Raw genomic sequence first — 57,671 nt, forward strand, 5'->3', positions numbered from 1 at the left:
TTCAATCGTTTCCGATCGATCGGCAGATTACTGATGCCAATTACCAAACAACCAAATTGTCAAAAATCAGTGCTCCGATCCTCGCGACCGAGTCGCTGGGACCGAAGGACGCCGCGTGTGCAGCCGTCCGCCGCAGAACTTTGCGGCGGGCGGTCACTCACGAGCGAGGCGGGAAGATAGAGCCGACAGCCGTGGGCGTCAACCGTTCTTCATCGGAAAACCAAGAAAACTTTTTCTTCGTTTTCCGCCGCGGCCTACCGCGGCCCCACAACGAGGTTTTTCCCGTGCGGGAGCGAAAAAAGGAAGGGGGTTGGAGTGCTCGATGTGCTCTAGCAAATTGCCGATGCCGGTCAATCACGGCTCGCGAGGCCATCTGTCGGCCGGTGCGGTACATGATTTGCTCGCAATGGCAAGCTCATTCCCTTGTGATCGGCGTGCCGGCGGCATTTTGCCGTGACTGCTGATCCCTTTCTTCTGTTTCACCGAAGTGGAGGTAGACGGACTTGAACCGACGACCTCCTGCGTGCAAAGCAGGCGCTCTCCCAACTGAGCTATACCCCCTTCGGGTCGCATCTCGGGTGAGATGCACCTCAATGCTGATTTTTCAGCGTTGAGGGTTTCGGCCAAGGGCCGAGTGGGCGTGCCAGAATTCGAATCTGGGACCTCGTCGTTATCAGCGACGCGCTCTAACCAACTGAGCTACACGCCCGTGTTTTGCTCGCCAATCGCTTGCGTTGACAGGGTCGTGCCTGTCAAACAAGTGTTCAGCCAGAGCCGTCCCTGACGGCAAGTTCCGTCGAGCGAGGGAGAAGTTTACGCGAACCAATTGGGCTGTCAAAGCCAAGTTGGCATTCTGAGCGAAAAAAGCTTCTCCACGATCGACACCTTCCACCGCATCGATCGTCGCCAAAGGGCTTGCTTTGGCGTGGTTTCGCTGGCGGTGGACCAGTTTTATTCGGCACAAGTGCCTTTTCACTTAAATCGACATTCCAACAAATGCCGAGGTTCGGTCAAAATACTCGGCGTATCAACCCTCCCACTCTATTGGACACCCGTGAAGATGATGGATCGTTCCACTCGGCGACCAGCCCTGGTAGACCCCCAAACGCGACGTCGATCGCGGCGCTGCGAGAAGTCTGTCGCGACGCCCGCGAGGCGGCGGAATTGGCCATGCAACTGGCTGTGGCTCGGTGTTTTTGCGGTGACGACGGCGCTGTTTGCCGGGGCGCACCGCGCGGCTCGGGCGCAGAGCCCGACCGCCGCCCAGGCACTCGCGCTCAAGCCGCTTCAACCCGACGCAACCTATGAAATCGTGCCTGCCGAAAAGGTCGCAAAGTGCACGGTCAACGACATCACCGTGGCCGGCCAAAACGGCTGGGAAGTGGTGGCCCCGGACGGCCAAATGCTGCGCCGGTTTGTCGATACCAACGGCGACAAGAAAATTGATTTGTGGTCGTATTTCAATTATGGCGTGGAGGCCTATCGCGATATCGACGCCGATTTCAATGGAAAGGCCGACCAGTATCGCTGGCTGGGCAACAGCGGCACCCGCTGGGGACTGGACCAGGATGAAGACGGCCGGATCGATTCCTGGCGACGGATTTCCGCCGAAGAGGTTTCCGCCGAAGTCGTCGCCGCACTGCGTGAGAAGGACCCGCGGCGGTTCGCCCGACTGCTCGCCACGCCGTCCGAGCTGGAAGCGTTGGGGCTGGGCGAAGCCAAACTGGCCGAGCTGGAGATGAAAGCGAAACTGGCCGCCCGCAATTTTGCAGAATTGGCCAAGGATCAAACCGCGATCGGCCCCGAAACCGAATGGTTGCAATTCGCCGCCCCCGCGCCCGGGTTGGTTCCCGAGGGGACGGGCGGTTCGACCAAAGACGTTGTGGTCTATGAAAACGTCGTCGCGATGTACGAAAACGGCGGCCAGAGCGGCCAATTGATGGTCGGCACGCTGGTTCAGGTCGACGACCGCTGGCGGATGGTGACCCTGCCCAACGTCGGCGGCCAAGACGGCGCGTTGACGCAAACCGGCGGGCTGTTCTTCACGCCCGGTGGAGTGGCCATGGCGGCCATGCCGAGCACCGATTCGGGGCTCCAGGACCTGGTCACCCAGCTCGAGTCACTGGACCAAAAACTGGCGTCGGCCGGGGAAGCCGGACTGCCCGCGTTGCACGCCGCCCGCGCCGAATTGGTCGAAAAGCTGATCACCGCCAGCGGCAACGACGAAGACCGGGCGACCTGGACACGCCAATTGGTCGACACCGTCAGCGTCGCGGTGCAAAGCGGGCAATACCCCAAGGGGCTGGATCGCTTGAAAAGCGTTTCGGATAAATTCGCCCGCTCCAACGAGGCGCTGGCCGCCTATGCCGATTACCAGGCGATCCAGGCCGAGTACTTCCTGAAACAGACTCCGGATGCGGATTTCGAAAAGGTCCAAACATGGTACCTGCAGTCGCTGGCCGATTTTGTCGATTCGCATCCCCGCACGCTCGAAGCCGCCCAGGCGATGTTGCAGCTGGCGCTGGCCAAAGAGTTTGAGGACAAGGAGAAAGACGCGTTGGCGTACTACCGCAAGGTGCGCGACGGTTACAAGGGCACCGAAGCGGGCGAGAAGGCGGCCGGTGCGGTGCGGCGGCTGGAGTCGGTGGGCCGCAAGATCGAACTCGAAGGCGCCACGCTGGACGGAAAGACGTTCAAGCTGTCGGCGCTCCGCGGCCGACCGGTGGTCATCCATTACTGGGCCACCTGGTGCGAACCGTGCAAGCAGGACATGAAGCTGCTGAGCCGATTGCAGGGCCGCTACAAGCGGCAAGGGTTGACGCTGGTCGGAATCAACGTCGATGCGCGTCGCGCCGATGCGGAAGGCTTTGTCCGCGAAAACCGGTTGCCGTGGATTCAGCTGTTCGAAGAAGGCGGCTTGGAATCGAGCCGGCTGTCAAAGGCCTTCGGCGTCCAGACGTTGCCGACGATGATGCTGGTCGACAAAGACGGCACCGTCGTCCGGCACAACGTCCGTGCCGCCGAACTGGACGCCGCGATCGAAGAGATGGTGAAGTAGGGAGGTTTCCCTGTGGCCGGGAGGTGCTCAGACACCACGGTTCAACCCTCCCCTCGCTACGCTCGACCCTCCCTGTCAGGGAGGGTGAAGTCTTAACTTGATGCTTATGCCCCTCGCTGCGCTCGACCCTCCCTGTCAGGGAGGGTTGATTCGTCGATTGCGCCCTAGCTCCGGTCCTCGTACGGTCGCGGCCGGAGCTGTTGGAATAGGGCTCGTTTCTGGTCGGGAAGCGAGTAGTGGAAGCCGCAGTTCTCCAGGAACCGATCGGAGGAGCTAATGGCCATGATTTCCATGATGCCCAGGTCCCTGGCGCGGTCGACACACATCTGGACCAGGCGACGGCCGACGCCGAAACGCTGGAAATCGGGGTGCACGGCCAGGCATTGCAGTTCGGCCAGCTTGGGGCTGTAGACTTCGACCGCGGAAAACCCGACGCAGCGTGGGGCGGGTTCCTCGGCCGCCGCGACGTCGCCGGACGCTTCGGCTGGCGGTGCTTCGTCGCCCCACAGACCATCCGGTGAAACATCCCGTGGGGGTTCGTTGATCATGGCGACGAAGCCGTGCCGGGTGAGTTCGATCAGTTCGGCATGGGTTCGCGAAAGCAACAGTCGCTGCATCACGTAGGGACGCAACAGTGCGTGGATCGCCGGGGCGTCGCCGGGCAGTGCCTGGCGCAACTGGGGCGACGCCAGCGGCGGCTGGGATTCTGGCTGGGATTCTGGCTGGGATTCAGATTGGTTGTCGTTCAATGCAGTGACCTAACCCTTGGATCGTCAGTGCAGCTGGACCGGGTTGGTCGCTTGCTTGATCGTTTTTCGCAACAGCATCGCCGGTGCGTCTTTGCCGGTGAACAATTTGAACTGATAGGCCGCCTGGCGGACGAACATGTCGATGCCCGTGATGATCCGGCACTGCGCTCGTTTGGCGTACTTCACTAGCAAGGTGTTTTCGGGGTTGTACACGGTGTCAAAGACGACCATGAATTGGTTGAGCGCCGACCCGTTGAAGGGGGATTTGTCGACGTCGGGGTGCATGCCGACGGGGGTGCCGTTGATCAGCAACTGGACCTTTTGATTGTGTCGGTCTTCCCAGGGCACGAAGCGACAACCGACTTCGGAAGCCAGCAGCCGGGCGCGTTCTTCGGTCCGCGAGGCGATCACGACGTCGGCTTGGCGTTGTCGCAAACCCCAAGCGATCGCGCGGGACACGCCGCCGGCGCCCAGCACCAACGCGGTGACGCCCTGCAATGCGTTCTCCCGCGGCACATCCTTTCGTTCCAGGACTTCGACGATGCAGTCCATCGCGGCGCGGTAATCGGTGTTGTACCCCAGTCGTTCGCCTTCGTGAAAAACCATGGTGTTGATCGCACCGATCCCGTTGGCACTCGCTTCGGCTTGGGTGCAGTAGTCCAGCGAGCGTTCTTTGTGGGGGATGGTGATGCTGATCCCGCGGAGTCCGACTTTGTCGACGCTGTCCATGAAGTGGTGCAGGTCATCGTGGGGGACACGCAGCGGCAGATAGCGTGCGTTCATTTTCTCGGCCTGGAAGGCCGTGTTGTGCACCAGCGGGCTGTAGCTGTGGGCGACCGGGTCGGCGATCACGCCGAACAGTTCGGTGTCCGCGTTGATGTTTTTGACGTCATACAGGCTGTTCATCTCCTTCCAATTCAGCTGTCCCGGCGCCATCTTTTTGTCGGTGCTGTAGGTGGCGTAGGTGAACGGGGCGCCGAATCGGTTGGCCAGGATGCGGGTGATCGTTCCGATTTCGCCCATGCAGATCCCGATCGTGGGGATCTTGGCGTTGCGAATCAGGTCGAACATGCGGACGTTGTCGGCAAAGGAATTGGCCATCGTCGCGATCTTGACGATGTCGGCGTCTTCCTCGGCCATCGCCGCGTGCAGGTCTTCCAGATTGTCCGGGGTGCCGGAGAAATCGTGGTAGCTGATGATGCGTTTGGTGTTGCCGTAGCGTGGGATTTGGGCCGCCACGTCGGCTTCGATGTCGACGTATTCAGCCCCGGCAACGATCGCCGATCGCAGCAGCATCAATCGATCTTGCTCGCTTTTCGTCCAACGCCCCCCGTCCTGACGCCGCCGGACGGTCATCACGACCGGCCCGGGGCGGTTGTCCATCAGACGTTTTAAATTGACGGCTCGGCCGACATAGTCCAGCCGCAATTCCACAAGTTCGGCGCCTTGTTCAACCAAATGCTTGTGTTCGCCAATCATCCGGGTGTGGCGACTGCGACCGAGACTGACACAAATCATAGGGTATCGAAATCAGAGGAAGGGAGGTGGTGAAGTGATGCCTGCGGCGGTCGCCGGCGGGGGGGCTCATCGAAGAGTTTACTGTCTGGCGTGCCGCCCGCGTATAATAGGTCGCGGCGGATGCAACGGTCAGGGGTGCATTTTAATTCATCGGGGGGCAACGTCTCGGTGCGCCCCATCGGCGTGACCGCAACATCGACGCGATCGCAAGTCCGGAGGCTCGCGCGAATTGTCCTTCCAATGCGAATAAAAATCACGGATCGGTCCGCCTGCCCGGCGTGCTTAGGCGGTCCTGAACTTGCGTTTACCCCATCGCCCTGGCGTTTTGTGCGTCGAACTCGCGACTTTGTCTCAATTTCCCCGCCGCCCCCGCCGCCCCTGCCCCGATTGATGTGTAACACGATGCGAAGAAAACTGTTCCTGAACAAATCCACGACTGCATGCGGCAACTCGACTCGTCGGCGTTGTATTCGCAGATTCGAAAGCTTGCTTGTTGCGGGAATCGGACTGGCCGTTCTGGGAAGCGCCTGCTCGGCCGCAGACTGGAGTTTTCCGCGTGGCGACGCGGCGGCATCGGGAGCGACGACGGCCCAGTTGCCCGATGAGTTGGCGGTCGCATGGGAATTCAATGCCGATGACGCGGTCGAAGCGACTCCGATCGTCGTCGGTGATCGCGTCTACGTCGCCGACGTGATGGGCAAAATCTATTGTTTGGCTCGCAGCGACGGACAGGAGCGATGGCGCAAGGACTTTGGGACCGGGTTTCTGGCATCGCCGGTGATCGCGGGGGACCGGTTGGTCATCGGTGATTACGACGGTAACGTCTACGCGATCTCCGCTTCGGACGGCGAGGAACTTTGGACGGCGACGACCGATGGCGAAATCAGCGGTTCGGCGGCGATATACGGCGACAAGGTCTTGGTCGCCTGTCAGGATGGAAAGCTGTACTGTTTCGAATTGGCGACGGGAAATCCGGTTTGGACCTATGCCGCCGAAGACCAGATCCAATGTTCGCCCACGATCGCGGGCGACCGAACCTTTCTCGGCGGCTGCGATGCGAAATTGCATGTGGTCGATCTGAAGACGGGCAAGGCCGACGGGGACGCGCTGCCGCTGGAAGGGCCCACGGGGAGCACGCCGGCGGTCCGCGGTGATCTGGCGATCCTGCCCACCCACGACGGTTCCGTGTTCGCGTTTGATTGGAAGAACAAGCAACAACTTTGGCGCTACGAAGATCCCCTGCAGGCTCAGGAGTATCGCAACAGTGCCGCGATCTCGGCGGACGTCGCGGTCGTCAGCAGCCAGCGGAAACAGGTCGATGCGCTCGATCTGAAAACGGGAAAGCGTCTTTGGAGACATACGCTGCGGCGTTTTGCCGACGCGTCCCCGGTGATCGCCGGTGCAGATGTTTGGATCCCCGCGACCGACGGCCGATTGTTGCGATTGGCCTTGGCCGACGGGACCGTGAAGTGGACCTACGAAATTCGCGGCAGCTTCGTCGCCGGCGTTGCGGTCACCGACAGCGAGTTGTTCGTCGCCGACGATGAAGGCGTGGTGCGGTGCTTCCGGGGCAAGTGATTGTGATCTTTGGATAGGCTTCCAGCCTGTCAAACCGGCATCGACAGGCTGGAAGCGTATCCCACTACTTGCCATAAACGTCTTTGGGGTCGACCAACCGCGGGTCGACGACTCTCAGCGAGGCGTCTTGGGGGGCGACCGAGCGAAAGAAGCAACTCTCGTAGCCTTCGTGGCAGGCGGCGCCGGTTTGATTGACCCGCAGCAGGATCGTGTCGCGATCACAATCCACGCGAATCTCTTGAACACGTTGGCGGTGTCCGCTGGTTTCGCCCTTGCGCCAAAGCGATTTGCGGCTGCGGCTGTAGTAAACCGCCTGGCCGGTCGCCAGCGTTTCCCGGAACGCGTCTTCGTTCATCCACGCCATCATCAAAACGCGATCGTTGTCGGCGTCTTGTGCGATCACCGGCAACAGTCCGTCGGTGCCACGAGAGAAATCAACAGCGGTGGAGACATCGATCACGGTGAGTTTTCCGGGGAGGGTTGAAGACGGGAGGGGAAGATTATAAGCAGATTCGTCATAAACGGAACGACTGTCACGGGGCTTGCCGACGAAAGGCCCGCCCCGAAGTGGTCGCTGAAGGCACCGCCGTGCGGCGGACGATAACCCGGGCAGCGATGTTTGTTCAGCGTTTGCGAGGCAGCGTTTGCCGAGCAGGTGTTTCCTTCATAGGGGTTTTCCTTCATGTCGCCGACAAGATTGTCCATCGTTCTGCCGGTCCGTGATCGGCAGGATGAAATCGCGCAGCGGGTGGAAAGCGTCCTGGAGGGGCTGGTCGATCTGACCAGTGAATTGGCCGAGGTGATCGTTGTCGATGACGGCAGCCGTGACGACACACGCGACATTCTGGAGATGCTGCATGTGAAGTACCCCCAGGTGCGGATCGCGCGTCACGACCGGCCGCGCGGGATGGAAGCGGCCGGGCAAACGGGCTTGGAACGGGCCACCGGCGAACTCGTGTTTATCCAGGAGAGCGACTCCGAGATGCGGATGGAGGACGTGCGGCGGTTGTTGTTGATGAGCGAAGATGAATCGGTGGTCGCCGCGCGGGCGGAAAGCCGCCAGGAGCCGATCGCCCCGGCACTGCTGCGGCGGCTTCGGCAATGGGGCACCGACAAGCACACCCAAGTCGAACTCCGCGCCGATCAATGCCCGCCCTGTTCGGTGCAGATGATTCGCAAACCGCATCTGCAGCGTCTCTCGGCTCCCCGGGGCAAACGCTATTGGTTGCAAGGCCAGACCGATCGCATCCATGCCGTCGAGCGTGCCGAGGATGGTCCGCGGGAGAAGGTTGGTGTGCGGGCGAGGCTAAAGCAGCCGGCGCGATGAACGGCTTGTTGCCGTGAGCATGCTCGCGTGACCGAGCGGTCTGAATCAGAACGAGCGTTGGATGGAGAATTCGGCGATTTCGGTCAAGCAATTCTTGGCGGCGCCGGTGGGCAATTCGGTGATCGCGTCGAGGGCGCGTTGTTTGAAGTCGGCCGCCGTGCGTGCCGTGAATTCCCTGGCGTCGGACCGATCCAGCCAGCCTCGGATCTGGGCGTGGCGGTCGGCGGCCGGGCCTCGCAGCACCTCTAAGATCGCTTGTCGGTTCGTCGGCGTGGCGGTTTCCAACAGCCGGATCACCGGCAGCGTGATCTTGCCCTGGTCCAGATCCGTTCCCAACGTCTTGCCGACGGTGTGGTCGTCGCCCCACAGGTCCAGGAAATCGTCGGCGATCTGGAACGCGATCCCCAGGCTGTTGCCGTATTCGGCCAGTCGCGCGATCGTGTCGGCATCGCAACCCGCCTCCGCGGCGGCCAGGGAGCAGGCCACGCGACACAGTTCGGCGGTTTTTCCCTGGATGATTTCGAAATAGGTGTCGCGGTCGATTTCGACGTCGTCACGGCCGAGCACCTGGCGCAATTCCCCTTCGCAAACCAACCGCGCGGCTTGTCCGACCCACTGGCACGTGCGGGTGTTTTCAAGCGTTGCGGCCAACTGAAAACTTTGGGCGAACAGATAATCGCCCAGCAAGATACTGGTGTGATTGTTCCACTGGGCGTTGATCGTCGGGACGTGGCGGCGCGTCGCGGCTTCGTCCAATACGTCGTCGTGCACCAATGTCGCCGTGTGAACCATTTCCAGCACCGCTCCGATCACAACGTTGCTGGAGCGGACCCCACCCAGGGCTTCGGCCATCAGCAGGTGAATGGCCGGCCGGAGCCGTTTGCCGCCCAAGGCGACTCCGTGACGCAGCAGCGCCGAGACCTCTTCGAGCGGGCTCTGCAATTCCGACCGCAAGCGCGCTTCGACTTCCGCCAGCGGGCTGAGGATCGGGGCGTAAAGCCGTTGCAGCAAAGCGGCGGCCGGCGGGGCTGGGGGGGAACCAGCTCGCGAGCCGCCAGGACGTGAGCCACCCGAAACCGAGCCACCCGAAACCGAGCCACCTGAGCGGGAGCCGCCAGAACGGGTGTCGCCGGCCCGGTAGTGGGCGTCGACTTGAACCGTGTCGGATCGGTCTCGAAATGTCTCAGAAGCGTCCATGGTCTTGCGCGTCGTTGCGGGGATTGGGTCTGGCCGTCAAGTCATACCCTGAAAAACCGCATTTAGAAACCAGAGACAACCAAAACAATGGGGGCCGAGGTACCGGGGGGCGACGATCGGTCGCATCAGCCCTGGGGTTGGGGCTGGCGCACGAAGGAGCCCGACTGGCCGCCGGATTTCTCTTCCAGCTGTGTGGGGCCGATCTGCATGGCCCGGTCGACGGATTTCAGCATGTCGTAAACCGTCAGCGATGCGACGCTGGCGGCAGTCAACGCTTCCATTTCGATGCCGGTTTTTCCCGAGGTGGTGCAGGTGACCCGGCAGATCAGCTGGTCGGCCGGCCGGGGTAGAGAGGTGTCCGACGTTGACGGATGTTCGGCCCACTGAAATTGCACGTCGACCGATTCGATCGGGATCGCATGACAGAGCGGGATCAGGTGGGGTGTCCACTTGGTTGCCGCGATGGCCGCCAGCCGGGCGACGGCCAGCACATCGCCCTTGCGGCTGGTTCCCTGACGCACCAGTTCGGCCGCCTGGGCGTTCATCGCGATCTGTGACGACGCCGTGGCCATGCGTTTGGTGACGCGTTTGTCGGAGACATCGACCATGTGGACGTTGCCGTCGGCGTCAAAGTGGTTGGAAGGCATTGAGTGAAGTCTCCTGTTTTTCGACTTCAATCAATCGAAAAACCTCTTGAATCGCTGCTTGCGGCGTCGGTCAGGCCACCGAGCGATACAGCAATTCGGCATTGGTTTTGTCCAGCGGGACCGGGTTGAAGGTGCCGGTCCATTGTTTGAGTGCTTCTTCGACAAAGCTTTCGATCCCGCTGGCCGGAATCGACAACGCGTTCAAGCTGGTCGCCAAATCGGCTTGCTCGAGCCAGCCGGTGACCATCTCGGCCAAGCGATCCGGGGCCTCCGATTCGCCGACCGTCGGGTCGACGTCGCGGAGCAATTCCGCGTACCAGTCGCCATGGAATTGACCGTTCAGGCGAATCACGGCGGGCAACATCAATCCGACCGCCTGGCCGTGGGTGATGTCGTGCCGGGCGGTCAGCGGGTTGGCGGTGGCGTGGGCGGCACCGAGCATGGAGGTTTCGATCGCCATGCCGGCAAAGCAGGCGCCGAGCTGCATCCGGCTGCGGGCGTCGATGTCGTCGGGGGATTGCAGCACCCGCGAGAATCCTTCGGCCAACAGTCCAAAGGCGCGGCGCGAGTAGGTGATCGACATCGGGTTACGTCGATTGGTCACGTAGGTTTCGATCGCGTGTGAGATCGCATCGATGCCCGTCAGTGCGGTCACGCTGCGGGGCTGGGTCAGCGTCAGCTCGGGATCCAACAGCGCGATTCGGCAGGCCGCTTTGGGGTCACCGCAGGCCATTTTGACGTGGGTTTCGGCGTCACTGATCAACGCGAACGATTGGGCTTCGCTGCCGGTGCCGCTGGTCGTCGGGACGGCGATCATCGGCAACATGTCCGCGGTCGCTTTGCCCACCCCGTGGTAGTCGTGAATCGTTCCGCCGCCGGAATAAACAAAATTGATTCCCTTGCAACAATCCATGCTGCTGCCGCCGCCGAGACCGATCAGCAGGTCCGGTTTGACCTGGGCGGCTTTGGCGACCCCGGCGTCGACCATCGCCGAGGTGGGGTTTTCGGCGAAGTCGTGGAACGATTCGACGTGCAATCCGGCCGCGCGTAGATTGTCGACGCCGTGTTGAAAGTGGCCGGCGTCGACGATCCCCGCGTCGCTGACGACCAGCACGCACTGGGGGCGAAACCCTGCGGCCAGCTCACCGAGCCGAGAGAAAACGCCCTGCCCAAAGACAATCCTGGTGCGGGTGATGGCATCAAACGGTGTCAATTCGGTCATCGAACTCGCGGGAATCGGCGAAGGGGGCGGTGTGAATCAGTCCGGCGGCGAGATTTTACTTGATCAGCCAACCCTGGCCCAAGGGAACATGGCTTTTTCCCGGATCGGTCCGCCGCCAGATCGCTGTGCCGTCGTGCCGCTCGCCCGAGCGTGGGAATCCGCGGGTCTCCACCTTCCGGCGAAGCTAGCTACGCATGCTCTGCAATTCACGCGAATTCTTGGACGATGTGGCGCAGTCCAGCTAAATCTGGTAATTGACGTGTTCGTCGACCGCGTCGGCCGCCGCCGAGCCGCGGACCTTCAACGAGGGCTGTTCCAACACCACGGTGGTTTTGGGCGAGACGCTGCGGGTGATCCAGACACTCGATCCGATCACCGAATCACGGCCCACCACGGTTCGGCCACCCAGGATGGTCGCGTTGGCGTAAACGACCACTCCATCCTCGATCGTCGGGTGCCGCTTTTGGCCCCGGATCAATGTGCCACTCTCATCCGTTTTGAAGCTCAGGGCGCCCAACGTCACCCCCTGGTACAACTTGACGTGTTCGCCGATCTCACAGGTCTCGCCGACGACCACACCGGTCCCGTGATCGATGAAGAAGTACGCGCCGATCGTCGCACCGGGATGAATGTCGATGCCGGTCTGTTTGTGGGCCCATTCGGTCATCATTCGCGGGATGAACGGAACGTCCAAGCGGACCAGTTCGTGGGCGATGCGATAGACCGTGATCGCTTCGATGCCGGGGTAGCAAAACACGACTTCATCGGTCGTTTGACAGGCCGGATCGCCGTCGAAGGCCGCTTGGACGTCCGTGGCCAACGTCTTCCGCAGATCCGGGATGCGTTCCAACAGCTCGATCGCCATCGCCTGGCCCTTGGCCTCGAAATCCGTCTCGCTTTCGCAGTCGTTGTGCTTGTTGCGGACGCGGTCCTCGTGACGCAGCGCACGAGCGATTTGCGTCGTCAGCTGGTCGTGCAGGGCATCGATCGTGCTGCCGACGTGGTAGGAAATGTTGCCGGCGTGCAGCCCCACCTTGCGACGATAGCCGGGGTACAAAATGTCCTTGATGTTCAACAGGATTTCGATGACCGCTTCGTAGTTGGGAAGCGGGCAGTGGCCGAGGTGATTGATCGCATCGTCGGGCGTGTAAGTCGCCACGATGCGCTCGGTCAAACGCGGCAGCTGTTCTTTCAATCGGACGTCGGATGCCACAACAACCTCACGCGTGTGCTTGGAAACAGAGGGGGCCACGCAAAAAAAGATAGAGCGTCCAGGGCGACACCTGGTTCACGATCGATCATGCAACGATCGCGGCGATTACGGTAGCGGAACTCAAGTCGACTTTCGAGCGGGCAGGATTTCCGCTGTGAAAAACGTGACGTCTGCCGAATCCATCCTCCGACCGTCCGACCGCCAACCGAGGGAGCCCCCCTGGGAGAACTCCGTCTGTGTGGCGTCATTATACGTCGCGATCCGCCGATGTGTCGTTCGGACTCGCGTCCGTGTCCCTGGCACTTACCGCATCCCTGGACTTACCGTCCGATGGTCGGCGGATCGTTCAGCAGGAAGTCACGCGGACCACGCACGGTGTAGTACGGGTAGGCGACCTGGCCGGTCGGCGGTCCGGGAGTGAAATTCTGGCTGGTCGTTGTGTTGCCGCGATGCCCCATCGTCCCCGGCCCCAGATGCGAGCTGTAGTTCAGCCCCCCCTGCTGCCAGCCGATGTTGCCGGGGACACACCCCGTTCGGCAACCGCTGCCACACGAATTGCAGCTGCCGCCGCCAAGTTTGCCCAGCAGACCGGTGCCGCTGGAGCAAGCGCCCGAGGAGCAGTTGTTGCGGGTGTGATTATGTAAACATCCGGTGCTGACAACGAGCAAACCGGCCAACGATCCAATCCATAACCAACGGTTCATCGCCGAGTCCTTTTGGGCATCTTGCTTGTGTGGCTGCGCCAAAATCACGAAACGTGATTCGAGATCTGACGACGCCCTCTGATATGTCCGGCCAGAGTCGCGGGCGGCGCTCGCTGATGCCTCGGTCGATCCTTCAACCTGGCGTCCACGTCGCCGCCCACAGCGGGATTCTCTGGCACACGTTTTCCATCGACGTTGTGATCGGCTCGGTACACACAATCCGTGCGACCGATACCAGGGATTCCAAATCGCAAACGAACAAAACCCGCAGATTACCCAGGTGTTGCTAGCAAGGGGGCGGGTTGGCGATGCGGGGGCACCGATTGTCTGTCACGCGTCGCGACCTTTGTCAGACGGTGGTTCTCAGACGCTTTCCACACTCTGGCGAGCGTGGCCATGTCAAAACCGGGTCCGCCTTGAATCGGCCGACGCGGATTTGGTAGCAGTCCACTCTCGCGTGCATTCCGCATCTTTCGAACGCTTCCTCGAACCCACCACACACCTGATGAAACTGTCTGCATGGATGACCGCTGTCGCATTGGCGCTACCGCTGGCAGCCGCCGGGTTTGTCGGCAGCGCCGCCGCCCAAACCGGCATCACGAACTCCACCGTCGTGGTTCCGACGCAAGGGGCGGCCCTGGACGACTATTTGATCAGCCGACTGCGCGCGACGACCGACGATCAGCGCCAGTATGTCCGCGAGATCGTCAAACTGGTCGACCAGAACAAGCTGGAAAAACGGGTGGTGTTGGCGCTGGAACGCTACGCCCGTCGCAAGAGTCCGTATTTTCCGCTGCCGGTCTACGAGCGTGCCCTGCGTGTCGAAGGGTTCAAGCGGGGCGTGACCGTTCCAACGCTGAAAGAGATTGTCGCCCGCAATGGGGCATCGGCGGCCCGCACGGTGCGAGATTCGCGATTCCGCTAGTGTGATCCAAGGTCTGCCAAAAAACTCATTTTTTGGCCGATCCAAAGGAGAAGGGCTTTCGGTGGCTCGAGTGCACTCTAACGCTACGGATCAACCCTGCCTTCCGAGGTCATGCGGTTTTTCAAATTAACCCTCCCTGGCAGGGAGGGTCGAGCGTAGCGAGGGGAGGGTTGATTCGTGGTGGTTGAGTTCTTCTGCGCCACAACGAACCCTCCCCGCGTCGTCGCACACTCCTCCGCGACCCTCCCAGGGGGAGGGTGAAGGCGTCAACTCCTGTAACTTCAGAGGTTAAAAACCGCACCCTCCCTTCCAGGGAGGGTGTTGTCCTCACTCGATGCGTCTAGCGCCGAGGCGGCTACAGTTCCCAGCCGCTGCGGTATTCGCGTGCGACGAACTGGTTGACCTCGGGCACGTTGGTGCTCTTCAGGTTCTTCGCATCCCACTCGATCCGCTTGCCTTCGCCGGCTCGCAGGGCCAGGTTGCCGACCAGGATCGTTTCGGTCAGGCGTCCGGCGTAGCCGAAGTTGGACATCGTGCCGGGTTCGTATTCACCCTTGATGGTGCTGACGAACTCCCATTTCTGGCGTTGGTCGTTACCGGCCTTGAACGGGATCCGCGGCAACCATGGGTCGGGGTACTTGTAGTCCGCGAAATCGTCTTCGGGCAGGATGTCGAACTGGGCACCATAGTCGTTTGCCGAGAACACCATGCCTTTGCTGCCGACGACCAACGCGCCGCTGGTCTTGCGACCGCCTTCGCGTTGCTTGGCGATGCGTTCTTGGAAGCGTTTGGGAAGCTTGTTGATCAGATCTTCGCGGGGCAATTCGCCGCCGTCATACCAATAGAATTGGCAGGCCGGCAGACCTTCGCGTTCGGGGAATTCGAACAACAACGCGCTACTGGCCGGATAGGTTTCGCCTTCGAAGATCCCGGGGTTTTTGACCGCGGTGACGGCGACGGGGTCCCACAATTTCAGCGCCATGACGGGCATGTTGGTGGTGTGACAGGCCATGTCTCCCAGGGCGCCGGTTCCGAAATCGACCCAGCCGCGCCAGTTAAAGGAGTGGTAGACGCCCTTTTTGAACGGACGCATCGGCGCCGGGCCGATCCAGGCGTCCCAGTTCAGGTTTTCCGGGATCGGGTCTTCGCCTTCAGGGCGTCCCTGGCCTTGCGGCCAAACCGGACGGTTGGACCACACGTGGACTTCGCTGACATCGCCGATCGCGCCGCTTTGGATCACTTCGACGGCCGTCCGCAGTCCGTCTTCGCTGGTGCCTTGGTTGCCCATTTGCGTGACCACGCCCATCTGCTCGGCGGTTTCGCGCATCAGACGGGCTTCGCCGATCGACCAGGTCAGCGGTTTTTGGCAATAGACGTGCTTCTTCATCCGCATCGCCCGGACGGCCGCCGCGGCGTGGGTGTGGTCGGGCGTGCTGACGGTCACGATATCGATCTTGTCGCCGACCTTGTCCAGCATTTCACGAAAGTCGCTGAACTTTTCCGCATCGGGAAACTCACGCGCCTTCTTGTTGACGGTGTCGCCGTCGATGTCGCACAGGGCGGCGATGTTGACGCCGTTTTCGGCGATGTGGCTGGTGTCGCTGCCACCTTTCCCGCCGACACCGATGCACGCCGCACTAAGCCCCTGGAGGGCTGATTCTTGAGCTTTCAGAACAGGCGAGGTTCCCGTCCAGTAGCCGACTCCTACCGCGCCGGCGGCGGCGGTACGGCCGAGGAAATCACGGCGATTGGTCCGTTTGGTCATGCAAAAATTCCTTGAGTTGGAAATGACTTGGTTGCAAGGCGTCAAAGCGAGCGGCGCTGAAGGTGGGGGTGGGGTGGGAGCCGTCCTTGCCTGCCAACGCTGCCGAATGCGCAGTTAGTAAGACGTAACAGCCCCGCAAGGATAACCCGAAGCCCGCTAATAAACAACGTTCCCCCCGCAGAGTTCGTTGTCAATCGACGCCCGATTTGTCACATTGGAGCGTCCACGACGGAACATTCACTTTGCCCCGCTCGCCCCCCCAACCAAATCCCTTGATCGCAATGAAACGCTGCCTCCCCTTCCGATTGACCCACTCGCTCGGCCTTGCCGCAGTAGGCCTGACGCTCGTCGGATGTGCCCCCGACAAGATGCCGCCCCAAGAATCGGACACTGCTCAAGCAGCGGCAGAACAGGACGCGGCGGCTGCCGAAAGCGCCGAAAAACCCGTGGTGGAAAAGGACGATCCCCAGGCCGTTGCCGAGCTGGAAGCGGCCGGTTACCTGATGGAGACCAATAGCGACGGACAAGTCGTGTCCGTTTCGGTGGCCAGCGATTCCGATGTCAGCGACACCTTCGCCAACCTGGCCGGATTGCCGCACGTCAAAACGGCTCGCTTCAGCGGCCCCGGCATCACCGACAAAGGCTTGGACGTGCTGGCCGAAATGCAGCGGCTGGAGCGGTTGGATTTCACCGATTCGGCGATCACCGATGACTCGCTGGATGTGGTTGCGAAACTGCCCCGGCTGCAGGTGCTTTCTCTGCGTCGCGTCGGCGTCTCGGACGAAGGCCTGCAAAAGCTGGCGCCGCTGCAAAAACTGCGGATGATCGATCTGCGAAACACCAACATCAGCGACGCCGGCATGAACGCCCTGGCCAAGTTGAAATCGCTGCAGGACGTGCAGCTGGAAAAATCAAAGGTGACCGACACCGGCGTCAAAGAACTCGCCGGACTGCCACTGAAATCCTTTAACGCGAACTACTGCACGTCGTTGACCAATGAAACCTTGCACGTGTTCGCCAAGATCCCGACGCTTGAGCAGATCCAACTGGATTACACCAAGATCAACGACGAAGGCATGGCATCGCTGGCGGGGCTGAAAAAGCTGCGGCGGCTGCGGATCCGCGGCTGCGACGTGACCGGCGAAGGCATTCGGCAAATCGCCGACGCGAAAGAAATGGGACGCTTGGAACTCCGGGACACCTCGATCGATGACGAGGGGCTGGGGATCATCGCGAAGTATCCCAAGCTGACGTACCTGGACCTCGGTGAGTGCCGGTTGATCACGCCCGACGGCATCAAACAGCTCGGTGCGGCCACCGGGCTGACCTACCTGGGGTTTTGGGAAACGAAACTCAACGACGAAGCCTTCGCCGCCCTGGACGGCTTGGTCCAACTGGAGACGCTGGACCTGAAAGCGACCGACCTGAGCGATGCGGCCGTCGACACGATCTTGAAGTTCAAAAAGCTGAAGGATCTGAACCTGGCCGGCGTCCAACAGATGACCGACGAAGGGTTCGCCAAGCTGGCTGAGTTGCCGAATCTGAAAACGATCAACGTGGCCAATACCCAAATCGGCTACGACGCACTCGATGCGCTCGAAGAAGCCGACGAGTCGCTGCAAATCATCGAGTACTAAGCTACGGGAAGGTGTAGGTTTCGTTGGTGACGTCAAAGTCCTGGTCGGTCAGTCCGACGTTGGTTTGAAGATCCCGGTACTCATAGGACTCGACCAAGGGCAACTGGCCGTCGGGGGAATCGGGATCGGGCCAACCGAAGCTACGGTAGCTGGTGATCAACAACCGCTCGGGGTCGTACACGATCTCGGCCAACGAAAAATCGTCTTCGCCGCCGCCGGGTTGACTGCGAGTGGCTTTGATCAATTCGCAGTTGCGTCCGTCGAATTCGTAATCGCGGGTGATCGTCACCGTGACGTCGGGATTGTTCAAGTCTTTCTTGCCACGCTCGATCAGTTTTTCGACCAGGCCGGTGATGCCGATTTCATAGATCGGGTAGCGTTGGCCGGCCATGGCGAGCATCCCGGTGGGATCCAGCCACAGGGTTTTCCAGTTGAGCAACACGGTGACTTCGTGCACGGCCATCTTGCCGTCGTACAGATCCTTGCCCCAGATCACCTCGCGGCCCGCGGTGGCTTCGGGGGCGTGGAATTTCAAGTAAATCCGTATCGGCGCGTCGTTGGTTTCGTTGCGGTGACGGGTTTGGATTTTGACATCCATTTCGCTGCGCTCGTTCAACGCGCCCGATTCACTGCGGTCCTGTTTGATGAACCGCGCCGTGTAATCCTGCAACGAGTCATCCATCGACGCCAGCGCCTGGTCGGCCAGTTGCAACACCTCCGCGATCGACGATTGCCGCGTCCGCGGAGTCGCTTCGGCGGCATCGGCCGGCAACTCTTCCATGATGGTCGGCGCCAGATCTTGGCGGACATCGTTTTTGTTGCGCATCACCGATGCGAGTGCCACCGAGCCGACAAGGAGCGCCGGGACGACAAGGACCCAGCCGCGCCGAGATTTAGAGGGTGCCATAGTTTTCGATCGAAAGTGATTGGATGAACGCGTGCTTGATCGCCGCGGAAATATAGCTGCCTTCGCCAGAAGGTGGTCTCACTACGTCACAGTGCCACCACGCTCTGGCGAGCGTAGCGACGTCGCAGCAACGCTGACCACTCTTTGCGAATCCGAGGGGGTGGTGGCAATCACTGTAACGCCAATGCCGTGCCGGCACCAAGGCCCAAAATACCAAGGCCCAAAATACCAAGGCCCAAAATGACGGGGGACTCCGGCCCGTTGCCGGAGCGCTGTGGCATCGGCGACCCTGGAATGGCGTTATCGCGTCAACGCGTCCAGCCCGCAGCGGCGGACATGGTCGTTGGCGGCGATCCACTGGTCCCGGTTCATCTTCTTGGCCATGATCTGCCAATGCTGGCGATCGGTCGACAGCAGGCAGGCCAGCGAGGACGGGGTGTCTTCGTCGATTCGCGGGCAGCGAGAGATTAGCATCCGAATTCTTGCCCTCTGTTCGACATCCAGGTCCCCCCGCTCAAGTGCCGTGCAGAGGTAGGGAATCGCGCTGGTCCCGATTCCGGCCAGCGCGGTCGTTGCCGCCCGCCGCTGGGAACTCTTTCCCGCCTGCAATTGGTCGATCAACGCGTTCACCTCGGCGGCCGAAACGATCGCCAGCCGAGACGCATTCTGCTGGAGGAACGTTTCGGTTCGATGTGCCAGTTCGATCACACTGCGACCGAGCAGCATGCGCGAAATCAACATGTCCAGATGGATCTGGAATCCGGGTTCGTCCTGACCCACGATGTGCAACAATGTCGGACCGCTGACGCGACGATCCAGTTCGCTTTCACCGTTGGGATTGCGACGGACGTTCCACTCGATCGCCCCGGTTGCCCGTTGGTCCAACACGGCTTGTTCGCCGGTGGCGATGATCGTCGATTCCATCCGCAGACTTTTTCCGTGCTCGGCAACCAGTTGGACGCGTTGATAGTCGTCCGCATACCGGTAGTAAACCGAAGGCACGCCGGAGGACGATGACACCGTGATCGATTCGTGGAATCCGTCGGCGGAGTGTTCCTGCGATCCCTTGCGATAACGCATCGGGTCGACAACGAGACGGCCGGAACGAAGACGGAATCGAGCCAGTCCGGATTCGGAAAAGACGCCGGCGACCTGACGCCGTGCGGCCCGCTTCTTGGAACACTGTGGCGGTCTGCCTGCCGCCTTGAGACGTTGATCGGCGGTCGGCTCGTCTGCAGGAGTCGACACGGTCGGCATCGCCATCATCATGGCCAATGCAATCAGGTAAGGGTACCTCATCGCTTCACCGATCCTTTTCACGCGACTGATCACGTGAAGATCTGCACGTACGGAAGATCGAAAGGAAACGTTTTTCGATCTCTGTTAAGTGCTCGATAATGGAATATCGGCAAGCTCGGAAGGCCAGTTCATGCAATCTTCTTCGATTGGCGTGTTTAACACCTGTTGATGGCAGTTGGGGGCAGACTGGAAGCCTATTCCACGCGCCGATAAACCAAACGCACATCGTTGGCGAAACGGTCGACGCGATGGAGTGTCAGCTTGGTTGCCAGCTCGATGGGGCCAAGCCCCTCTCCGGCAATGGGGCCCGGCGCCGAAACGCCGCCGAACAGTTTTGCGCCGATGTAGACGTGGAATTCATCGACCAGGCAATCGCCACTCGGTGGGTCCCAGAACCCGCCCAGTAACTCCGCTCCGCCTTCGATCATCACGTTGGTCATGCCCTGATCGCCCAGCAGTGCAAGCATTTGGCGAACCATCGCCTGGGATTCATCGCAATCCAATTCAAACACCACTGCACCGAGTTGTCGCAGTGCCGCGAGTTCCGCCCGATCGACCCGCGGCGATGCAATCAACCACGTCGGGATGACCGTGCCCGTCTGGATCAACTTGGACTGGCGCGATGGCAAGCGTCTGCGACACAGCACGACGCGTTTGGCGATCCGCGGTGGTGTCACGTCGGTTCCATCGTCGGCGGTGGGCCGCGCGTTGAGCATCGGATCGTCGGCCTGGACGGTTCCCATGCCGGCAACGATGGCGTCGACGCGACCGCGCAAGCGATGCACCCGGCGTCTTGATTCGGGCCCCGAGATCCACTGGCTTTGCCGTGACACCGTGGCGATGCGGCCGTCGGCGGTCATCGCCCATTTGGCGATCACCCAGGGGATCCCGGTTTGCACGCGTTTCAGATACGGTGCCAACAGCGTCTCGGCGTCTTCCTTCAGGACGTCTAAGGTAACATCGATCCCCGCAGCGCGCAGTTGCCGGATCCCGCCGCCATCGACTTTGGGAAAGGGGTCGCGCATGGCGACGACGACGCGGGCCACGCCGGATTGAATCAGGGCTTCGCTGCAGGGAGGCGTTTTGCCGTGATGGCAACAGGGTTCCAGGGTGACGTAGGCCGTCGCACCGGCGGCGTCGGAGGAGCCGTCCAGCGATCGGAGGGCGTTGACTTCCGCGTGCGGCCCGCCAAAGGATTGATGGTAACCGCGGCCGATGCAGGTGTCGTCTTTGACTAAGACACAGCCGACCATCGGGTTGGGTTCGACGCGGCCTTGCCCTTGGGCGGCCAATTCCAGGGCAAGCCGCATCCAGCGTTCATCGTCGTCTTGATGGGGCGGCGTCATCCGGCCGTTCAATCCATTCCCGGGACCCACAGCTTGCTGCCTTCACCGCCGGCGGCCGGCTTGGGGGGCTCGGGCGAATCGGGGGTCCACACTCCGCCGGAACGTTCTTCCGGTGGTGCGGCGGGAGTGAATTCGGTCGGTGCGGCAGCCGCTGTGCCGGGGGCGGCTGTGCCGGGGGCTTCCCGCAGCGAACCGTCGGGGCGGATGATCCCCAGTTGCATCAACAGCTGTTGCACGCGGGCCATGACTGCCGGGTCGTTGCCGTAATTTTTTTCGATGTCCATGATCGTTTGACGAAATCCGTCTTGGTCGGACAGTGTCAAACAAAGCTCCAGTCGGGCGAGCAAGATCGACGCGAAGGGCAACTGATGTGCCTTGGCGAATTCGATCCCCTTGTCGCCGATCGCGATCGATTCACTGGGTTCTTGCGTCGACATCATTTGCAAGAGGTAGCCTTCCATCGCCATGCGGGCTTCATTTTCGTCGCCTCCCGCAGCCGCCTTTTCGACCAATTTGGCCGCGAATCGGTTGCAGGCGGTCATGCCGCCGGTGGCGCGTGCATTGCTGGCCAGCACATACAGCGGCATGGCGGAGAGTTGGTCGGGATTGACGCGGAAGAAATCGCTGGCCTCCAAGTCCTCCAAGGTTTCGTCGGTCGGTTGCAATTCCGGCAACGGATCGACTTTGGCGATTCGGTAAAGGTCCGCCAGGGCGCCGGGCAGGCTGACCATCCGTTCGCGGCCTTCGAGCACGCGGACGACGACCGCCCGTTCAAAGTCCAGCGTGTCGTCATCGGCGACTTCGGCCAGCGACTTGCCGCCCAGCATCGGCAAGGGCAACTCGCACGCCCGTTTGCCATCGTGGCTGGCGGCGAACTCGCGATTGAAACGCGCAAATTCCGCCATCGATTTGGGTTGAGCCTGACGGATCGGACGGTCGTCGAGTGCAAAAAACAGCGGGATCGGGTGGGGTTCGTCCATGACCACTTTGCCGTCGGGGATCGCCGCCAGCAGGATTCCCTTGACCGCTTCGCCGCGATCTTCGGTTACCTGATGGACGATCACCTGGGCGCTGCGATCGGTCTGTCGCCCGTAGACGGCGGCCAGTGCGATCGAGGTCGGGCAATCCGCCGCCGGCACGTCTTCGTCGTTGGATTCCAGCGGGCGATCGGAAACGAAAAACGCGCTCCGCGGTCGGACTTCACCTTCGGGAACTTGGATCTGGGAAAGCCGCTGGGCGGTCAATTGCTCGGTGCGGTCACTCGCGATCAACGCCATCTCGGCTTGCTCGACGTCGTCAAATTCGACATGGATCGATTGGGCATTGACCGACAGGGTTCCGATCGGGGACAGCAGGCAGCTGATCGCACGGTAGCGCTGTCGCGTCAGCGTATCCAACGACTCGACTTGCGAGATCTGGGTGGCGATGTCGCTCTGGCGTTCCAGGTCCCCACGCCAGACCGCACAGTGGAACAAGCCCGACAGGATGGCCGGCTGCCCGGGGGCGGTTCGGCGCAGCGATTCGAATTTGTCCTGGGCCAAAAGCACTCGGTTGTTGTGCAACAAGGCGACCGCTTCGTCATAACGCTCGCCCCAATCCGCATCGGGGGCACGCTGGATCAATGCCGGCAGACTTTTCAGCAGATGATTGACGCCGGCCGAGGTGTCCAGTTCAGCCAGAAACGCGTTGGCTTGGTCGTTGTCATAGCCCTGCGAACTGATGGCCAACAGGGCATAGACGCGGGCCGACAGGATCACACCACTTTGGGCCAGTCCCATCGCGACGATCAGGGCCACGTCCATCAGGAACGCATCGATTTCTTGTCCGCTTTCGTTGAGGGCTTCCAACAGCGAATCGGTCGCGCCCTGGACGTCCTGGCGGAACACCTGGGCCGCCGCCCGCTGCGTCAGCGCGAGCGGATTGGAGGGCTGGAGGCGGATGAAACGTTCGGCGTTCTCGTTCAGCGATTCGTATTCGCGCAGATCCAGCAGCAATCGACCGCGGATCGCCAGCGCCCAGGCCGCGTCGGGGTGCTCGTCCAGAATCGATTTCAACCGATCCATGCCGGGGACGATTTGGCCGCCCTCGATCATCTTGAGCACTTGGTCCATCTGGCCGACGGAGTCCTTGCACTTGCAGAACTTGATTTTTTTGCCATTGCCGCAGGGGCAGGTGGCGTACAGATCGACAGACATAAAACCGGCCGGGATCGAAGGGGTACGGGGGCGAAGGGGAGGATGTTACCACGATCGGTGCGTCTGACCAAAGCCCCGCTGGACGAGGCGATGGCGGATTTTCACGCGTCCCCCTGGTCTACGCAGCCCGGCTCGGTCCCTCGCAGTCCGCCCGAGCTGCGCGACTTCTCCCCTGATCCACACCGACTTGACCGGACACGGTGGCTGAGTGGAGAGGGAGGAAGATTAAGCTGAGCCCCGAACACTCGCGCGCCCGCAAATGCCCGTTGTGTTTTCGTGCCCCAACGCCGATCTAGCGCGACACCTCCGTGGAGCGGTCGGCGAATGCCTCCAGCAAGAACGCCAGGGCGCGGTCGCCGATTCCCGGAAAACTGCTCTCCCTCGGCCCGGCGATGTTCAAGGTTTCCGGTCGCAGCTGATCCAACCACTGTCGCACCACGCCGGGCGACGTGGAGTCCATGGCGACCGCCAGGTAGGGTTTGTTCCACCGCGCCGCGTAACGACGCGTCAACAACGTGCCGCCTTTGAGCCGTTGTTCGTACAGGATCAACGTCGCGTCACTGTCGATCACGTTTTGCTCCGTCCGGGGCGGGTACTCGGCCGTGTCCATTTCGACCAACTCGTAACGGCTGGGGATCGAGCCGTCTTCGGAAAGTCGTCCCTTGGGACACCAGCCGCCGTGCTGGATCTGATGAGCGATCGCCAGTTCCAACCCGGCACGATCGACCCCCGTCTGCCCGCCCGAGACGATGCGACGGGGTAGAAACGGCTGCTGATCAGCAGGGTTGGACGATCGTTTGGTCACTCGTTTCCCTCACCGTTGTACCAGTCAGCCGTCGCGTCCAGAATCGACCGGATCAACGCTTCAGCGGGGACCGAATACGGAGCTTTCCGCCAGATGCTTGGGACCGGTGCACGAAACCATTGCATCTCCGAACGGGTCGGATGCTCTATTAAAAGTTGCCAGCTGTGCAGGGCAACCCCACGCGGAAAATCGACGCGTGAGCCGTACTTGGAGTCGCCCAGAATCGGGTGGCCGCGATCGGCGAATTGCACTCGGATTTGATGCTTGCGGCCGGTCAACAAGCGGACCGCCACCAGCGTCCGTGATTCCGAGCGGTCGATCACGCAGTAATTCAGTCGCGCTTCTTGGGAGTCAGATCGGCCGCGACGGTCGACCCGCATGCGATGCGCCGCGTCGTCTTTGAACACCGCATCGATCAGCGTGCCCGAGGGGGGCAGCCCGGAATCGTTTTCCAAATCCCCGGCGACCATCGCGAGGTAGATTTTTTCGGCCCGGGTAGACACTTTCTTGCTTTTGCCGGGGCCGCCGAATTGGATCGTCAGCCGCGAGGCCGCTTTGCTGGTGCGGGCCAACACCAGCACGCCGGTGGTCAGTTTGTCGAGCCGGCTGACCACACCGACGAACACGTTGCCCGGTTTTTGATAGCGTCGTTTCAGGTAGTCCGACGCCCAGCCGTGGGCGGTTTGGATCCCCGACTGGGCCCCCATCGTCGGCATCCCGGCCGGCTTGTCGACGACCAGCAAATGATTGTCTTCATACAGGACGTTCATGACTCGGCCGTGCGACTCGCTGGCGGTGGCGAGGGATGTTCGGCAAGGGTGTGCCGCAGCCATGCCAGGGCCGCTTTGCCGATCCGCTGGTAGATGATCGACGGATGGCCGCCCAGCCGACTGGTCGTCGAAAACACCTGGCCGGTCGGACCGATCGCGATCAACGTGACCTCCGCCGCCGGCAGCGGAGAATCGGCGGAGCTATCCAGCGGAGGATACGCGTCGACACCGACCAGCCACTGTGCCCGCGAACGTCGTCGAAGTGTCTCCAGCGCCGCCGCGGACTCCACTTCCAAAACCGCCGCCAGTTCGTCCAGGTTGGCAAAGCAGTATCCGCCGCGATAGGCCGACGACTGGCCCAGCGATGCGAACCAGTCGGCCAACACCGCCGATCGTCCAAGTTCCACACTGACCAGGCTTTCGCCGCGCTCGGTCAGCACCCTCTCCACCGCATGGTATTGCTCAAACTCCTCGCCGTCGCCGAAGTGCAGGTCGCCGACGCGCTCAAGGATCTCCGCACGTGTCGATTCGATCTGCTGACGACACTCCTGGGGCGATTGTCCGATCGCACTGATGCGCAGCGAGATCGTCGCGGCGCTGACCGTGATGCCGACCCTCGGCACGTGATCGCGGTCAATCATCTCGCCCAACCGTTGCTCCATGTCGCTTTCGCCGACGCCGAAGAACTTCATCACTTCGTGTTCGATGTGCGAGCGCGAGCCGCCGCTGAGTTCCAGGATCCGCGCCGCGACCGTCTCGTCGAACATGCGTTTCATTTCCGCCGGCACGCCGGGCAAGGCAAAGATCCGGCTGGTGGCGCCGTCGTCGCGGCAGACCGCCACGTCGACGCCGGGCGCGGTGCCCTGGGGATTAAAGATCTCCAAGCTGCCCACCGGGAACATCGCTTGAATTTCATTCCTCGCTGGCATCTCACGATTCCGCCGGGCGAACAAACCCTGGATATGGTCCAGCGCCGATTGACGCAGTTCCAGCGGTTGATCGACGACCGCGGCCAATGCCTGACGTGTCAAATCGTCACGCGTCGGCCCCAGCCCGCCCGTGCAAACCACCACGTCGGCCCGAGCGGCGGCGATGCGAAAGACGTCGATGTTGTGCTGCAGCGTGTCGCCGACCGTGCTGTGAAACGTGACTTCGACCCCCAGTTCGCCGAGGCGTCGGCTGATCCATTGTGCGTTGGTGTCCAAGCGAGCGCCGCTGGTCATTTCGTCGCCGATCGAGACGACTTCGGCGGTCAGCGTTTTGGATTGCATGGGGAAGAGCATGAAAGGCGTTTATGTCATTGATTGCCGGCATTCTAGAGGATTATTGATGCAAGACGTATGTGGGGCAATTCGTGCCGGGACGCGCGATCGGGCGGTCGCGGAACTCGCCAAGAGTTTCGCCCCCCACGGCGAAGCCGCCTGCAGAACCGAAAGCCTTGGCGGCTTCCGCTACGGATTCGGCTCACGCGAACCCCACCTACTCTGCGGCAACCAACTTCAGTCGCGCCTTTGGCTTCTGCTCGGTCAGCACGATCGAAACCTGTTTGCCGTTCTCGCCCGCCGGTTTGCCGAGCACGACGATGTGGTGCCGGTAATTGCGGTCGCGGTCAAACAGCAGCCGCGACAGGATCGACGTCGGCGGCACGCCGTCTTCGCACAGAACTTCGAAGAACCACCAAGCGTGTCCGCCATCAGGTTTACGCCCCAACCACTTGATCGGACGGCCGCCCAGATCGGGCCGGTCGAATGTGCCTGAGGCAGATTTGCCCGAAGCAGGTTTGCCCGTGATTGGGTCAAAGAACACCCGCGAGCGTAAGTAGTCGCCTCGCCACTGATCGTCGCGCTCGGCTCCGATCGATCGGGCCATCCACTGTTCATCCAGCACATCGATTCGCAGCGCGACTTCGACGCGTTTGGTTTCCGCGTTCCATTCGACTTCGCAAACCGTCTCGTGAACCGGGTGCATCAGGAGTGCGGAAGACAGAACGGCGGCGATCGACAGCGTTTGAATCATTTCCCTTGTTCCGGCCCCGGTTCGGTTGGTTGGTCCGTCGTTTTGTCCGGCGACGCTTGTTCGGTATCGTCCTGCCCGTTGGCCGCCGCTTTTTGCATCGGGTTCTTTTTCTTTTCGTCCTTGAACAGCTTGAATCGGCTGGGCACCATCTTCTCCGGCCAATGGTTGTTACCTTCATCGACGTCGGCGGTCTGGCGTTTGGGGTCCAGTTCCAAGCGAACGATTTCTTTGTCGGTGACGATCAGTTTGCTGACGCGTTTGCTGTTGTGACGCCAGATCTGCGCCGGGAACGTCATCATTTCGCTGGTGTTGTCGGCATAGTGAACGCGCAACAAGATCGGCATCACCAATCCGCCCAGGTTGCGGAAATCGACGACGTAAAAGTTGGTGGTCCTGCGCAGGATCGCTCGTTCCTCGCTGCTTAATCCATCCAAGAACTTTTGGAACGACTTGCGGTCCTCCTCTTCGACTTTGAATTCGTCGTACTGGGGGCTGTTGTAGAAATCCTTGAGCCCGGGTTGCCAATCGATCCGCCGTCGCAGGTCCTGGTTGCGGTCCTCAGTGACGGTCGCTTCTTTGCGGTCCCGTTCCTGCCGCGTGCGTTCGGCTTTTTCATCGGGATCTCCCGCATCGATCTTGTACAACTGGATCCCATCGATGGCGATGTCGACGTGATCGGTGCTGTAGAACCAGCCCCGCCAGAACCAATCCAGGTCGACCCCGGAGGCGTCTTCCATGGTGCGGAAAAAATCACTGGGCGTGGGGCGTTTGAATTTCCAGCGCCGGGAGTATTCACGAAAGGCAAAGTCGAAGGAGTCACGTCCCAGGATCGTTTCACGCAAGATGTTCAGCGCGGTGGCGGGTTTGCCATAGGCGTTGTTGCCGAACTGCAGAATCTCTTCGCTGCCGGTCATGATCGGCCGCTGGTTGTTGCCACGCATGTATCCGGTGATCTTTTCCGGATCCCCGCGTCGCGACGGATAATCTTCTTCCCATTCCTGTTCGGCCAGGTATTGCAAGAACGTGTTCAGCCCTTCGTCCATCCACGTCCATTGCCGTTCGTCGCTGTTGACGATCATCGGAAAAAAGTTGTGACCGACCTCGTGGATGACGACGGAGATCAATCCGTATTTCGTTTCTTTGCTGTACGTCCCGTCGTCTTCGGGACGAGGGCCGTTGAAACAGATCATCGGGTATTCCATCCCGTAGACCGGTCCGTTGACGCTGATCGCCACCGGGTACGGGTACTCGAACGCATAGCGGCCGTAAACCTCCAACGTGTGCGCGATCGACTCGGTGGAATACTTGCTCCACAACGGCTCGGCTTCGTTGGGGTAATACGACATCGCCATCACGGTTTGCGATCCGACTTTGACGCCCAACGCGTCCCAGATAAATTTGCGGCTGGCGGCAAAGGCGAAATCGCGGACATTCTTGGCGTCGAATTCCCAGGTCTTTGTCCGCTGCGTTCGCACGCTTTCGTTCGTTTCGGCTTCTTCCGGCGTGATGATGAACACCGGCTTCTCGGCTGACTCGGCTTCGGTCAGCCGTTGTTTCCAACGCTCGGTCAGAACTTCGTCCGGGTTCTCAAGCGTACCGGTCGATGCGACCACCATCTCTGCGGGGGCGGTGATGCGGACTCGGTAGTTGCCCAATTCCAACGTGAACTCGCCGCGTCCCAGGAACGACTTGTGTTGCCAGGCGCCGAAATCGGTGTATGCCGCGACACGGGGAAACCACTGCGCGATCTCGTAGATGTAATTCTTGTCGTCTTCAAAGAACTCCTTGCCGCCCCGGGCACGAATGACTTTTGCGTCGACGATGTTGTAGGAGTAGTCGATGGCAACGTCCGTCTTTTCACCCGGTGCGAGCGCGGTCGGCAGATCGATCCGCATCATCGTGCCGATGTCCGTGTGCGGCAACGACTCGCCGGCCGCATCGGTCACCGAGGTGATCCGGTAGCCGCCGTCGAATTGACGGCTGGCCAGGATGGATTTCATCGCACCGAACGAAATCTTCGGCGACAGTGACGGCGCCGTAACGGTCTCCAAGGCGTCGGATCCCTGCCGGAATCGGTTTTGGTCCAGTTGAATCCAGAGGTAGGGCAGTGTGTGTGGTGATTGATTGTGATAGCGAATCTTGACCACGCCCTTGAGCTGCTGTTGATCGTCGTCCAGCGTGATGTCGATTTCATAGTCCGCGCGTTGCTGCCAATAAGCCGGCCCCGGCGCACCCGAGGCGATCCGCGTCGCCCCCGGCGTCGGCCACCAAGGGTCCAGCTGGGCGAACGGATCATGCGGATCGGAATGTTTGCGGTTGGCCGATTCCGGTGATTGGGCCCCGGCAGAATGGACGCCGGCAGGATCGGTCCCGATGACCAATGCGATCGCCAGCAGTGCGGTGACCAGTGACGCCGGGTTCAGTGATGCCATGTAGCGAGTTGACAGGTGGGACAAAGCAGGGGGATGCATGTGGCGAGGGTCAAATGAGGGCGCAGGTGTCAATTGAAGTGGTGATTTCACCAATCGTCACCCATCGACCCTCCCCTCGCTGCGCTCGACCCTCCCTGCCAGGGAGGGTTTCGTTGGTGGAGACAACCGGTGCGATAATTTTTGTGCAGGGGACGGCTGTGACGACGGGACAATCTTAGTTCGACCGGTCGCGGCGTGTCGGCACTACAACTGTTGTGCGATGTCCTCCGCCCATAGTTCGGGTTTTTCGCGAATAAATCGCTCCATCAGCGCGATGCAACCGGGGTCATTGGCGATCACGACTTGGACGCCACGCTCGCGCAGGAAGTCTTCGTTGCCGCCGAAGTTCTGGTTCTCGCCGATCACGACCCGGGGGATACCGAATTGGACGATCGTTCCGCTGCACATCATGCAGGGGCTGAGCGAGGTGTACAGGGTGGTGTCGCGGTAGGTCGTCTGGCGTCCGGCTCGCCGCAGGGCATCCATTTCGCCGTGAGCAATCGGGTCGCCTTGCTGGACGCGGCGGTTCCGTCCGCTGGCCAAGACCACGTCGCCTCGGGCCAGCAGCGATCCGATCGGGCACCCCCCTTCGTCGAATCCGATCACCGCTTCGTCATAGGCCCTGCGCAAATGAAATTGGTCGGTTGGACTGAGCATCAATGAGTCGGGGGTTGCACCGTTCATTCCGTGGCGGGTTGCCGTTATCCTGGTGAAGATCGCCGTGAAGGTCACCGTGCAGGTCGCGGCCCCTGGCGGGACCAATGGTTGCACGACCATTTGTTGCACGACCATTTGTTGCACGACCGTTTCTTCCTCCGTCATGTTAGCACATTGAACATCAACGATTCAGACCCACAAGACACTGCATCACGCCAGATCGGTTATTGCACGAATGTCCATGCCGGAATCGATTTGCAGGCGATCCGCGACAATCTGCTGAAGTATGCCGTCGCGGTCGGCGAGCAACTTTCCCAGACGCACGGTTGGGATTCGCTCGGGGTCGGATTGTGGATTCCCGATCAGGCGTCTCGCGAACTGGTCGGGGGCCAGCTGGACGCGTTCGCGGAATTTTTGAATGAACATCGGCTCAACGCGTTCACGATCAATGGGTTTCCGTTTGCCAATTTTCATGGCGATCACGTCAAGCAACGCGTGTACTTGCCGACGTGGGGCCAACGCGAACGGCTGGAGTACACGCAGCGGTTGGCGACCATCCTGGCGAAGTTGCTTCCCGACGACCAAACCGTCGGATCGATCAGCACGCTGCCGATCGGGTGGCCGGACAACCCGTTTTCGACCGAACCGACCGATCGCGATGACGTCGCTGCCGCGGGGACACACTTGCGTGAATTGGCGGCGTCATTAAATCAGCTGTTCCAAGCAACCGGCAAGCGGATCGTGGTGGCGATCGAACCGGAACCCGGTTGCGTGATCGACACCGTCGATGACCTGGTCCGGTTCTTTGACACGCAGTTGCCCGAGGCGATCCACCGGCGTTACATCACCGTCTGTCATGACATCTGCCACAGCGCCGTGATGAACGAACCACAACGCTCGGTCGTGACGGCGTATCGCGATGCCGGGATCACGATCGGCAAGGTCCAGGTCAGCAGCGCCATCGTGGCGGATTGGGAATCGATTCCCGCCGGCGATGTTATCGCGGCACTTGAGCAGCTCGGGCAATTCGCCGAAGACCGCTACTTGCACCAAACCGGCCAAGTCGCACGGGACGGCGGATTTCAATTGGCCGAGGACTTGCCCCAGTTGCTTCAGCAGACCTCGCCGGCTGATTTGGAAACGCTCCGTCGCTGGGTGATCCATTTCCACGTGCCGATCTTTTTGCAGCGGTTCGGCCATTTGACGACCAGCCGCGACGCGGTGGTGGAGTGCTTAAAGACGCTCGACGATGATCAGATCGGTGCGGAGTTTACCGGGCACTTGGAAGTCGAAACGTATGCTTGGACCGTGTTGCCCGAATCGATGCGCAGCCGAGGCCTGGCCGAAGACATCGCCAGCGAACTGCAGTGGCTGGCCGATCAGCTCGTGTAAATCTGTTCATTGGTGTGCCGTGCGATTTCCTGTGGCTGAGTATAGTTGGGGGCGTTGATCCCGTTTCGGGGGAGATTGTTCAAAAGTCTAGCAGGTCAATAGAGCGAGAAGTGCAAATGAAGCCATCCGACTTTTATTTGAGCGGCCGTCAATTTTTTGCGTACGCGGTACCCGGTTTCATTTGGCTCGCCGCATTCTGCTTTTTCGCCGGGCATCATCCGATCGCGTACATCGAGGCAAGCCAAGATACGGTTGGTGTGATTGCTCGATTTGTGATTTTTTTGACCGGTGCTTATGCGATTGGATTTTGCGCCCAGGAAATACTTTTCGGAGTAGCCACCTGCTGCTACGAACCGTCTTCAGCTTGCAAGGTCGGAAGTGAACGGTATTCTGCTACGTTCTGCAAGTTTTATGTCTTGGAGCACTCGCGGCAGCTCAACACCTGGATCCTCGAAAAAGAAGTCTGGATCAATCTTCGTGTCAGCATACCGCCTTCGTTAGTGGCTTTGTCGCTTGGGCTGCTGACTTACAACATCGCGTGGGAGCCTGAATCAGATTACTTGCTTTTAAGTTCACTTGGTCTCGTCGCTGGCATCGTGTCATGGGGCGTACTTTGGGTTTACCCGCGACCCGACATGCAGCAATTCAAAGATGGCATGCCGTTTCTCGGATTGTCTCAGATCCGCCAACGAGAAAGCGAAGAGTGGTGTCTGATGTACAAAGTTCTGAAGCAGTCGGCTCCGATGGCTGTTGAGGAAGTGGACGAACCGTCAACAGCTGATGCTCCTGAGTAGGTTGGTCGCGTCTATCGCAACAGCCGCCCAGCGGTCGGCCTCAGCTGTCGGTGCAGGTTTCCAGGAAACGAGCCAGGCGATGGAAGTCGCTGCCCCGTTCGATGAATCGCACCTTGGTGACGAGCGTTTTGGGATCGACCAGTTTTTCAAAGGGCACGTAATGCAGGTCCAGTTGGCCGGACACCGAAACCATCACGCCGTTGAGTTTTTCTTCGACCAAGGCGCGGTAGGCACCGACGCCCAATTGTGACCCCAGCATCACGTCGTAGGCGTGCGGCGGCGCACATCGCGACTCGTAACCGAGTTGCAGGCCGTTGACTTTGCGCTGGTTGCCGGTTCGCGCGGTGTAGGCGTCCGCCAGCAAGCCGCTCAACAGTGCGGCCAGGTTGATTGCGGAAATGTTGATGTGGCCGTGATCGTCGCGCGAGACTCCTTTCAGGTATTCCGCCGGCAAGAACTCGGCCAAGCCTTCGGCGACGACGATCGTGCCGTACTGGCGGCCTTCGCGTTCGCGGGCGACCATCATGTCGACCATTTTGTCGATCACCTTGTCCAGCACCATGATCTTTCGCGGCTTGCCGGTTTCCGGGTCGACTTCTTCGGCGGCCAAATCGTCTGCGATGTCCTCGACGCTCATCACCATACTGCCTTCACCAGCGATCGCGGCGCCATAGGCCAACCATCCGGCGCTGCGTCCCATCGCTTCGCACAGGAAATAGGCTCTGCCGGCCGCGGCGTCGTAGTTCAAGTTGCGAATCTCTTCGGCCAGCGTTTCCACGGCGGTGAAGAATCCGAACGTGAAATCGATGCCGCTGTAGTCGTTGTCGATCGTCTTGGGCAAGTGGATCACCGGGAACCGACGTGCGTCACCGGGCAGGTTGTCCTGAAACATCTTCAGCTTGTTGGCGGTCTTCAGCGTGTCGTCGCCGCCGATCGAAATCAACGCGTCGATTTCCAGCGAGCACAGGCCTTCGTAGACCCGTCGCAGCGGGGCGACCAGCTCGGGGTCTTTCAGGTGTTCGGGGCTGCTGACATGTTTTCCAGGATTGGTCCGCGCCGTCCCGATCATGATCCCGCGGCTGCTGCGGGCGTGCGTCAGCGTTTCGTGAGTGAATCGCAGGTAATCGGTGCCTTCTTGCAGCGGGCCGGCGGCGGTGTAGTCGGCCAGGCGGCTGTAGCCGTGTTTGATCCCAAACACTTGCGAGCCTTCTTCGAGAAACGAGAACGCAGCCGTCGAGATCACCGCGTTGGCAGCCGGCGCGGGGCCTCCGGCAAACAAAATGGCAACGCGTTTGATGTCCAGGGTGTGATGGTCGGGCATGGTGTTCATTTCTCGACAGGGGGATGTAGGGGAGGTTGATTTATCGGTTCGGGCCGTCAATTCAGGCCGTCGGTTCGGTGCAGGTGAACGCGGGTCGTCCGGGGAAGATTTTAGAGATGCCGCGTTGACCGCCAAGCCGTTTACACGTTTCGGTGGCTTTGGGCACGACAATCAGGGGGCTGAGGGGCGGAAAAGTCACCCAGATTACCGCGTCGGCCGCGCCGATTTTCTGGTCTTTTGCCAAAATCAACACGATTGCCGCGTAAAAACGCAAAGAATGGGCAATCCGAAACAGCCCTGTGCTAGCCGATTCGCCACTGTTGGATGCCCGCCGCCGTGAAAAGCTTGCAGTCGGCCGTCCGATCAATCAAGATCTCCCCAGCGTCGATTTCATCCGGCCTGCCTGGCGGTTCCGTCGGGCAAGTGATGCGGCGTTCTTCTCTTTCGCACGGTTGGTAAGCTCCGGAACCTGACGATGACTTGGCACACTCCATCTGGCGACCGCTACCTGGTTGGTGAGGAGGCGGAGTTGGTGCGTGATTCGCTCGCCATCATGGTGCAGGAATTGGCCAGCTGTCGTGAGACCGAGGAGGAGCCCTGGTCCTACGGCGTCACGTTGTTCGACGAATTGACTTGGCAGCAACAGCTCGCGGTGTTGGGCTTGTTGGCGACCAATCTGTTGCAGGAAACCGAGCAGACGTTGGAGTTGAGCGGGGTCAACGAAGCGGCCGTCGCGGCGGTGTATGAAAACGTGGCCCAGCAGATCGAACTCGAGATCGAATTGCAGCCCGTTTCGCCAGCGGAATTTCGTTACCGATGGCGACAAGCGGCCCTGGATGCGTATCGCGAAAACGAAGAAGACGACGTCGTGCAGCAGGAATCGTCGGCGCAGGACGAGGACGAGGCGTCGGTTTTTGACATCGATGTGGAATCGGTGGAAGTCGATCGTTGGCGTTGGTTGGTCGAACTGTTGGCCGACCGCGTGCTCTGGGATCGCGATTTCGAAATGGTCAACGAGATGATCGATGCGCCGCCCGAACACGCCGCCGCGATGCGCGCCGCACTGGGAATCACCCCCGGCTACTACACCGCCATCGCCCCCGATCCGACCGACCGTCAAGTCGATTCGCTGTTCAAGTCGCTCGAGCAACTGACCCGCGCCAAACCTCGCTGAGGGGCCGGCGGTAGCCGAAGCCGCCAAAGCTTTCGGCGGCGTGTCCCTCTCTGGCGTTTGTTGGCTGCGCAAACGCCCTCTTTCTCAGGGGGTGAGGATCCGAATTGATTGCCAAGAGCCGCTTTCGATCACAAGCTGAGCCGTAGGCGCTAGCCATGGGCCTTGCGACAAGGGCAATCCAAGGCCCGCGGCTAGTGCCGTCGGCTCATCGTGTAGGTGGCATTGACCGCACGCCCCCGGCGAAGCGGCGACAGCTACTTGATCGCCACGATGTAGCAGATCCAACTGGGGTCGCTGTCGGCACAACCACAGCGATACCAACCGCCATCGAGTTCTGGGTCTTCTTCGTTCTCGCGTTCCCAGTACACGTGGCTTTCGCGGAAGCCGGCTTCGGCCAACATCTCGCGGACTTCGGGGATCGTCCAGAACCGCCAGTGGTATTCAAAGGCCCGTTTCAGCTTGCTGCCGTCGGGGAATTTGAAGGAGATCGAAAAGCTGGCGTCGGCGGTGATCGGGTTGAACGATTCCTGTTTCCAGTGATAGTCGAACCCCTTCTTGCCCTTCTTGATCGTCCGCTTGTCGGTGTGATCTTCGTTGAAGCATTCACCGCCGCCCATCATGTCCATGACCATGATGCCTTGTTCGTTCAGGTGCGAGCGAGCGACCTTGAAGTACTCGACGACTTCGGGGCGGGTTTTGAAGATCCAGAAGGAAAAGTTCTGCGCGGCCAGGACGTCGGCGGGCGGGGTGTTGCCGTCGCGGACGTCCTGCTCCAGCAGTGTGACGCGTTTTTGCTGGGCCGGTTTCAGCTTGGCCAGGTTGTGATCGCGTCCCCATTGCAGTGTTTCGTCGCACAGGTCCACGCCGAAGGCGGTCCGGCGGGGGCTCGACGCGACCCACTTGCAACACACGGCAAAGGTCCCACAAAAGTCTTCTCGCAGCGTCAGCGGTTTCCGCTTGTACGCCTCGCGGTAGGCTTGTTCGAAAAACTCGACCTCATGTTCCGGGGTTTGAACCGATTTTTCGTACAGGTCGAACTTGTCCGCCGTCGCCGCCATGGAAAGCGACGACTTGGATTTCCGTTTTGCCATGTTGTGGATTCAAGCGTGGTGTTAGCGCCGCGCCAGCCGACGGGCGATGGCCTTGGTCGGCAGCGGCATGATTTCGGCGGGACCGCTGGGGTTGAACAGCGCGTCGTCGCGGGTCTGTTCGTCTTCGGGTTGCTCGTAGGTGACCAGGTAGGCGCCGATGATGTCACCGCCTTTTTCGTACACCGGCGGCCAGAACTCTTCGCCGCGGATGGCAAGTGTTTTGGCCAGCAAACGTGTGGCACGACCGGAGAACCCGCTGAGCACCATGTCCAGACGACCGAGTGCTTCACGGTAAATGTAGAACACCATTGCGGTGTCCTTGTTTTTTCCGCCGGCAAATTCCCAGGTTCCGTCGTCTTTTTCGTAATAGAACCCCGGCTCGGGCGCGTCTTCGTTTTTGCTCAGCCGCGTGCCGGCCGACGCGCTGTCGGGCTTGGGGTCGGAGTCTCGATAACGCAGGAAGAACGGACAGGAGCGTGCCGAGACGTCATCGACGTCGTCTTCGGTCACAAACGGCGTGCAGCCGAACACGTCAGAAAACAACAGCTCGACCACCGGGTTGCTCTTGATGCTGCCGATACAGATCATGCCGCGGTCACCGGTGGCGTCGACGAACCCGTCGAACACCTCGTCGGCCCGCTGGCGAACGTCGGCCGGATCGACTTGGCCGGGACTCCACACCAGCGTCTGCTGGAATCGATCGGGCATCGGAACCTCACGCCCGGCACCTTCCCCGTTGTCCTGGTCCTTGTGCTTGGCGACTCCGCCCAATGTGGAAACGCCGCTCAGGACCTCTCCGACCAACACCGAGTCACTGGCGACGACCGAGGCGCCTTCGGGTGTGGCGGCCGAATCGGTCGCACGGACCCCTACGATGATCTCAATCTCGCTTCGACGTGCGATCAGCTCCCAGAAATTCTCGGGGTTAACGGCAAACAACGCACCGGGCAATTGGTCCGCCGTCGCGTGACCCTGGTCGATCAAGTAATCGCACAGACGCGACAGGGCGTCCAGCGGAATGTACTTCGCCTCGTTCTTCAGTAGCGACGCAACTTGATGGCGATCCAGTCCGGTGTGTTCAACGATTGACTTGATGGTCCCCGGACGTTTGCGGCGATCGGGAGTGTGCCCCAAGAGTTCAGCCAAGCGAAATGCGTATCTCATAGTCGCGTCTATTTCGAAAGGTTTCGGTGAAAAGGTGTCGGGCAGGATGCACGACGCGTGAATTCATTATGGGGGCTTTCTTTCCGCAGGTGGTCCGCCTTTACCTCCGGTTTTCCGCCTCCAGGCCCGGCATGCCAAGACCAGTGTTCCGGTCGTGACCGACCGGGGCCACAGTTTCACCGATCGCCGAAGGCCCGACTACCCCACACAAATCGGGATCCCAGGTACGCCACGATTCCGACGCCCAGCGTGCCCAATCCCACTGCCGCTTGCATGGGAACGCGGATCGCCGTCAGTGTCGCGATGCCCAGGGTGCCCAGAACATAGATTGCGGGAACGAGCGGATAACCCCGCACGCGAACCGGATAGACCCCGTGATTGCGGAAGAAAAAGACCAACGATCCACACAGGGCCGCACAGATCGACAGCGTAAATCCCAGGTAATCGAGTTGTTCACGGAGCGTGCTGATGCAAATCACGACGATCGCCAGGATCGCCTGGATCCAAATCGTCGGCAGCGACTCGTGCGGCCCACCTACCATCTGCCCATCGCCTGTTCGGCCGGCCAGCCAGCGCGGCAACAGCCGATCGGCCGCCATTTTCTGATACACCCGCGGGCCGGTCTGCATCAACGCCAAGACGGACGTGCCCAGCCCCGACAGGATCGCGATTCGGACCAAAGGCCCGACCAATGTCCCCCAATCCGATCCGCGCGACTGGATTTGTCGCCCGACTGCTTCGGCGGCCGAGGTCGCCACATCCGGCCGACCGACCACCTCGGACGCCGGCGGTGCATAGACGAACACGATGTTTAGCATCAGATACAGCGCCGCCACGGCGACGGTGCCCCCAACCATCGCACGCGGCACGTTGCGGGTCGGTTGCTCGATCTCATCGGTCAAATAAACCGCGGCGTTGAACCCGCTGTAGCTGAGCGAAATCCACGTCAACGCGTTGGCAAACACCAATGCAAACGCCCAGCCAGTTTCCCCCGGCGATGTCGCCGCATCGCCGGGCTGTGAATCGACCGATGCCGGCATTGCCCCCTGCCACGTCGAAAACGTGCTCAGGGCGATCAACAGGAACAATCCGATCAGCACCAGTTTGACCAGGACCACCCCGTTTTGAATCCGGGTCCCCCGTTTCAGCCCCAGACTGTGGACCACCGCGGCGAGCACGACCAAGCCGATCGCGATCGACCGATCCGGCAATCCATCCAACAATTCCATCCCGACGCCCCGGACGTACGATTCAAACGTCGTCGCGGCAAAGGCCATCGCGCCGGTGAACCCGGCCAGCAGCGAAACCCAACCGGCCATCATCCCGGCAGCCGGGTGAATCGCACGGGCCAGAAACAAGTACTCACCGCCCGATTCGGTGAACTGCTGGGCGAGCGCCCCGTAACACAACGCCCCGCAAATCGCGATCACACCGCCGATTCCCCAGGCGGCGATCACCAAATGCGGCTGGCCCAGGTCGCCGAGCGTGAAGCCGCTGGTCGTATACACACCGGCGCCGATCATGCTGGCGGCGACAACCGCCGCCGCCGAGGACGCGTTCATTTTCGGATGCGACAAAGCTGTCTCCAAGTACGACGGCCCTTCCGGGCGGTCGCGGGCATTGTTTCTCGACGACCTGGAAAGGACGCCGTACATCAGTAGGGACGTCGACAGGCTGGAAGCCTATCCCACCCCACTACGCCAACACCTCACGCACCACTTCGCCGCCCTCAACTCCCGTCAATCGTTGATCGAGTCCCTTGAAGGCATAGGTGAATCGGTCCGAATCGATGCCCATCAAGTGCAAGATCGTGGCATTCAGATCGCGGATGTGGACGGGATTCTCGGTCACGTTGTAACTGAATTCATCGGTCGCGCCGTGGACCACGCCGCCCTGGATTCCTGCCCCCGCCAACCACACGCTGAAGCACTTGGGGTGGTGGTCTCGGCCGTAATTGGTTTTCGTCAAGCTGCCCTGGCAATAAATCGTGCGGCCGAATTCACCGCCCCAGACGACCAGCGTGTCATCGATCATCCCGCGTTGACGGAGATCCTTTAGCAGTGCCGAACAGGGGCGGTCGATGTCCTTGCACTGGTTCGGCAAGTCCTTGGGCAGGTTGCCGTGCTGGTCCCAGCCGCGATGAAAAATCTGGGTGAACCGCACGCCGCGTTCGGCCATCCGTCGCGCCATCAAGCAACAATTGGCAAACGTGCCCGGCGTGGTCACGTCGTCACCGTACATGTCCAAAATGTATTGCGGTTCATCACTGATGTTGGCCAAGTCGGGCACACTGGTCTGCATCCGAAACGCCATCTCGTACTGCGCGATCCGGGCTTCGGTTTCTGGATCGCCGATCGATTCCGCGGTGACCCGATTCAGCCGCGACAGCGAATCGAGCATTTCGCGACGCAGTTTCGAATCGATGCCCTTGGGATTGGATAGGTACAAAACGGGATCACCCGCACTGCGCAGCGCGACGCCCTGGTACTTGCTGGGCAAGAAGCCGCTGCCCCACAGCCGGTTGTAAAGTGCCTGGGCCTCCTTTCGGCCGGTCCAGGACGCCGTCATCACCAAGAAGTCGGGCAGGTTTTCGTTTTCGGTGCCCAAGCCGTAGCTGAGCCACGACCCCAAGCTGGCTTTCCCCGGCAACTGGTCGCCGGTGCAGATGTAGGTGATCGCGGGGTCATGGTTGATCGCTTCGGTGTGCATCGATTTGATCAACGCGATCTCGTCGACATGGTTCGCCGTGTGCGGCAGCAATTCGCTGACCATCGTCCCGTTGTCGCCGTGTGGTGAGAACGAATAGATGCTCGGTGCGATCGGAAACCGCGCCTGGCCGCTGGTCATCGTCGTCAACCGCTGGCCCTGGCGGATCGAATCGGGCAGGTCCTTGTCGAACCAGTCGGTCATGGTCGGTTTGTGGTCCCACAGATCCATCTGGCTGGGCGCGCCGGACATGAACAAATAAATCGCGCGTTTGGCTTGGGGCGGGTGGTGCGGCAGTCCCGGCAGACCGCCCTTGGCTGCCGATCCGCGGTCATCGCTGTTCGCCGGTGCGGCGTTGGATCGTCCGTCCAGCGACGCCAGTGCCGCGGCGCCCAGACCCGCGGCGGACTGTGAAAACAGCGAACGTCGGTTCAGGCGGATCAATCGTTCATTCAAATTCATCGTTTCCGTTTCCTACTTATTGACCACTTCGTCCAAGTTCAACAGCGTGCTGGCGATCATCATCCAGGCGGCATGTTCACTCGGCGACAGAGCGTCAAACGTGATGTCGTCGACTGACAAAAGATCCTTCGCGGCGGCGGGATCGTCGGCATAGTGTCTTCGGACTTTCTCTAGCAGCGAACCCAGTTCGTCGATTTCCGCGTCGACCGGTCGGCGGGCGGTCACCGTTTCGAATAACCACGCCAACTTGTCCGACGCATCGTCCGAATCACATTCTTCGTGGGGCCGAATTGCTAGATGTTTGGCTGCCTGCAAGTACTGGTGTTCGTTCATCAGCAACAACGCTTGCAGCGGCGTGTTGGTGCGCTCGCGCCGCGCCGTGCACGATTCACGACTGGGGGCATCAAACGTCGACATCTGTGGTGGCGCACTGGTGCGTTTCCAAAAGATATAGACGCTGCGGCGAAGTTGTTTTTCCAGTTCCGCGTCGGCTTTGAAGTTGGCCGTGTTGCTGCGCGTGTAACCCACCGCGTACCAGAGCCCCGAGGGCTGTGGCGGCTTGACGCTCGGCCCGCCGGACCGTGGGTTCAGCAAGCCCGCCAACGCCAAGGCTTGGTCACGAAGCACTTCGGCATCCAGTCGATGTCGCGGTCCGCGAGCCAGAAACCTGTTCTCCGGATCGATCGCCAGGTCCTGCGGATCGACCGCGGCGTCGCGTCGATAGGCTTCACTGGTCACCATGAACTTGACCAAACGTTTGACGTCCCAGCCGTGCTGGATGAAATCGACGGCCAGCCAATCCAGCAATTCGGGATGGCTGGGCGGTTGTCCCTGGCTGCCGAAGTCTTCGCTGGATTTGACCAAACCGCTGCCGAAGATCGATTGCCAGAAACGGTTCACCGCTACGCGTGCGGTCAACGGATGCTCCGGCGCAGCCAGCCACCGGGCCAATCCCAATCGATCACGCGGCAGGTCGTCGGCCATCGGCGGCAAGAACTCCGGGACCTGTCGCTGGACGGTTTCCCCAGGCTGGTCGTACTGTCCCCGGACCAGAATCTTGGCCTCGCGCGGCTGATCCAGTTCCTTCCAAACCAGGGTCGTCGCGATCTCACCGGCCAGTTTCTCCTTCGCCGCTTCGGCGCCCTTGACCATGTCTTGCAGCACCGTCCAATCCGGGTGCGTGCATTGGACTTCGCGATAGTAAGTGCGAAGCGATGCCGCTTGCTGGTCGGTGCGATCACTCGGCTGCTGCGCCGCCAGAGAGGCAATCGAATCGGGCAACGGAATCGCCCGCGAGCGATAGGCGTAAGCGAACTGGGGATTGCGACCGAGCGAAACGGTTTTGATGTACAGGTCGTTGTGCCCTTTCTTCAGTTCCAACGTGTACGTCTTGCCGAGCGGGTTGATCGGACCGGTGCGATCGGACAGGGCGATTCGCTTTTTGTTCAAGAACACGACGTGGCTGTCGCTGGTCCCCAGCAGCAAGTCGACCGATTGCTTCTTCGGCGAAGTCAGCGATTGATGAATCAGATTCACCGCGACACTTTCCCCGGCGACGGGCAGCGAGTGGATCGCGACCGGCGCCCAGTCGTCTTGCTTTTCCCAGCGGTACGTTTTGTCTTCGTACTTGAACGTTTCACCGGCCTTGAACGCGCCCTGCTGCGATCCGAAACTGCGATAGATCCCCGGGTTGGAACTCTCCACGGGGAACGGCCCGACCGCATGCAGGTCACCAACGGTGATTTGATCCGCAACCGGAACCGCGACGGGGCCTTCGGAGAGCGAAAGGCGGACGGCATAGAACTGGTGCTTGGCGAACTGCGATAAAAACTTCAATCGAACGCGAATCTGGTCGTGGCCGAGGTCGATTCGCTCAACCAATCCCGCAACGGCAAAGGATGCGTTCCGACCGCCGGTTTGTTGATGCCCGGCGATCGCCCAGCCCTCGTTGGACATCTGTTTCCCGTCGATCGCAAATGAGATCGCAAAGCTGCCGTCGGGCTGTTCGATATCGGCCACGGCCGATCGGATCGGCAGCGATTCCCAGCCCTTTTCCGCGACCGGCGAACTCGCGCGTGTTTCCACTTCGATTTCCGACAGCACCGCATTGCCGTTGTCGGCGACCCCGGCGCGGTCGGTTTTGGGGTCCGGTAACACCTCCAGTTGCAGCGATTGCCAATCACCGCCGGCCAACTCCTGCGGCAACGTGGCAGTGATGGTTTGTACTTCGCGATCGGCAATCGTCTCGCCGACGCGGACAAAACCGTCGGATTCAATGATCAAATCGGTGCCGAACTTGGCGTGCACTTCACTCGGGACCAGGACTTCGGTGCGGTCGGATCTGTCAGAATCTTCGTTGTCCCTTCTGACGGTCAAACTCGCTTCCCAAGCACGCTGGGCCTGGTCGACCGACTCGATCGGCCCGCGCATCTCACGACGCAATTCCTGGATCTGTTCATCCAGCGCCGCGATCTCCTCCGACTGCTCTTGGTTCGGCACGCGGACGACCGGCGCCGGGTCCTTTTTGTTCTCGTCCAGCGCCCGGCCGTCCAAGCTGTTGAAGAACGCGAACAACGAGTAGTACTCGCGTTGTGAAATCGGATCAAACTTGTGATCGTGACAGACCGCACATTGCGTCGTCATCCCCAAGAAAACGGTTCCGAACGCGTCGGTTCGATCGATCACGTTGCGGGCGAACACTTCGTCATAAATCGATCCGCCTTCGTTGGTCGTGACGTTCAATCGATTGAATCCGCTGGCGATCTTTTGGGACAGCGTCGCGTCGGGCAACAAGTCACCGGCTAATTGCTCGGTGATGAACTGATCAAACGGCATGTTTTGGTTAAAGGCATCGATCACCCAATCGCGATACGGCCACATTTCGCGGTAATTGTCCAGGTGCAACCCGTGGGTATCGGCATAGCGGACCAGGTCCAACCAATAACGACCGAAGTGTTGACCGAAGGCCGGCGAGGCGAGTAGTTCGTCGATCAGTCGATCGACATCCAGTTTGCCTTCGGCGAGCTGTTCGATTTGCATGCGTGATGGCGGCAAACCGGTGAGATCCAAACACAGCCGTCGCAAGAGCGCCGCGTCGTCGGCGACACCACCCAGCGTCAGGCCTTTGTCGATCGCTTTGGTGTCGATGAAATGATCGATCGGGTGAGTTGCCGATGGAGGCACATCCGCTTTGACGGGCGGCTCGAACGCCCAGTGCCCGCGAAACTCCGCACCGGCGGCGACCCAGGCTTCCAACGTCTTCTTTTGCGATTCGCTGAGTGGTTTGTTGTACTCCGGCGGCGGCATCAGCATGTCGGCGTCATCGCTCCGCAGCCGCGCGATCAACTCACTCTCGTCGACCGACCCGGGTTCGATCACCGCCGCGACACCCTCGGCGGTGTCCAGCCGCAGGTCGGCTTGACGCTCGTGCTGGTCCGGTCCGTGACAGGCGAAACAATGGTCCGAAAGAATCGGACGTACGTCGCGGGCGAAATCCGGCCCCGACGCGGCCGGCGATTCAGCTCGCAAAGCAGACGATGCGACCAACATCAGCAACACGTTGGCAAAAAAGATTCGAATCAGCATCGGCAGGACGCAAGGCGGGAAGGGGGGAGGGCCAGTGGCACTTTAATGTACCTACGCTCGCCAGAGCGTGGTAAACGCCGGGAATCCACTCTCATTATAGTCGATCGACCGGAATTTGACTCCGCCTTCTCATCCCCCTCGCAGAGCCGTCGTCAGCTCGATCAAGTTGCGGGGGTTTTGCCCCAAATCACCTTTTCCGATCCTCGATTGACTGGTTGCCGTGACCAGCACACTGTCTCGCTCGGGGGTTGGGGAGAGTTCCACCTGGATGTCGTCGACGAACCGCATCAGCGGGGTCGTGCGTGTCAGCTTGATTCGCCGCTGATCACTGTCGCTCTCGGCCCCCGTCGGCGTTTCGGAGATCCAGGCCCATTTGGAATCTGTTTCCGTCCAGCGGCGGATTTGATCGGCGACCTCTTGGACACTGCCGTCAAGTTCCACCGGCCGTAGCCCTGGACGCTCGGCCGCGGGATCCAACGAGGCCCGGTTCTGTGTCCAGTCGCGACTCCAATCGTCGACCCGCAACAGCACCGCGGCGACGATCGCCAGTGTGATGCCGACCGCGATCGCGAGTGTGATCCATCCGATCATCTTGCTTTTCCCTTTGGGGGTTCCATCGGCGACGGTTCGCTCGGACAATTCGCTTCACGCCCCCAATCAAACTCGCACCGATCAATTTCGTTATGGCCGAGACGCCTTCGATGTTCCAGGCCCAAGAAGATGACTTCTTGGATGACGCCAAACCGCTGGCCGCGCGGATGCGCCCCGCGACGCTGAAAGAGTACGTCGGCCAGCAGCATATTCTAGGGGCGGGGAAACTACTGCGTCGGATGGTCGACGCGGGGCGTTTGGGTTCGGTCATTTTGTCCGGGCCGCCGGGGACCGGAAAGACGACGCTGGCGTATTTGTTGGCCAGCGAAACCGGCAGCCGCTTTCGCCCCTTGAGTGCGGTCACCGGTGGTGTCAAGGAAGTCCGCGAAGCGTTGGCCTGGGCGACCGACCTGGTGGCCACCGGCGAGCCCCGGCCGGTGTTGTTCATCGACGAAATCCATCGTTTCAGCAAAAGCCAACAAGACGCGTTGTTGCCCGACGTGGAAGCCGGCATCGTGTCGCTGATCGGGGCCACGACCAGCAATCCGCATTTCGCCGTCAACGGGGCGTTGATCAGCCGCAGCCAGGTGTTTCAATTGCAAACGCTCTCGCCGGCAGAAATCACCGAGTTGTTGCGGCGGGCGCTCAGCGACCGCGACCGTGGTTTGGCCGCCACCGGGGCGACGATCGACGACGATGCGATCGAGTTGCTGTCGCAGGTTTGCGAGGGCGACGCGCGGCGGGCACTGACGGCACTGGAGATCGCCGTGTCCAGTTCCGGTGACACTCCCCCACACGTGACCCGAGACGCGGCGGCCGAGTCGATCGGGACCCGCATCGCAGGTTACGACGGGACCGGCGACGACCACTACGACCTGATCAGCGCGATGATCAAAAGCATCCGCGGCAGCGACGCCGACGCGGCCGTCTACTGGCTCGCACGCATGCTCGAGGGCGGTGAGGACCTGCGGTTCCTCTGTCGGCGTCTGGTGATTCTGGCCAGCGAAGATGTCGGCAACGCCGATCCCGCCGCACTGCCGATGGCCGTCGCATGCATGCAAGCGTGTGAATGGGTCGGGTTGCCCGAAAGCGAATTCATGTTGTCACAGACGGTGACCTATTTGGCATTGGCCCCCAAAAGCAACGCGGCGACCGTGGCGATCGGAACGGCGCGCAAGGATGTGCGCGAGCAAAAGGTCGTTCCCGTCCCCCAACACTTGCGCGATTCCCATTCCGCATCGGCCGAACGCGAGGGGCGCGGCGAAGGGTACCTTTACAGCCATGACAGTCCCCATGGAATTGCGGCCCAAGACTACTTGGGCGTCGACCGTCGTTATTACAACCCGGTCGATCGAGGGTTCGAACGCGAACTCCGCGAACGCAAGGACTGGATCGCCAAGCGGCTAAAGCCGTAGATGCCCCATTCATCCGCGGTGCGCTCGTAGCGGAACTCGCCAAGAGTTTCGCCCTCCGCGGCGAAGCCGTCGGGTGGGGGGAAACCGAAAGCCTTGGCGGCTTCCGCTACGAGGCGAAATCGAAAGCCTTGGCGGCTTCCGCTACGGGGGGAAATCGAAAGCCTTGGCGGCTTCCGCTACCGGGGGAAATCGAAAGCCTTGGCGGCTTCCGCTACGGGGAGGACGCTTCGTAGCGGTCATTCGCATTGCGCCATGTAAACGTTCTACAGCACCCTCGGCCGCGCCGGATTGAGGTCGAATTTCCGCGGGGCAGTGGGCATCTGGCACCTATGTTTTGGGACTTCGTTGTCCCTCGTTGCGCGCAAATGGTGAATCGGCCGGGACAGCCGAGCGTCAAACGCCCGCTTCACTCGTGTGTCCGATGAACTTACTGGCCCTCCTGTTCGCACTCGCCGCCGTCGTTTGGCTGGTCCCGATCGTCAAAGACGGGCGTCTTGCCAGCATGTTGACGTTGCTGTTCTTGACCGGCACCGTGTTCGGGCCTCCCTTCATGGCCATTGACGGGCCGATCCAAATCAGCCTGGATCGCATGTTGTGGGCGTTCCTGATCGGGTTGGCCGCCATCCAATGGCGGCTCGGCAAACTGAAGCTCTCGCCGATCAACCGGATCGATGTCTGTTTGCTGGTGTTTGTGGTCTACCTGTTCCAACGCAGTCGCGGGGGAGATCTGGTCGAAACGCTGGTCGATCCGACCGCGCGTTGGTTGTTCTATATCTTCATGCCGACCGCCGTCTACTTTGTCGCCCGCGTCGCACCCTTTCGTCGACGCGACCTGCGGTGGTTGATGCACGCACTGATCGGTTTGGGCGTTTACCTTTCCTTCACCGCGGTTTGTGAGGTCAAGGGCTTTCACGCGTTTGTGTTCCCCAAGCACATCCTGGATCCCGAGGTCTGGATGTTTCTAGGCCGTGGGCGTGGACCGTTGTTGAACCCCGCCGGCAATGGATTCATCATCGGCGTGGCGATGGCCGCGGTCGCCGCCTGTTTCGTCGGCAGCGACCGTCGGCACAAAGCGATCTATGCCGCGATCGGCGTGATCCTGTTGGTCGGCGGATATGCGACGCTGACACGCAGCTGCTGGTTGGGGATTGCCGGTGCGGTCGCCATCGTCGGATTGGTGCACAGTCCCCGCTGGGTCCGCGTGATCGGGCTGGCCGCCACCGTGTTGCTCGCCGGTGCGATGGCGATGGGGTTGAAGGAAGAACTGATGGCGTTCAAACGTGACAAAGCCCTGTCCGCCGCCGACGCTGCCAAGTCCGTCGAACTTCGGCCCCTGTTGGCAACCGTCGCGTGGGAAATGTTCAAAGACAGACCACTGACCGGGCACGGATACGGCCAGTATTTTCAACGTCACGATGCCTACCACACCATCCGAGATTATGGGCTGCCGCTGGAACGCGTTCGGGCGTACAGCCACCACAACGTGTTCTTGGCCTTTCTGGTCGATTCGGGATTGATCGGGCTGGGGCTGTTCCTGGCGGCGATCCTCACGCTGGCCGGCTACGGTTGGCGGATGGCAACCGACGGCAGCTTGCCTTTGGACCGACGTCGCATCGGATTGCTGACGATTGGGATCTTGGCGTGTTACTTCCCCAACGCCATGTTCCACAACATGACGATCATCCCGATGGTGCAGATCTTTTTACTGGGCATCGGCGGCGTGGTCGTGGCGGTCTATGAAAACGGGTTCGCCAAAGACGAAGCCCAGGCCAAGCCGGCTCTGGCTCACCGCGGCGACCGTCGCGAAACGATCGCCTCGGGCGTGAGCTGATTCGAGCCCACTTGTCCAGTAGCGGAAGCCGCGCAGGCTTTCGGCGTCTATGCGGGTTCGCCGTGGAGGACGAAACTCTTGGCGAGTTCCGCTACGGGGGGATGACGCCAGATCAGCCGCCCTCGGCTTCGCTCAACACGGCCATGAACGCTTTTTGGCTGATTTCGACGTTGCCGACCGCCTTCATGCGTTTCTTGCCTTCCTTTTGCTTTTGCAACAGCTTACGTTTCCGCGTGATGTCGCCGCCGTAACACTTGGCCGTCACGTTCTTTCGCATCGCCGGAACGGTTTCCCGCGCGATCACGCGACTGCCGACAGCGGCCTGGACCGCGACTTCGAACATGTGTCGGTCGATCTCGCTCTTGAGTTTCTTTGCGACCGCGCGTCCACGCCGATCGGCATCGGCACGGTTGCAAACGATGCTCAATGCATCGACGCGGTTGCCGTTGACCAGGAAGTCCAACCGGCACAGGTCCGCCGCTTCGTACCCGACCATCTCATAGTCCAACGTGCCGTAGCCGCGGGTGCAGCTTTTGATCTTGTCGTGCAGGTCATAAACGACTTCGGCGAGCGGGATGTCATAAGTCAACATCGCCCGCTGCGCGCCCAGGTACTCTTGTGATTTCTGGATGCCGCGTCGTTCCTGGCACAGCTTCATCACCGCGCCGATGTAATCGGTCGGGACGATGATGTTGCAGCGGACGATCGGCTGGCGGAACTCTTCGATATCGCCGGGATCGGGAACGTCCTGGGGTTTGTGCACCGTGATCGTTTCGCCACGCTTGTTGACGATCTCATACGTCACGTTGGGGGCGGTTTGGACCAGGTCGATGTCGGATTCGTTTTCCAGCCGCTGTTGGATGATCTCCATGTGCAGCAAGCCCAGGAATCCGCAGCGGAACCCAAATCCCAGTGCGTCGCTGGTTTCGGGTTCGAATTCGAAACTGGGGTCGTTGACTGCCAGTCGTTCCAACGCGTCGCGCAGGTCGCTAAAGTTCTGTCCGTCGCTGGGGAACAGCCCGCAGTAAACCATTCGTTTGGGACGCGAGTATCCCGGCAGCGCGGGGGCGGCGTTGTCGCCGGCGATGCTGACGGTGTCGCCGATGTGCACATCGCCGATGCTTTTGATGTTACAGATCAGATAGCCGACCTGGCCGGCGACCAGTTCTTCGGCGGGGACGCGTTGGGGTGCGAACTGGCCCAGTTCGACCACATCGTGCGTCGTGCCGGCGCGCAGGAAGCGGATCTTTTGCCCCTTGCGGACCGTGCCTTGCATGACGCGGACGTAGGTGATCGCGCCGCGGTAGTCGTCGTAGTTGGAATCAAAGACCATCGCTTGCAACACGGCATCGGGGTCACCGGTCGGAGCGGGGATGCGATCGATGATGGCATCCACCAGAGAATCGACGCCTTGCCCCGTCTTGGCGCTGACGCGGACACAGTCGTCCGGGTCGGTCCCCAAGGAGTGCATCATCTCCTCGGCCACCTCGTCCGGGCGGGCGTGCGTCAGGTCGATCTTGTTGATGACCGGGACGATGTGCAAGTCATGCTCCATCGCGGCGTAGGCGTTGGCGACCGTCTGTGCCTCGACACCCTGAAAGGCGTCGACCAACAACAATGCACCTTCGCAACAGGCCAGCGATCGCGACACTTCGTATTGAAAATCGACGTGACCGGGGGTGTCGATCAGGTTCAACTCGTATTCTACGTTGCCGCGTTTAAAACGCATCACCACCGCGCGCGCCTTGATCGTGATGCCGCGTTGGCGTTCCAATTCCAAATCGTCCAGCAACTGCTCTTTCATCTGCCGCACGCTGACCGTGCCGGTTTCCTCCAGCAGTCGGTCGGCGAGCGTGCTTTTGCCGTGATCGATGTGGGCGATGATGCAGAAGTTTCGAATCTGTTTGATCATGATTGTTTCATTGCCTGTTTCCGCGCGTACCCGGCCAAACCAAGGTACCCCGCGTCGGCCCCCAAACTCGCAAACGCGATCGAGGTGCCTTCGAATACGTTTTCAAACGTCCGGCTCTTGAACTCGTCGCGAATGCCGGACAAAAACCGCTGGCCGATCGGGCAGCCGCTGCCGCCGAAGTTCATCGCTCCGCCCAGGGTCACCACGCCCGGATCGAGGGCATGGACCAGCGACGTGATCCCGATTCCCAACCAGGCGGCGGTTTCGTCAATGATCCTCAGCGCCAACGCGTCTCCTTCGGCGGCCGCCTGGTAAACCTTCTTGGCCGTCAATTCGCTGTTGCTACCGCCCAGCAAACCGCTCAGCGAGCTTTCCGCTCCCTCGGTCAAGGCGTCGCGGGTGCGGTCGACCACGGCGCTGGCACTGGCATACGCCTCCAACTGGCCGCGACCCCCGCCCCAGACACATAACCGTGCCGTCGGCGAGGGATCCACCAGAATGTGCCCGCATTCGCTGCCAAAACTGTTCACCCCGTTGACCAGTTCGCCGTCGACAATGATGCCTCCGCCGACCCCCGTGCCGAGTGTCAACAGGATCATCGATTGGGAACCCCGTCCGGTGCCGATCCAGAATTCTCCGAACGCGGCCGCGTTGGCGTCGTTGAGGAATGAGATCGGACGCCCGAGCAGTTTGGTCAACGCGTCGACGATGTTAAAGCCCCACCAGGACGGCAATTGCGGCGGTGCGACCAACAACCCACGCGGCAAATCCATCGGCCCGGGGGCGCCCAAGCCGATGTGTGGCACCTTGCCAACCACGCCCAGACCGCTTTCAACCGTGGTGACGACGTCCGCGATCCGCTGCATCGCCGCCGGAGCCCCCTCGCCCTCGCGGGTCGGGATCTTCTCATAAGCGACCGTGTCGCCCTGCTGGTCCACCAAGCCGAGTTTGATGCCGGTGCCGCCGATGTCGATACCCCAATAGTACGGCGCGGTCGACTGCTCGATCGGGTGGATCTGGGGCGAATTCCCGGGGGTTGGGGCAGAACGAAGACTCATGGTCAGTTATTTTCTTGCGAGGTACTTTTCCGGTGCGACACCCCGGAACGTCGAGTGGGCCGTGTCGGTGGCCTGTTGATTTCGTCGGCTTTTCAAGCCTAATGGTCAGCCGACGGACGCTAGCCCCGATTAGCGGTAGCGGAGACCACGGCGGGGGCCATCGGGCGGATAAAATCAGCGGGCACGTCCGCGGCCGGTGCACTGCAGTTGGCAATTCACCGCGATCGGCAGTCCATCACGACTGCCAGGGCGGAGTATAGAAACGTGCCGCTAGAGTCACAACGAGCGTTTTGCCACAGATTCTTCCCAATTCCGACGGCCCCGAGTTGATGAAAGTTGTTTACCTGACTGCCGGTGCCGCCGGAATGTTCTGCGGCAGTTGCATGCATGACAACGCCATCGCCCGCGCGATGGCCGCCATCGGCGTCGATTGTGTCCTGCAACCGGTCTACACACCGATCCGGACGGACGAGGAAAGCATTGCCGACTCGCGGGTCTTTCTGGGCGGCATCCATGTCTATTTATTGCAACAGATGCCCTGGTTACGGTTCCTGCCCCGCCCGCTTCGCGGCCTGTTGGATTTCCCGCCGTTGATCCGTTGGGCGACCCGGCGTGCCGGCGGCGTTGATCCGGCCAAGCTCGGCGCATTGTCCATTTCCATGCTACGTGGGGCCGGCGGAAACCAAGCCCAGGAGTTCAAGCGTTTGACCGATTGGATCGCCGACGAATTGAAACCCGAGGCCGTGATCCTGACGAATCTTTTGATCGGCGGCGGATTGCCATCGCTACGCGAGCGGTTGCCCGATGCCAAGCTGATGGTGATGCTGCAAGGCGACGATATCTTCTTGGACCATCTGCCGCAATCAGCTCGCAGTGCGGCGATCGAGCTTTGCACGGACTTGGTCCGGCACGTCGATCACTTCTGCGTCCACAGCCAGTTTTACGCCCAGAAAATGGGGGCGTTGTTTGAGATCCCGGACGAAAAAATCGTCGTCACGCCACTCTCGATCGATCTTTCACCGTTTTCCACCAACGATCGCCCACCACGCCCAAGCGACTCCGAATTCCGACTCGGCTACCTGGCTCGCATCGCCCCCGAGAAAGGTTTGCATCGGCTGGTCGAAGCCTTTGAACGGATCGCCGCGGTCGACCCCGGCGTCACCTTGCACGCGGCCGGTTGGCTCGGCAACGGAAACGAACCCTACTTGCGCTCCATCGAAAAACGACTGCGTGACGCAGGGTTGGCCGATCGATTCACCTATCACGGCAGCCCCGATCTGGCCGGCAAGGCTCGCTTCCTTCGTGACATCGATCTATTGAGCGTGCCGACCGAGTACGAAGACCCCAAGGGATTGTTCGTGCTCGAATCGCTGGCCGCCGGCACTCCGGTCGTGATGCCCGACCACGGAGCATTCGGCGAACTGGTGCGTTCGACCGGCGGTGGCGTGTTGGTCCCGCCGGACAGCATCGATGCCCTGTCCGCCGCAATCGAAGAACTCAAAGCCGATCCGAATCGCCGTCGCGAACTGGCCGAAGCGGGGCGGCGCGGTGTCGAGCAGAAGCACTCGATCGCCGCCGCCGCTCAAGGTTTGGTGGATCTGATCGGACGTTAGAGGGGCCTCGCCCCGTAGCAGAATTCGCCAAGAATTTCGCTCTCCCGCGGGCAAACCGCGTCGGGTGCCGAAAGCCTTGGCGGCTTCCGCTACCTGCGACGCCCCACTAAGCCGCGCGATGCAACGTCGCCGCGGCGGCTCGTTGAAAATCGTCCCGCAACAAGGACCGTCGACGGCGGAACGGATCCAACACGCGGCTGGCTTTGTCTCGCAAGATCTGCTTGACCCAGAACGGATTGATTTTCGTCTTGCTGAAAACATGCATCCCGCGATGCGAGACGAGTTGCCGGCCGTAATGCGCCGCCACCGTCTGCAGCGCCCGTTTCGACCACAGGCTGATGTGCTGGCCGCCGTCCAACACGTAGTACCACCACTGGTCCGGTTGCGGTGCGGGGTCGGGGACCAGTTCGGTGGAAACGAACCAATGATCGGCGGTCGCATCGAGCACTTGCAATTCCCGGTGCGGGTTGTCGAAGTGTTCAAAGACCTCCAATGCCGTCAAGAAATCGAACCCGCCCGCCGACGGTTCGCCCTCCAACCCCGGTGCGAACAGGTTTGGGCAGTACGGATCGCGATGCAAAAAATGGTGTCCGCGGTCACGCATCATTCGCGTGAACATCCCGTACCCCCCGCCATAGTCCAAGCAGTAGAACGCTTGCGGGTACACGTATCGCAGCAATCGGTCGATGACCCGCGACAGGCGTTCGTTCCGCGCGATCAACCCGACGTCCGACGGGATGATCGCCTGGCGGTATGCTTCTTCCAACCAATAGGGTTCTTCGGTCTGAATGAACTGGCAATCGCGACAGCGAAAGTATTCGATCTGGTACTTGCCGATGATCGTCGCACTGGCGAACGAGTCCGAGGTGTTGCGACAAATCAAACAGTCCATTGTCATTGATCAGTTGAAGGAGGAGGAGAAGCGAAACGCGTGAGGAGAGAATCGAATCGGGAGTCGAAATGTCGTGAATCACCGGCCAAACGCAACTGCCTTCGCAAGCAGGCGTTTTCTGATCCCGTTTCCGACCGAACGAGCGACCCTAATCTTTGATCGTGGCATTACTCTAGTTGTCTAAAGCAACTCAATTTGCGTCCTTGACGATACGTTCGAAGAGTCGCCGTGTTCTCCGAACTCGGCGTGCGTGAAAAAGCGAAGCTTCGCTCCACGCCGACCTCGGAGAGGACGGCGACTGTCCAGCCCAATCGAAAAAGAAGGCTGCGGTAGATTTCTAGGCGACACACAACCGATTGTCACTCGACGTCTTTGTTTGCTCGGACACCGCCCGATAAACCGCGGCGGTGCGTTGTGCGGTGGATTGCCATGTAAACGACGCGGCGCGGCGACGCCCCGCTTGAATGATCGCCTGTTTGTTTGGCAACGTGTCGGTCAATGCCGAACGGATCATCTGGGCGACCATCTCCACATCGTCCGGATCGAAGTAGTAGCCGCAATCACCGGCCACTTCACGCATCACCGGCAGGTCGGAAACCATCACGGGCGCTCCTGCCGCCATCGCCTCCAGTGACGGCAATCCGAAACCTTCCGCTTTGGACGGAAACAGAAACGCCTGGGCGCGTTCATACAGCGTGCGCAACAACGCGTCCGATGCGTTGGGAATCAAGATGGCCGATCCGTCGTCACGCCATTGCAACTGAGTCGCTTCACGCCGCTTCATCGGCGGTCCGACCATCACCAACTTGGCCTCCTTGGGCAGTGCCCCGCCGAGCCGATTCCAAGCCTTCCATACGACCTCGAAATTCTTGTAACTGTTGCGGCGGCCGACAAACAGAACGTAGGGCGTGTCCGACAACGCTTCGGGCAACGCGGCGGGGGTGACGTCTGAAAGCGACGTCCCCAATGGAATCACGGACGCCTTGCCGCGACTGTCGGGGAAACGTTCACAAAGTTCGTCGTGGGTCGATTGAGAGATACAGATCAGGTGATCAGCCGTTCGAATCGCGGCGTGTTTGAGCGCGATGTGCTTGCCGGAGGGATCGAGCGACGGAACGGCCTCGTGAACAAAATCCAACACCGTTGCGATCAGCGGGCGGTCGCCCCGCCGGATCGATCGGCGACACAATCCGCTGTAATACGTCCAGTGTTCGATCTCCGCATCAATCGCGTCGAATTGTTTGCCGATCCGGCGCTGCATTCGCTCACGCGTCAGTTTTCTCAGCCACGACACCGGCGGGTCGGTTTGTACCCCGCGATAGCTGACTCGCCGATTGCAAAACTCCGGGGCTTCATCGACCGGGCCGACGACCGTCGGTTGACAATCGTGCGGCAAATGATGGATCAGTTCGGTGAAATAGCGTGCCACACCGCCGCAACGCAAAATCTGGAAAATCGCGCCCTCGTACAAGACTCTCATTTTGGATGCTGCCCGCAAACTTTTCGCCGAAAGAAACCTTCATCGAGTGCCTGTACCAAAATCAGGCTGGGCGTGAAAGAGAGTTTCGGGGATGCGTTCGCAGTTTGCTAGCATCAACGCAAGGCGTCTGTTCCAAGCCCATCGGACGATCGGAACCGAACGCCAGCACGACCTGCCGCCCCAACATTCAGCCCCGAATCATTCTGCCATCCCGCCCCCGATTCCCACCGATTGGATCGGCAGCGGTCGCAACCGGGAGAGGGAGAAAGATCTTGGAGGTATGAAGACTTGCTCAATCGAATTGATGTTGTCGTTCATCATTTTCTTACCTCCGAAATCTTCTTACCCGCTTCCACAACCGCTGAACAGACAGACGTCCGGTTCGACGAGGCTCGAAGTCTCTCTCGCGGGGCGCTTCTAATCGCAAAGCTGAGCCAGGGCCGCCGCATTCGCTTCGTCCTCAAAGACCGCAGCGACGGGAATCGCGAATCCATCGACCACCCGCGACTCGATCGATCCGCCGGCCAGTTTTTGGGCCAGATGGTAACCACTTTTGCCTTCCCGCAGAACGTACTGCTCGATCGTCTTTTCGTCGCAATCGATGATCCTGTACTCGGCGATGCCGTGCCGGGCGTAGTCCTGGAACTTGACACCCCGGTCGCGCGACACGGTGCTCTCGGATAACACCTCGACGACAAAATCCGGCGCCGGAAATTGCATGTGGTCGGGGCCGAAGGTCGCGGCTTTGTCTTTGCCAAAGAAAACGAGGTCGGGTTCGTAATCGTTGCGGGTCAGGCAGATCAACGTTTTTTCGGAAAAGACTTCGCCGAGAACCTTCTGGTGCGCGTAGAAACGCAACAAAGTGAACAGTCGCCCTGTCACTCTCAGGTGCTTTACCTTGGCCGGTGAATGCATCACCACTTCTGCGGCGATAAACTCTGCCTTCACGCTGGGCGTCAACTCGCGCCGGAACGCATCGCGCGCCTTTCGCTCGGCGGCCAATTTCGAATTGAGCACTTCGGCGATTTTCGGCAGCTCGGGGCTCGCAAAAATTGATTCGAGATTGGATTCGTCAAGCATTTTCGTGGTACTCTCCTCGCCCACAGTTTATCACGCGACCCGCCAAATTTGCCAATCGAATGAATCGCATTGCCGCAGTTTTGCTCTTCCTGTTCACCTTCCCTCTGCCCCTGCCTGGCGAAGACGCGGTTCAATTGAAGTGGGAGGAACTGCCGGCCATTCCGGACGCCCTGGGGTTTGCCGGCCCGTTCGTCGGCGTCCACTCGATCGCCGCCGCGGACCCGCAAGCGAGCGACGAAGTGTTGATCATTGCAGGTGGAGCCAACTTTCCCACGCCGGTCTGGGAGAACGAAAAAGTCTGGCACGACCGCGTGTTTGTGGCCACCAAGGACAAGGGAACGTTGCACTGGACCGAAGCCGGAACGTTGCCCCGGCCGCTCGCCTACGGGGCCGCCGTTTCGACGCCCGACGGCGTGCTGTGCCTGGGCGGCAGCGATTCCGAGCAAACGTTTCGCGACTGTTTTTTGCTGCGCTACAATCCACGATCCAAACAGATCGAAACGATCGACTATCCCCCGTTGCCGACACCGTTCGCCTTTGGTGCGGCGACGATCATCGGCAGCGTGGTCTACGTCGCCGGCGGGCAAAGTGATTCGGCACTGTCGTCGGCCATGAACCAGCTTTGGTCGCTCGATCTGTCACAAAAGGATTCCCCTGAATCTTTTCAGTGGCGATCGCTTCCCGATTGCCCGGGGAAGACACGGGCACTGAACCTGACCGTCAGTCAGCACAACGGGTTCGAAAACTGTGTGTATGTCATCAGTGGTCGTCGCCAGGAGGGTGATCAGACCGAGTTTTTGAAAGACACGTGGGAGTATTCGCCATCGACTCAATCGTGGCGAAAACGCAGCGACGCACCGCGCAGCGTGATGGCCGGGACGGCAATCGGGTATGGCCAAAGTCACCTGTTTGTACTCGGCGGCGACGACGGCGAACTGTTCGGCCGCGCCGACGAACTCCAGGACGAACATCCAGGTTTTATCCGCCAGGCTCTGGCCTACCACACCATCACCGACACGTGGACCAGCGCCGGGCCGACGCCGATCAACCAGGTCACAACGATCGCGGTCACGTTTGACGATTCGATCGTCGTCGCCAGTGGCGAAGTCCGCCCGCGGGTCCGGACACCGGGCGTGTATCGCGTGACGCCGGTCACGTCCACGCATGGCTTCGGCGGTTTGAACTATGTCGTGTTGTTCGGTTACCTGATCGCGATGGTCGGCGTGGGCGTCTACTTTGCCAACAAGAACAAGAACACCGACGACTACTTTCGCGGCGGAAAGAAGATCCCCTGGTGGGCCGCCGGGTGCAGCATCTTTGCGACGATGCTCAGCTCGCTGACCTTTACCGGAGTCCCCTCCAAAGCCTTCGCCCAGGATTGTGTGTACGCGATCGGCAACTTCATGATCCCGGTGGTCGCGGTGGTGGCCGTTTTCGTGGCCCTGCCGTTCTTTCGGCGCATCGATGCGACGAGCGCGTACGAGTACTTGGAAAAGCGTTTCAGCCGCCGGGTGCGGATGTTCGGCAGCGCCAGCTTTGCACTGTTCCATTTGTTTCGCATGGCCGTCGTGATGTCGCTGACGGGGCTGGCGCTGGCGGTCGCCACGCCGCTGACCCCCTCTCAATCCGTGCTGCTGATGGGCATCCTGAGCATCCTGTACTGCACGATGGGGGGCGTCGAAGCGGTGATCTGGACCGACACGATCCAAACCGTGGTCTTGCTCGGCGGGGCCGTGGTCGCAATCGTGTTGTTGGTGTCGGGATGCGAAGGCGGATTCGGAGGGTTCGTCGAGTCGGTGACCCAGGCGGACAAGGTCAATGTCGCCAACTTGCATTTCGACGCGACGTCGGGTCGCACCGCGTTGTGGGTGGTCATCATCGGTGCGATCGGGCAAAACCTGTCTTCCTACACCGCCGACCAAGCGGTCGTGCAACGATACATGACGACCGAGACGCAGCGATTGGCGGCACGATCGATCTGGACCAATGCGGTGTTGACGATTCCCGCGACGATTTTGTTTTTTGGGATCGGCGTTGCGTTGTTTGCGTTCTACCAATCGCATCCCGAAAAACTGGATCCGACGATCACCACCGACCAAGTTTT

General features: G+C 60.7%; 44 protein-coding genes and 2 tRNA genes (1 of these 46 running past the window's edge). 12 read left to right on the plus strand and 34 right to left on the minus strand.

What is annotated here, in order from left to right; genetic code table 11:
* Window positions 1-488: 488 nt before the first annotated feature.
* Both H1B37_RS26340 and H1B37_RS26345 read right to left on the minus strand, forming a co-directional pair.
* Window positions 489-561: transfer RNA gene (locus H1B37_RS26340), tRNA-Ala, on the minus strand.
* A 74-nt stretch (window positions 562-635) separates the two neighbouring features.
* Window positions 636-709 (minus strand) — tRNA-Ile (locus tag H1B37_RS26345).
* A gap of 492 nt (window positions 710-1,201) precedes the next feature.
* On the opposite strand from H1B37_RS26345, the gene H1B37_RS26350 reads away from it, so the two are divergent.
* Window positions 1,202-3,058, plus strand: coding sequence for a redoxin domain-containing protein (locus tag H1B37_RS26350; RefSeq protein WP_353620924.1), 1,857 nt, complete (start codon window positions 1,202-1,204; stop codon window positions 3,056-3,058).
* A 164-nt stretch (window positions 3,059-3,222) separates the two neighbouring features.
* Here H1B37_RS26350 and H1B37_RS26355 read toward each other — a convergent pair whose 3' ends face one another.
* Both H1B37_RS26355 and aroE read right to left on the minus strand, forming a co-directional pair.
* Entirely contained in the window at window positions 3,223-3,807 is a 585-nt protein-coding gene (locus tag H1B37_RS26355; RefSeq protein WP_353620925.1) for a GNAT family N-acetyltransferase, read from the minus strand.
* Window positions 3,808-3,831: 24 nt separating this feature from the next.
* Window positions 3,832-5,325: a shikimate dehydrogenase gene (aroE, locus tag H1B37_RS26360; protein ID WP_182870266.1), complete on the minus strand. Its 1,494-nt coding sequence runs from the start codon at window positions 5,323-5,325 to the stop codon at window positions 3,832-3,834.
* Between the two features lie 486 nt (window positions 5,326-5,811).
* On the opposite strand from aroE, the gene H1B37_RS26365 reads away from it, so the two are divergent.
* Window positions 5,812-6,903: an outer membrane protein assembly factor BamB family protein gene (locus tag H1B37_RS26365; RefSeq protein ID WP_182870267.1), complete on the plus strand. Its 1,092-nt coding sequence runs from the start codon at window positions 5,812-5,814 to the stop codon at window positions 6,901-6,903.
* 64 nt (window positions 6,904-6,967) lie between these two features.
* Here the strand turns inward: H1B37_RS26365 and hisI are convergent, their stop codons facing one another.
* Window positions 6,968-7,363 (minus strand): phosphoribosyl-AMP cyclohydrolase, encoded by a 396-nt coding sequence (gene hisI, locus H1B37_RS26370; protein ID WP_182870268.1) that lies wholly within the window; start codon window positions 7,361-7,363, stop codon window positions 6,968-6,970.
* Between the two features lie 222 nt (window positions 7,364-7,585).
* Between hisI and H1B37_RS26375 the strand changes: the two genes are divergently transcribed.
* Window positions 7,586-8,230: a glycosyltransferase family 2 protein gene (locus H1B37_RS26375; protein ID WP_182870269.1), complete on the plus strand. Its 645-nt coding sequence runs from the start codon at window positions 7,586-7,588 to the stop codon at window positions 8,228-8,230.
* 45 nt (window positions 8,231-8,275) lie between these two features.
* Here the strand turns inward: H1B37_RS26375 and H1B37_RS26380 are convergent, their stop codons facing one another.
* The 5 genes from H1B37_RS26380 to H1B37_RS26400 form a co-directional block, all read right to left on the minus strand.
* Window positions 8,276-9,427, minus strand: coding sequence for a polyprenyl synthetase family protein (locus H1B37_RS26380; protein WP_182870270.1), 1,152 nt, complete (start codon window positions 9,425-9,427; stop codon window positions 8,276-8,278).
* A 125-nt stretch (window positions 9,428-9,552) separates the two neighbouring features.
* A complete protein-coding gene (gene moaC, locus H1B37_RS26385) occupies window positions 9,553-10,074 on the minus strand; it encodes a cyclic pyranopterin monophosphate synthase MoaC (RefSeq protein ID WP_182870271.1) in 522 nt (173 codons plus the stop codon).
* 70 nt (window positions 10,075-10,144) lie between these two features.
* Window positions 10,145-11,287, minus strand: coding sequence for an iron-containing alcohol dehydrogenase (locus H1B37_RS26390; RefSeq protein WP_182870308.1), 1,143 nt, complete (start codon window positions 11,285-11,287; stop codon window positions 10,145-10,147).
* A gap of 250 nt (window positions 11,288-11,537) precedes the next feature.
* Window positions 11,538-12,509 (minus strand): serine O-acetyltransferase, encoded by a 972-nt coding sequence (locus tag H1B37_RS26395; protein WP_182870272.1) that lies wholly within the window; start codon window positions 12,507-12,509, stop codon window positions 11,538-11,540.
* Between the two features lie 320 nt (window positions 12,510-12,829).
* A complete protein-coding gene (locus H1B37_RS26400) occupies window positions 12,830-13,213 on the minus strand; it encodes a hypothetical protein (RefSeq protein WP_182870273.1) in 384 nt (127 codons plus the stop codon).
* Window positions 13,214-13,718: 505 nt separating this feature from the next.
* On the opposite strand from H1B37_RS26400, the gene H1B37_RS26405 reads away from it, so the two are divergent.
* Window positions 13,719-14,138, plus strand: a complete 420-nt coding sequence (locus H1B37_RS26405; RefSeq protein WP_182870274.1) for a hypothetical protein — start codon at window positions 13,719-13,721, stop codon at window positions 14,136-14,138.
* A 355-nt stretch (window positions 14,139-14,493) separates the two neighbouring features.
* On the opposite strand, the gene H1B37_RS26410 is transcribed toward H1B37_RS26405, so the two are convergent.
* Window positions 14,494-15,903, minus strand: a complete 1,410-nt coding sequence (locus H1B37_RS26410; protein ID WP_182870275.1) for a Gfo/Idh/MocA family protein — start codon at window positions 15,901-15,903, stop codon at window positions 14,494-14,496.
* 281 nt (window positions 15,904-16,184) lie between these two features.
* On the opposite strand from H1B37_RS26410, the gene H1B37_RS26415 reads away from it, so the two are divergent.
* On the plus strand, window positions 16,185-17,540 hold the full coding sequence (locus H1B37_RS26415) for a leucine-rich repeat domain-containing protein (protein ID WP_182870276.1): 1,356 nt from the start codon (window positions 16,185-16,187) through the stop codon (window positions 17,538-17,540).
* A 1-nt stretch (window position 17,541) separates the two neighbouring features.
* Here H1B37_RS26415 and H1B37_RS26420 read toward each other — a convergent pair whose 3' ends face one another.
* The 10 genes from H1B37_RS26420 to H1B37_RS26465 all read right to left on the minus strand — a co-directional run bounded on the left by H1B37_RS26420 (window position 17,542) and on the right by H1B37_RS26465 (window position 30,171).
* Window positions 17,542-18,447 carry a DUF1571 domain-containing protein gene (locus tag H1B37_RS26420; protein ID WP_182870277.1) on the minus strand — a complete coding sequence of 302 codons (906 nt, stop codon included), beginning with the start codon at window positions 18,445-18,447 and terminating at the stop codon, window positions 17,542-17,544.
* Window positions 18,448-18,747: 300 nt separating this feature from the next.
* Window positions 18,748-19,746: a hypothetical protein gene (locus H1B37_RS26425; RefSeq protein ID WP_182870278.1), complete on the minus strand. Its 999-nt coding sequence runs from the start codon at window positions 19,744-19,746 to the stop codon at window positions 18,748-18,750.
* 194 nt (window positions 19,747-19,940) lie between these two features.
* Window positions 19,941-21,092 carry a bifunctional diaminohydroxyphosphoribosylaminopyrimidine deaminase/5-amino-6-(5-phosphoribosylamino)uracil reductase RibD gene (ribD, locus tag H1B37_RS26430; RefSeq protein ID WP_182870279.1) on the minus strand — a complete coding sequence of 384 codons (1,152 nt, stop codon included), beginning with the start codon at window positions 21,090-21,092 and terminating at the stop codon, window positions 19,941-19,943.
* 8 nt (window positions 21,093-21,100) lie between these two features.
* Window positions 21,101-23,287, minus strand: a complete 2,187-nt coding sequence (locus H1B37_RS26435) for a tetratricopeptide repeat protein (protein WP_182870280.1) — start codon at window positions 23,285-23,287, stop codon at window positions 21,101-21,103.
* A gap of 292 nt (window positions 23,288-23,579) precedes the next feature.
* Window positions 23,580-24,092, minus strand: a complete 513-nt coding sequence (locus tag H1B37_RS26440) for a putative molybdenum carrier protein (RefSeq protein ID WP_182870281.1) — start codon at window positions 24,090-24,092, stop codon at window positions 23,580-23,582.
* Window positions 24,089-24,862, minus strand: coding sequence for an RluA family pseudouridine synthase (locus H1B37_RS26445; protein ID WP_182870282.1), 774 nt, complete (start codon window positions 24,860-24,862; stop codon window positions 24,089-24,091). The genes H1B37_RS26440 and H1B37_RS26445 overlap by 4 nt, the downstream gene beginning before the upstream one ends.
* Entirely contained in the window at window positions 24,859-26,133 is a 1,275-nt protein-coding gene (locus tag H1B37_RS26450) for a competence/damage-inducible protein A (protein ID WP_182870283.1), read from the minus strand. The genes H1B37_RS26445 and H1B37_RS26450 overlap by 4 nt, the downstream gene beginning before the upstream one ends.
* A 208-nt stretch (window positions 26,134-26,341) precedes the next feature.
* Window positions 26,342-26,878, minus strand: coding sequence for a DUF6702 family protein (locus tag H1B37_RS26455; protein ID WP_182870284.1), 537 nt, complete (start codon window positions 26,876-26,878; stop codon window positions 26,342-26,344).
* A complete protein-coding gene (locus tag H1B37_RS26460) occupies window positions 26,875-29,310 on the minus strand; it encodes a M1 family metallopeptidase (protein WP_182870285.1) in 2,436 nt (811 codons plus the stop codon). The genes H1B37_RS26455 and H1B37_RS26460 overlap by 4 nt, the downstream gene beginning before the upstream one ends.
* 243 nt (window positions 29,311-29,553) lie before the next feature.
* A complete protein-coding gene (locus tag H1B37_RS26465) occupies window positions 29,554-30,171 on the minus strand; it encodes a nucleoside deaminase (RefSeq protein WP_286178212.1) in 618 nt (205 codons plus the stop codon).
* A 9-nt stretch (window positions 30,172-30,180) separates the two neighbouring features.
* On the opposite strand from H1B37_RS26465, the gene eboE reads away from it, so the two are divergent.
* Window positions 30,181-31,398 carry a metabolite traffic protein EboE gene (gene eboE / locus H1B37_RS26470; RefSeq protein WP_182870286.1) on the plus strand — a complete coding sequence of 406 codons (1,218 nt, stop codon included), beginning with the start codon at window positions 30,181-30,183 and terminating at the stop codon, window positions 31,396-31,398.
* A gap of 116 nt (window positions 31,399-31,514) precedes the next feature.
* On the plus strand, window positions 31,515-32,192 hold the full coding sequence (locus H1B37_RS26475; RefSeq protein ID WP_182870287.1) for a hypothetical protein: 678 nt from the start codon (window positions 31,515-31,517) through the stop codon (window positions 32,190-32,192).
* A gap of 40 nt (window positions 32,193-32,232) precedes the next feature.
* On the opposite strand, the gene H1B37_RS26480 is transcribed toward H1B37_RS26475, so the two are convergent.
* Both H1B37_RS26480 and H1B37_RS26485 read right to left on the minus strand, forming a co-directional pair.
* Complete coding sequence (locus H1B37_RS26480) at window positions 32,233-33,513, minus strand: 6-phosphofructokinase (protein WP_182870288.1); 1,281 nt, start codon at window positions 33,511-33,513, stop codon at window positions 32,233-32,235.
* 61 nt (window positions 33,514-33,574) lie between these two features.
* On the minus strand, window positions 33,575-33,787 hold the full coding sequence (locus H1B37_RS26485) for a hypothetical protein (RefSeq protein WP_182870289.1): 213 nt from the start codon (window positions 33,785-33,787) through the stop codon (window positions 33,575-33,577).
* Between the two features lie 201 nt (window positions 33,788-33,988).
* On the opposite strand from H1B37_RS26485, the gene H1B37_RS26490 reads away from it, so the two are divergent.
* Entirely contained in the window at window positions 33,989-34,687 is a 699-nt protein-coding gene (locus H1B37_RS26490; protein WP_182870290.1) for a hypothetical protein, read from the plus strand.
* Window positions 34,688-34,941: 254 nt separating this feature from the next.
* On the opposite strand, the gene H1B37_RS26495 is transcribed toward H1B37_RS26490, so the two are convergent.
* From H1B37_RS26495 to H1B37_RS26520, 6 genes are all read right to left on the minus strand, one after another.
* Window positions 34,942-35,778 carry a class I SAM-dependent methyltransferase gene (locus H1B37_RS26495; protein ID WP_182870291.1) on the minus strand — a complete coding sequence of 279 codons (837 nt, stop codon included), beginning with the start codon at window positions 35,776-35,778 and terminating at the stop codon, window positions 34,942-34,944.
* A 21-nt stretch (window positions 35,779-35,799) separates the two neighbouring features.
* Window positions 35,800-36,942 (minus strand): helix-turn-helix domain-containing protein, encoded by a 1,143-nt coding sequence (locus H1B37_RS26500; RefSeq protein WP_182870292.1) that lies wholly within the window; start codon window positions 36,940-36,942, stop codon window positions 35,800-35,802.
* 176 nt (window positions 36,943-37,118) lie between these two features.
* Window positions 37,119-38,504 (minus strand): APC family permease, encoded by a 1,386-nt coding sequence (locus H1B37_RS26505; protein WP_182870293.1) that lies wholly within the window; start codon window positions 38,502-38,504, stop codon window positions 37,119-37,121.
* 133 nt (window positions 38,505-38,637) lie between these two features.
* Window positions 38,638-40,110, minus strand: a complete 1,473-nt coding sequence (locus tag H1B37_RS26510) for a DUF1501 domain-containing protein (protein WP_182870294.1) — start codon at window positions 40,108-40,110, stop codon at window positions 38,638-38,640.
* A gap of 12 nt (window positions 40,111-40,122) precedes the next feature.
* Window positions 40,123-43,695, minus strand: a complete 3,573-nt coding sequence (locus tag H1B37_RS26515) for a PSD1 and planctomycete cytochrome C domain-containing protein (protein WP_182870295.1) — start codon at window positions 43,693-43,695, stop codon at window positions 40,123-40,125.
* A gap of 129 nt (window positions 43,696-43,824) precedes the next feature.
* Window positions 43,825-44,334 (minus strand): DUF1499 domain-containing protein, encoded by a 510-nt coding sequence (locus tag H1B37_RS26520; protein WP_286178214.1) that lies wholly within the window; start codon window positions 44,332-44,334, stop codon window positions 43,825-43,827.
* A gap of 44 nt (window positions 44,335-44,378) precedes the next feature.
* Here H1B37_RS26520 and H1B37_RS26525 point away from each other — a divergent pair, with 44 nt between their 5' ends.
* Together H1B37_RS26525 and H1B37_RS26530 are read left to right on the plus strand one after the other, a co-directional pair.
* Window positions 44,379-45,701: a replication-associated recombination protein A gene (locus H1B37_RS26525; protein WP_286178215.1), complete on the plus strand. Its 1,323-nt coding sequence runs from the start codon at window positions 44,379-44,381 to the stop codon at window positions 45,699-45,701.
* Window positions 45,702-46,122: 421 nt separating this feature from the next.
* Window positions 46,123-47,532 (plus strand): O-antigen ligase family protein, encoded by a 1,410-nt coding sequence (locus tag H1B37_RS26530; protein ID WP_182870296.1) that lies wholly within the window; start codon window positions 46,123-46,125, stop codon window positions 47,530-47,532.
* 112 nt (window positions 47,533-47,644) lie between these two features.
* Here the strand turns inward: H1B37_RS26530 and lepA are convergent, their stop codons facing one another.
* Window positions 47,645-49,444: a translation elongation factor 4 gene (lepA, locus tag H1B37_RS26535; RefSeq protein WP_182870297.1), complete on the minus strand. Its 1,800-nt coding sequence runs from the start codon at window positions 49,442-49,444 to the stop codon at window positions 47,645-47,647.
* The gene (locus H1B37_RS26540) at window positions 49,441-50,502 is read right to left on the minus strand and encodes an ROK family protein (RefSeq protein WP_182870298.1); all 1,062 of its coding nucleotides are present in this window, start codon (window positions 50,500-50,502) and stop codon (window positions 49,441-49,443) included. The genes lepA and H1B37_RS26540 overlap by 4 nt, the downstream gene beginning before the upstream one ends.
* 290 nt (window positions 50,503-50,792) lie before the next feature.
* On the opposite strand from H1B37_RS26540, the gene H1B37_RS26545 reads away from it, so the two are divergent.
* On the plus strand, window positions 50,793-52,115 hold the full coding sequence (locus H1B37_RS26545; RefSeq protein ID WP_286178217.1) for a glycosyltransferase family 4 protein: 1,323 nt from the start codon (window positions 50,793-50,795) through the stop codon (window positions 52,113-52,115).
* Window positions 52,116-52,221: 106 nt separating this feature from the next.
* Here the strand turns inward: H1B37_RS26545 and H1B37_RS26550 are convergent, their stop codons facing one another.
* The 3 genes from H1B37_RS26550 to H1B37_RS26560 all read right to left on the minus strand — a co-directional run bounded on the left by H1B37_RS26550 (window position 52,222) and on the right by H1B37_RS26560 (window position 55,567).
* Entirely contained in the window at window positions 52,222-53,007 is a 786-nt protein-coding gene (locus H1B37_RS26550; protein WP_182870299.1) for a class I SAM-dependent methyltransferase, read from the minus strand.
* 337 nt (window positions 53,008-53,344) lie between these two features.
* Window positions 53,345-54,487: a glycosyltransferase family 4 protein gene (locus H1B37_RS26555; protein WP_182870300.1), complete on the minus strand. Its 1,143-nt coding sequence runs from the start codon at window positions 54,485-54,487 to the stop codon at window positions 53,345-53,347.
* Between the two features lie 417 nt (window positions 54,488-54,904).
* Window positions 54,905-55,567, minus strand: coding sequence for a Uma2 family endonuclease (locus H1B37_RS26560; RefSeq protein ID WP_182870301.1), 663 nt, complete (start codon window positions 55,565-55,567; stop codon window positions 54,905-54,907).
* Window positions 55,568-55,626: 59 nt separating this feature from the next.
* Here H1B37_RS26560 and H1B37_RS26565 point away from each other — a divergent pair, with 59 nt between their 5' ends.
* Window positions 55,627-57,671, plus strand: the 5' portion of a protein-coding gene (locus H1B37_RS26565) for a sodium:solute symporter family protein (protein WP_182870302.1). 553 nt of this gene lie beyond the right edge of the window; the window shows 2,045 of its 2,598 coding nt (coding positions 1-2,045); it begins with the start codon at window positions 55,627-55,629; its stop codon lies beyond the right edge, outside the window.

Source organism: Stieleria mannarensis (genome assembly GCF_014154935.1).
Lineage (GTDB): Bacteria > Planctomycetota > Planctomycetia > Pirellulales > Pirellulaceae > Stieleria > Stieleria mannarensis.

Coding starts and splice junctions, on each gene's coding strand:
- H1B37_RS26455 (WP_182870284.1), bottom strand. CDS start 26,878: ATGATTCAAACGCTGTCGATCGCCGCCGTTCTGTCTTCCGCACTCCTG.
- H1B37_RS26505 (WP_182870293.1), bottom strand. CDS start 38,504: ATGAACGCGTCCTCGGCGGCGGCGGTTGTCGCCGCCAGCATGATCGGC.
- H1B37_RS26510 (WP_182870294.1), bottom strand. CDS start 40,110: ATGAATTTGAATGAACGATTGATCCGCCTGAACCGACGTTCGCTGTTT.
- H1B37_RS26490 (WP_182870290.1), top strand. CDS start 33,989: ATGACTTGGCACACTCCATCTGGCGACCGCTACCTGGTTGGTGAGGAG.
- H1B37_RS26405 (WP_182870274.1), top strand. CDS start 13,719: ATGAAACTGTCTGCATGGATGACCGCTGTCGCATTGGCGCTACCGCTG.
- H1B37_RS26445 (WP_182870282.1), bottom strand. CDS start 24,862: ATGAACGTCCTGTATGAAGACAATCATTTGCTGGTCGTCGACAAGCCG.
- H1B37_RS26500 (WP_182870292.1), bottom strand. CDS start 36,942: ATGAGATACGCATTTCGCTTGGCTGAACTCTTGGGGCACACTCCCGAT.
- H1B37_RS26480 (WP_182870288.1), bottom strand. CDS start 33,513: ATGCCCGACCATCACACCCTGGACATCAAACGCGTTGCCATTTTGTTT.
- H1B37_RS26515 (WP_182870295.1), bottom strand. CDS start 43,695: ATGCTGATTCGAATCTTTTTTGCCAACGTGTTGCTGATGTTGGTCGCA.
- H1B37_RS26425 (WP_182870278.1), bottom strand. CDS start 19,746: ATGAGGTACCCTTACCTGATTGCATTGGCCATGATGATGGCGATGCCG.
- H1B37_RS26495 (WP_182870291.1), bottom strand. CDS start 35,778: ATGGCAAAACGGAAATCCAAGTCGTCGCTTTCCATGGCGGCGACGGCG.
- H1B37_RS26375 (WP_182870269.1), top strand. CDS start 7,586: ATGTCGCCGACAAGATTGTCCATCGTTCTGCCGGTCCGTGATCGGCAG.
- H1B37_RS26410 (WP_182870275.1), bottom strand. CDS start 15,903: ATGACCAAACGGACCAATCGCCGTGATTTCCTCGGCCGTACCGCCGCC.
- H1B37_RS26435 (WP_182870280.1), bottom strand. CDS start 23,287: ATGTCTGTCGATCTGTACGCCACCTGCCCCTGCGGCAATGGCAAAAAA.
- H1B37_RS26555 (WP_182870300.1), bottom strand. CDS start 54,487: ATGAGAGTCTTGTACGAGGGCGCGATTTTCCAGATTTTGCGTTGCGGC.
- ribD (WP_182870279.1), bottom strand. CDS start 21,092: ATGACGCCGCCCCATCAAGACGACGATGAACGCTGGATGCGGCTTGCC.
- H1B37_RS26460 (WP_182870285.1), bottom strand. CDS start 29,310: ATGGCATCACTGAACCCGGCGTCACTGGTCACCGCACTGCTGGCGATC.
- H1B37_RS26550 (WP_182870299.1), bottom strand. CDS start 53,007: ATGGACTGTTTGATTTGTCGCAACACCTCGGACTCGTTCGCCAGTGCG.
- moaC (WP_182870271.1), bottom strand. CDS start 10,074: ATGCCTTCCAACCACTTTGACGCCGACGGCAACGTCCACATGGTCGAT.
- H1B37_RS26380 (WP_182870270.1), bottom strand. CDS start 9,427: ATGGACGCTTCTGAGACATTTCGAGACCGATCCGACACGGTTCAAGTC.
- H1B37_RS26540 (WP_182870298.1), bottom strand. CDS start 50,502: ATGAGTCTTCGTTCTGCCCCAACCCCCGGGAATTCGCCCCAGATCCAC.
- H1B37_RS26525 (WP_286178215.1), top strand. CDS start 44,379: ATGGCCGAGACGCCTTCGATGTTCCAGGCCCAAGAAGATGACTTCTTG.
- H1B37_RS26415 (WP_182870276.1), top strand. CDS start 16,185: ATGAAACGCTGCCTCCCCTTCCGATTGACCCACTCGCTCGGCCTTGCC.
- H1B37_RS26450 (WP_182870283.1), bottom strand. CDS start 26,133: ATGCAATCCAAAACGCTGACCGCCGAAGTCGTCTCGATCGGCGACGAA.
- H1B37_RS26400 (WP_182870273.1), bottom strand. CDS start 13,213: ATGAACCGTTGGTTATGGATTGGATCGTTGGCCGGTTTGCTCGTTGTC.
- H1B37_RS26475 (WP_182870287.1), top strand. CDS start 31,515: ATGAAGCCATCCGACTTTTATTTGAGCGGCCGTCAATTTTTTGCGTAC.
- H1B37_RS26530 (WP_182870296.1), top strand. CDS start 46,123: ATGAACTTACTGGCCCTCCTGTTCGCACTCGCCGCCGTCGTTTGGCTG.
- H1B37_RS26465 (WP_286178212.1), bottom strand. CDS start 30,171: ATGACGGAGGAAGAAACGGTCGTGCAACAAATGGTCGTGCAACAAATG.
- aroE (WP_182870266.1), bottom strand. CDS start 5,325: ATGATTTGTGTCAGTCTCGGTCGCAGTCGCCACACCCGGATGATTGGC.
- H1B37_RS26420 (WP_182870277.1), bottom strand. CDS start 18,447: ATGGCACCCTCTAAATCTCGGCGCGGCTGGGTCCTTGTCGTCCCGGCG.
- lepA (WP_182870297.1), bottom strand. CDS start 49,444: ATGATCAAACAGATTCGAAACTTCTGCATCATCGCCCACATCGATCAC.
- H1B37_RS26560 (WP_182870301.1), bottom strand. CDS start 55,567: ATGCTTGACGAATCCAATCTCGAATCAATTTTTGCGAGCCCCGAGCTG.